We start from the raw sequence: 56,241 nt of genomic DNA, 5'->3' as shown, positions 1-56,241 counted from the left end.
TCCCAGCGGTCGGCCGCGGTCTTCTTGCCGGTGGCCGCGGGGAGTTCGACCTCGAAGCGCTCGGCGAGGGCGGTGGCCTCGTCGGTGCGGCCCTTGGCGACCAGGAAGCTCAGCGACTCGGGGAGGAGCTTCAGGAGCACCGGGACGAAGAGCAGCGGGAGGACGCAGACCCAGAAGGCGGCGCGCCAACCCACCGGGTCCACCAGCCACTTGGCCACGTAGGCGGAGAGGATGCCGCCCGCGTGGTGGGCGGTCATCAGCATGCCGATGGTGAGGGCGGTCCGGCCGCGCGGGGCGTAGTCGGAGACCATGCTGATCGCGGTGGGCAGCAGCCCGCCGAGGCCGACGCCGGCGAGGGTGCGGCCGAGGCCGAAGACCTCGACGCTGCCGGAGACCGCGCAGATGCCGGAGGCCAGCGAGAAGAGCGTCACGCAGGCGATCATCAGCTGCTTGCGGCCGATCCGGTCCGCGACCGTGCCCGCGGTCAGGGCGCCCACCAGCATGCCGAAGGTGGCGTAGCTGCCGAGGTCGCCGGCCTGGTCCGCGGTGAGACCGAAGGTCTTCGTCTCCAGCAGGTGCGGGAGCACCGAGCCGTAGATGAACATGTCGAGGCCGTCGAAGAGGACGGCCAGCCAGCACAGGCCGATGACCAGGAGGGCCAGTCGGCTGCCGCGGGCGGACAGAGCGGGGGACGGGGAGGGGGAGGAAGACATCGTTGGTTACCTCTCGTGCTTGGTGCGCCAGACGCTAAGGAGTCACCCCTCGGATAGTCAACGTTTTTGTCAACAATCTCATCGACAATCGCGTGGGGGTGACTCCGACGGCTCCCGCGCGCTGCTCAGCCGACCGGCGGAGTCCCGTGGGTGTGGAAGGACTCGATGGTCTTCAGGCCCCAGGCCTGCCCCTTCTTCCGCTCCTCCTCGGTCCAGGTGATCAGCGGCCAGTCGGGCGCCAGGACGAGTCGGGTGAGCGGGTTGCACAACTCGATGCGGTTGCCGCCGGGTTCGTAGACGTAGAGGAAGAACGTCTGCTGGATGGCGTGCTTGTGCGGCCCGGTCTCGATGAACACTCCTGTGTCGATGGCGAGATCGGCTGCGCGCAGGATGTCCTCACGGGTGTCGGTCGCGAAGGCGATGTGGTGAAGCCGCCCGGTCGAACCGGTCCAGTCCTCCGTGTAGACCACGTCGTACGACTTGTTCGTGTAGGTCAGCCAACGCGCCGCGATCCGCCCGCTGTTGAGCTGGATCTGCTCCGTCGGCCTCGCGCCCAGCACGTGTTGCTGGAACTCGGCGCTCGAAAGCACGTCAGCGGCAAGGAAGTTGATGTGGTCGAGGCGCCGAACTCCCACGCCCCGGTTGGGTTTGGCCTGCGGCTGGTTCTTCAGCGCGGGCTTCAGCTCGTCGGGGGCCCGGTAGTGCTCGCTCTCCCAGTAGAGGGCGTGCTCGTGGCCGTCCGGGTCGGTGGTGACGTAGAGCTTGCCGAGGCCCGGTTCGTCCTCGACCCACCTGCCGGTGCCGCCCGCGTCCTCGATCGCCTTGATACGGCGCTGGAGGGCCTCCTCGCTGGAGGTGCGCAGGGCGAGGCGGCCGAGGCCTGGCTGTTCGCGGGCGGTGAGGACCAGGCTGTGGTGCTCGTAGTCGTCGTAAGTCCGGAGGTGGACGGTGTCGCCGTCCCGGCCGTTGACGGTGAGGCCCAGGTAGTCGGTGAAGAAGGCGACACTGGCGTCCAGGTCCGGGGTGAAGAGCTGGGCATGGCCGATATGGGCGATGTCACCGAGCGGCGGAGCCATCGTTGCCTCCAAGGGGTCGTACGAGTGCGGGTGTGGGGGTGGGGGTGGGGGTGGGGGTGGTGTCGGCGGGCCTGGGGAAGACGGTGCCGTCGAAGATCTTGCGGGCGGTGCGCACCACGGCGGTTCTGCGGACCACGGGAGCGGTCTCGCCGGATGCGGGGGCCACGCTAGTTTCGATGTCTAGGAATCCGCTGGGATGCTCGATGCGAATTCGGTCACTTTGTCGCGTGACGTCCGCGATGCCCTCCCCGACCGCGCCGGGCAGGAGCAGTCCGGCCGCCACGCTCGCGGCGCCCAGGACGCCGATCGAGGTGTGGCAGCGCACGGGGATGAAGGTGCGGGTCATGACGGCGCCGCCGTCCCGGGGCGGTGCCAGCAGGCTGAGCTTGGGCACAGTGGTGTTCTCGACGTCACCGAGACCCATCAGCTTGCCCGCCTCCAGACGGATCTCCCGGAGGCGGTCGGCGAGCGTGAGGTTCTCCTCCAGGTCCTTGGGGCTCTCGTAGCCGGTGACGCCCAGTGCGGCGGCCGGGATCAGGACGACCGGCATGCCGTTGTCGACGCAGGTCACCTCGGTGCCCGCGACGACGTCCCGGATCCGGCCGGTCGGCAGCAACGGGCTTGTGCCCTGCGGGAATTCGATGACCACGGGGGCCGCGGCGCCTGGGACTCCGGAGATCTCCGCCGTGCCGGTGTAGTCGACCCGGCCGCCCGGTGTGGGGAAGCTCGCGATCGCGAGTTCCCCGGTGTTGAGCATGCGGATGCGGACGGACGTCTCGCTGTCACCGGGGGCCACGAGCCCCCGCTCCACGGCGAACGGGCCTATTCCGGCGAGGATGTTGCCGCAGTTCTGCCGGTCGGTGACCTCGGGGCGGTCGACGGCGACCTGGAGGAACAGGTAGTCGACGTCGGCCTCGGGATCGGCCGAGACGGAGACCACGCCGACCTTGCTCGTGAGCGGGTGGGCGCCGCCCAGGCCGTCGATCTGGCGCGGGTCGGGGCTGCCCATGACGCGCAGCAGCAGGTCGTCGCGTTCGGCGGGGTCGGCGGGGAGGTCCTCGGCCAGGAAGTAGGCGCCCTTGGAGGTGCCGCCGCGCATCAGCATGCAGCGCACCTCCGCGGGCCCGGTCACGACCCGGCTCCGGTGTGCTCCTCGTACGACCGGTACTCGACGCCGAGTTGCTTGAGAGTGTCGCGCAACCCGTAGCGGTCCAGGCCGAGTTGGCCTTCGAGGAAGGCGGCGCGGGTGGCCGCTTCCTTCGCCTCGCGCGCCTCCGACTTCTCGGCGGTCTCGCGGGCCTTCTCTCGCGGTACGACCACCACGCCGTCGTCGTCGGCGACGATCACGTCACCGGGGCGGACGACCTGGCCGTCGACGGCGATCGGCACGTTGACCGAGCCGCCGGTGGCCTTGACGGTGCCCTGGGAGGAAACGGCCCGGGACCAGGCGGCGAAGCCCATGTCGCGCAGTTCCTGGGTGTCGCGGATGCCGGTGTTGAGGACGACTCCGCGTACCCCGCGCTGCTGGAGCGCGGTGGCGAACAGCTCGCCGAACAGGCCGTCCGTGCAAGGGGACGTGGTGGTGACGACGAGGATGTCGCCCTCGCCGCACTGCTCCACGGCCGCGTGGATCATGAGGTTGTCGCCGGGCCAGCTGAGCACGGTGACGGCGGTACCGGCGACCCGAACTCCCTGCTGGACAGGGCGAATCGACGGGCCGAGCAGACCCGTGCGGCCCATGGCCTCGCTGACAGTGGCCACGCCGAAGGCGGCCAGCGCCTCGACGTCCTTCGCGTCCGCCTTCGGCGGGTTGGTGACAATGACGCCGCCCATGGTTATGCCAGCTCCTTCGCGATCTGCGGGTACGGGCGCATGTACGCCTCGGCCATCGTCTTGTGGGCCAGGCCCAGGTTCGGGCCGGCGTTGCGCTTCAGCTGGACACCGCGGCGGACGGCCAGGTCCGTGTAGTAGTCCCACAGGTGCTGCTGGGCGCCGAGGCACTCCATCGCCTTGCGCTTGGTGTCCCAGACCTCGGTGATGTCGAGGAGGACCTCGGGCTTGAAGCCGCTCATCTCGGGCTGGTGCGGCTCGAAGTAGAAGACCGGCGGGGCGCCGATGATCTCGCCCTCGCCGGGGTAGCCGATGGCCTGCGCCAGGACGCGGGCCTCCAGCGCCATCCGGTTGGCGGCCGGGTGGTCGCCGTTGTACGGGTCCTCGGTGGGGTGGGTGAGGACGACGTCCGGCTGTGTCTCGCGGTAGACGGCGACGAGTCGGTCGGTCAGCTCGGCGGTGGCGACCAGGGGGTAGTCGCCGGCGTCGTAGAAGCGGACCTCGGCGCCGAGGGTGGCCGCGGCGCGCTCGGCTTCGTCCTTCCGTATCGCCTTGATCTCGTCGAGCCGCTTGCCCTCGCGCCAGGCCTTCGCGGACTCGCCGCGCTCGCCGAAGGTCAGACAGGCGATGGTGACCTTCTCGCCACGGGCGGCTGCCAGGGCGATGGCTCCGCCCGCCCGCCACACGAAGTCCCCGGCGTGCGCCGTGACGACGAGTGTCGATCGTGTTGGGGGTCCCCCCGCGCGAGTGTCGTCGGGCGCGGGGGAGGCGAGCGCGTTGCCGTGCGTCATTGCGTCAATCTCCTTGGTGGACAGGTGTGCGCCCGCCCCAGGCGTGCCGAGCCGCCGCGCCTCAGTCGCGCAACGCCTCGATCACACTGGTGAGATGGGCGCGGACGGCCGCCTCGGCCGCCTGCGGGTCCCTGGCCGTGATCGCCTCGATCATGGCCAGATGCTCGTTCAGGGACTGCTGCGGACGCCCCGGCCGTAGCGCCAACTGGAAGCGGTGACGCACCAGTTGGGCGTTGAGCCGCTCCAGCAGGGCCAAGGCCGTCTGCTGGCCGGAGAACTCCCGGACCTTGTCGTGCAGTTCGTGGTTGAGCTCGGAGTACGTCACCGGCTCGCCGTCGGCCACGGCCTTGGTCATGGCCCGGCCCAGGTCTGTCAGTTCGGTCAGCTGGTCGTCGCTGGCCGCGACGGCCGCCTTGGCCGCGCACAGTCCTTCCAGGACCATGCGGCACTCCGTGATGGCGACCGCTTCCTCCACGGTCACCACCCGCACCCGGGAGCCCCGGTTGCGGATCCGCTCGACCAGTCCTTCGGCCGCCAGATCGATCAACGCCGCGCGGATGCTGGCCCGCGTCACATCGAGTTGCTCGGCGAGTTCGTTCTCCACCAGCCGCTGTGCCGGTGCCATGTCGCCGTGCAGGATCGCCTGCCGCAGCTGCGTGAGCGCATGCTGCTTGGCCTGCTCCCCGGTGCTCGGACGGGCTTCTTTCGGCATCGTTGCCCTCCCTGAGTGAGTGCCTGTCGAACCTAAATCTAGCCAAACAAGATTGTCAACAATTTTGTCCGCCGTATTGCAGGCATGGCTCGGCCCATACTTACCTCAGACATGCCGCCGCCCGCCCATGGACCTGCCATGGACGGGCGGTGAACCCGCTTCTTCTACGGCTTGTGACGGATGCAGCTCATCGACTTGCCGTCCTTCGTCCCGCACCACTCCTGGTAGCCGGAGGTGAAGGATCCGGCCCACTTGTAGTGGTCGTCGGGCAGCTTGTCGGGCGTGTAGGCGCGGTAGTTGGCCGCGTCCTTCTTGTCGCCGGAGCCGTCGTAGGCGACCAGTCGCGGGTACGGGTAGACGGGCCGCGTGTACTCGACGGTGGGCGCGCCGCTGCTCGCGGAGGCCTTCGTGTCGCCGGCGCCGAGCTGACCGCCCGCCGGTCCCCCGGGCCCGGTGCCGCCGCTGGTCTTCGACGCGATGACGGCGCCCGGCACCTTGCCGGTCTCCCGCCAGTCGGTCAGCTTGCTCAACAGGTCGAAGCTGTCGGGTCCGTCACCGCCGCCGCAGTGGTTGACTCCGGGAAACAGGTACAGCCGGTAGAAGTCGTCGATCTCGCTCTGCCCCATGGCGTCGATCATGGCCTGGCGGTAGGCCCGGGTGCCGGTGGGCGGGATGTTCGGGTCGGTCAGCCCGTGCCACTGGATCAGCTTGCCGCCGGCCTCGTGGAACTTGGTGAGGTCCGGGTCGGTGGCGTCGTAGATCCCGGAGACCTCGCGCTGATACGCCTTGAAGGTGTCGACAGTGAACAACGACCCGTCGAGCTTCAGCGTCGGGTCGGCCACCCACTTTCCGACCCAGCGCAGGAACCCGAGCCCGATCCCGTACAGCTGCACCGAACTCTGCCCCTGCCCGGCCTTCGGAATGAACAGCCCCTCCCAGGCCGTCTCGGAGCCGTAGGGCTGGCCGCCGGTGTAGAGATGGGTGCCGTCCGGAGCGGTCACGCCCGCGTACGCCTTCCGTACGACGTCGACCTGCTCGGCGGTGAGACAGCTCGAACTGGCCTTGTTGTCCGAGCACTTGAGGCTCGCGGGATCGAACGTGCAGGTCGCCGGGTCCTGGATGAGGTCGTTGTTCAGCTTGGGGTCGGCGCACTTCGCGATGACCGCCTTGTGCAGCATGGCGAGCTTCGAGGCGGGCAGGATCGTCGAGCCGTCCGCGCGGAAGTCGATGGTGGAGAGATACGCCTCCTGCATCGCGTTGAGCGCGGTCTGGTTGAAGGCCGGGGCGCCGACCAGCGCGGCACTGAAGTCGCCGGGGTAGCGCTGCACCTCCATCAGCGTCTCGCGCCCGCCGTCCGAGCAGCCGTCGTAGTAGGAGTACGTCGGCTCGGCGCCGTAGAAGGCCTTCGTGATCGCCTTGGCTGCGGTGGCGAAGGCGTGCTCGGAGCGGTAGCCGAAGTCCACCTTGAGCTGCGGGTTCGTCGCCCAGACCTCGGCGGAGCCGCCGCCCGTGCCGGAGGTGGAGACATGGCCCTGGTTGTCCTGGCCGAGGGCGAAGGAGCCGTCGGTGACCGGGACGCAGCCGGTCGAGGCGGCGGGCTGGGCGCTGACGCCGACCATGCCGCAGTAGCCGCCGCAGCCTTCCTGGAGGTAGCGCTGCCGGTACGTCTTGGTCGGCAACCGCAGTTCGAACTGGATCTGCGGGGCTACGGTGCCCTTGACGTCGCAGTACTCGTACGCGTTCGTGCCGCCCTTCGCCACGACGGTCGCGGAGGCCACGGAGGTCGCCGCGTCGTCGAGGGCGCCGAAGTCCTTCTGGAGCAGGTCGGCGCAGGCGATCGTCGGCTTGGTGACCGGCAGGTTCTTGCCCACGTCGTCGCCGACGGTGACCTTTGCGACGCTCGCGTCCGCGTCCGCCGAGAACGTGTCGGGCAGCAGCGCGAGGCCCGTGACGAGGGCCGCGACGACGACGGCCACCAGGAGGACGATCCTCGTCCGTTTCGACGGATGGGCATGACCAGGGCTCATGGGCTCAGCGTCGAGCGGGCGCCAGGTGGAAGCCACCGCCGTGGGCCATCAGGGTGAGCGGCTCAGGTCTCGCGGTAGAGCGCGGTGAGCAGTTCCAGCACGGCCTGGGTGGCGGGGTGCGGGTCGTCCTTCCACCAGGAGAGCCGTACGGCGATGGGCTCGCCGTCGCGCACCGGGCGGTAGACGACTCCGGGCCGCGGGTACTGGTTGGCGGTCGACTCGGCGGTCATGCCGACGCTGCGGCCGGTGGCGATCACGGTGAGCCAGTCGTCGACGTCGTGGGTGTCCTCGGTGGCCGGGCGGGAGTCGGGCGGCCACAGGTCGGCGGTCGTGGTGCCGGTGCGGCGGTCGACGAGGAGGGTGCGTCCGGCGAGGTCGGCCAGCCGGACCGAGCGGCGCCGCGCGAGGGGGTCGTCGGAGGCCATGGCGCACAGCCGTCGCTCCAGCCCGACGATGGCCGACTCGAACCGCCGGTCGTCGAGCGCTCTGCGGACGACGGCCAGGTCGCAGGCGCCTTCGCCGAGTCCTGCGGTGGCCGAGTTGACGCGGATCAGGTGCAGGTCGGTCTCCGGGTGGGCCCGGCCCCAGCGGCGCTGGAAGGGGAGCGTGTGCCGTCCCAGCGCCGACCAGGCGTAGCCGATGCGCAGATGGGCGTGGCCCGAGGTGGCGTCCAGGACCAGGTCGTCGACCTCGGCGAGGACCCGCCGGGCGTGCGCGACCACCCGCAGCCCGGTGCTCGTCGGGGTCACCGATCGGGAGGTACGCCTCAACAGCCGTACTCCCAGGGCCTGTTCGAGGGAGGCGAGGGTGCGGGAGACGGCGGCCTGGGAGACGCCGAGTACGTGGGCGGCGTCCGTGAAGGTGCCTTCGTCGACGATCGCGACGAGACACCGCAACTGCCTCAGCTCCAGATCCATGACTCCAGCGTATAGATCGCCGGGCTCTTGCATTTTGCGCATGCTCGGGTGAGGCGCACGATCGGAGCATGCCTGGAGCCTCCGCAGCGACAACTCCCTTGACCAGCAGGACACATGGCACTCCGCGGCCGTCTTCCCGGGTGGGCCTCGCCGGGGTGGCGACCATGGCCGGCAGCGGGCTGTCCAACCAGACCGGTGCCGCGCTCGGTTCGCTCGCCTTCCCCGTGATCGGGCCGGTGGGGGTCGTCGCGGTGCGCCAGTACGTCGCTGCGGCCGTGCTGTTCGCCGTGGGCAGGCCCCGGTTGCGGGAGTTCACCTGGCGGCAGTGGTGGCCGGTCCTGCTGCTGGCGGTGGTGTTCGGGACGATGAACCTGTCCCTGTACACCGCGATCGACCGGGTCGGCCTCGGTCTCGCTGTGACGCTGGAATTCCTGGGACCGCTGTCCATAGCGCTGGCCGCGACCAGGCGCCGCGTGGACGTCTGCTACGCGCTGATCGCCGCGGCGGGCGTGGTGACGCTGATGCGGCCGCGTCCCTCGGCCGACTACCTGGGCATGGGGCTCGGGCTGCTCGCCGCCGCGTGCTGGGCGTCGTACATCCTGCTCAACCGGACCGTCGGCAACCGTATCCCCGGGGCGCGGGGTTCGGCGGCCGCGGCCGGGGTGTCCGCGCTGATGTTCCTGCCGGTCGGGATCGTCGTCGCGGTCCGGCATCCGCCGACGCTCGCGGCGGCCGGGTGTGCGGTGGCGGCCGGGGTGCTGTCATCGGCGGTGCCGTATCTGGCCGACATGTTCACGCTGCGCCGGGTGCCGGCTCCGGCCTTCGGGCTGTTCATGAGCGTCAACCCGGTGCTCGCCGCCGTGGTCGGGTGGATCGGCCTCGGGCAGCGGCTGGGCTGGGCGGAGTGGGCGGGCATCGGGGCCATCGTGGCGGCGAACGCGCTGAGCATTCTGACATCACGGGACTGAACCGACCGAGGCCCGCCCTTCCGTCCCGGGGCGGGCCGTCAGTGCCGCATGTGCCGGCGCACCCACGCGGCCTGCCCGCCGTCGACGAGCAGATCGGTGCCGGTGATGAACTGCGCCTGCGGGCCGGTGAGGAAGGCGACCGCGTCGGCGATCTCGCCGGGGGTGCCGGTGCGTCCGGCTCCGCAGTCGCCCAGCATCTTCAACATGTGCCCGCCGTGCGGCGATTCGGCCTCCGCCTTCGACATCGCGGTGGAGATCACGCCGGGGCTGACGGTGTTGATACGGGCACCGCGCAGGTTCCAGGCGAGCGCCGCGGCCTCCACACGCACGTGGTTGGCGCGTTTGGCGACCATGTAGGCGCGCGGCGAGTCGTCGCCGACGGCCGTGACGACGGGCAGGGAGAGCAGTTCCTCCGCCGGGGCGGTGGCCAGGGCGGCCTCTTCCTCGGGACCGAGCGAGGCGTAGTGCCCGGCCATGCTGGACACGGCGACCAGCGCGGTACCGCGTCCCGCAACCGCCTCGAAGGCGTCGATCACATGGACCGTGCCCAGCAGGTCGACCTCCAGGATCGTGCGCGCCGACGCGATCGAGGCGGAGACCCCGGCCGTGTGCGCCACGGCTACGACCCGGCCCTCCCCGGCCGCGGTCCCCGCGAGCTTCTCGACGGCCGTACGGTCGGAGATGTCGGTCAGGACTCCGTGCGCCGCGTAGCCCTCGGCGCGCAACGCGGCTACGGTGCGGTCGAGTTGGCCGCGTGAGGCGTCGGCGAGGAACAGGGTGCGGCCGCTGCCGAGGCGGCGGGCGATCGCCGTCCCCATGCCTCCGGCACCGGTGACCACGACGACGTCGCGGGGTTCCTCAGCCGGTCGTCGCGCCATGGACGGCCTCCTGCCAGTTCACTCCGGCGGCGATGGCCGACCGCCAGCCGCGGATCGCCTTCGGGGGCATCCCGACCGCGAGGGCGCCGGTGAGCCGGTCGCCGGTGCGGTAGGCGGCCACGAACCGCCGCTCGCCCAAGTCCCCCTCCACCACGGCGACTTCTTCGTGACCGCGCAGATAGCCGTGGGCCTGGATCTTCATGTCGTACTGGTCGGACCAGAAGTACGGCACGGGCGCGAACGCCTTGCGCGCCTGGGAGTTGAGCAGGTTGCGGGCGGCTGCCATGCCCTGCTCGGCCGCGTTGGTGCGGTGCTCGATCCGCATCGGCGTGCCGAACAGCGGGTTGTACCAGCGGGCGACATCACCGGCCGCGTAGACGTTCCGGGCGGCCTCGCAGTACTCGTCGCACACCACTCCGTCGCCCACCGAGAGGCCGCTGTCGGCGAGCCACGCGGTGTTCGGCAACGAGCCGATCGCGACGAGCACTTCGTCGGCCTCGATCTCCTCGCCGTCCGCGAGTCGTACGCCCTCGTCGGTCACCTCGGTGACGGAGACCCCGGTGCGCAGGTTCACGCCGTGGTCCACGTGGGCCTGGGCCAGCACCTGGCCGACCTGCTCGCCGACCGCGTGCGCCAGCGGCACGGATGCCGGTTCCAGCAAGGTCACTTGAGCGCCGAGACGCCAGGCCACGGCGGCGGCCTCGGCACCGAGGAACCCGGCGCCGACCACCACCAACCGCCGCCCGGGATCGAGCCGTTCGCGCAGTGTGAGCGCGTCGTCGAGCGTGCGCAGGACATGCGCGCCCTCGCCTGGCAGCCGCCGGGGGCGCACCCCGGTGGCGATGATCAGCCCGTCGTACGGCACCCGCGCGCCGTCCGAGAGCGTCAACTCCTGCGCGGTGAGGTCGAGTCCGGTCGCGGCGACACCGAGGCGCAGGTCGAGGTCGTGCCCGGCGAGGTCGGCCGGGGTGCGCAGGGCGATCCGGTCCGGTTCCCACTCGGCGGCGAGGATCTGCTTGGACAACGGCGGTCTGTCGTACGGCAGATGGGGCTCGTCGCCGACGAGGGTGAGGGTGCCGTCGTAGCCTTCGCGGCGGAGCGTCTCGGCCGCGGCGAGTCCGGCGGCCGAGGCTCCGACGACGACGATCCGCTTCACCGCTCCACCAGCCGGATGGCCGCGGCCGGGCAGACCGCCACGGCTTCCCGTACGTCGTCGAGGAGTTCGGCGCCCGGGTGCTCCTCCAGGAGGACGGCCACGCCGTCGTCGTCCCGTTGGTCGAAGACGTCGGGGGCGGCCGCTACGCACTGCCCGGAGGCGACGCATTTCGGTTCGTCGAGTTCGACCTTCATGGCTGTGTCCTTTGCTGTGTTGTTCGTTGATGCGGGGGTGGTCACCGGGCGACGTCCTCGACATCGCTCACCTGCGCAACCTCGACTCCCCCTACCCCGCCGCCCTCCCGAGCCAGTAGCCGAAGCCCCGGCGCGTGTGGATCAGCGCGGCTCCCTCCTGGTCGACCTTGCGCCGGAGGCGGGAGATCAGCTGCTCCATCGCGTTGTCGCCGCGGAAGTCGCCCCAGACGTACCGGCTGATCTGTTCCTTGGACAGCACCTTGTGCGCGTTGACGAGGAGGTGGCGCAGCAGCCGGTACTCCGCCGGCGTGAGATCGAGCGTGCGCCGGCCGCGCCGCGCCTGGCAGGTGGTGTCGTCCAGGACCAGGTCGGCGTAGTGCAGCGCACCGTCCCGGCCGCCGCCCCTGGTACGCAGTAACACCTGGATACGGGCGAGCACTTCGGCGATGCGGAACGGTTTGGTGACATAGTCCCGCTCCCCCGCGCCCAGTTCGGGCAGCAGCTCGTCCAAGGCGTCCCAGGCGGTGAGCAGCAGGACGGGCGGGCGGTGCGCGACGAGTCGGCCGCCCTGCTCAAGGGCGTCCATCTCCGGCAACTCCGCGTCGATGACGACGAGTTCGAACCGTTGCTCCGCCAGCCGCGACACCACTTCGGTGCCGCTGCCGGCCGTCCCGATCCGATAGCCGGCCAACTCCAGCGTGGTGGAGAGGAGTTCGGCGTTGTCCGGCTCGTCCACGGCGACGAGCAGGTGTTGCCCGCCACCGCGGGCGAGTGATCGTGTCTCACTGGTGCTGCCGTACGTGGACATGCGCTCAGCCTACCGCACTACTTGCCTGACTCAAGCAATATCCATTCACTTGCTTGACTCAAGTAAGTCACCTGTGCTTGCCTGACCCAAGGAAGCCCGACCGTGCGGACGGGCAGCGGAAAGCAGGAGCACGCAGCTGAGCGCTCGCTCACCAGAGCCGGGGCCGCCTTGAGCGGAAGGCGGTCCCCGCGCCGAACCCGTGGGGACGGGGGTCGGCGCTGTCCCGGACCCGGTCGTCGGCCACTCCCCCAGATCGGCGCCGGGTCCGTGGACACATTGCCTCGCGCGGGGGCGTCAGACCGTCTTCCGGCGGGTCCGGAACAGGCTGATGCCCGCCCCGAGCGAGACCGCGCCCATGCCGACACCGGTCAGGACGGCCTGTGGCCCGTCGGCCACGAAGGGCGCGGCGACGGCGACGATCAGATTGAACAGGAACAGGAACCACAGCACGGGTCTCGACGCGAGCAGCGGCTTCATGAATGGTTTCCTCCGGATCGAGCAGACTTGGATCTTGGCTGACGTGGTGCTTCAACGATTCCGTCGTCCGCCCGACGACACGAGGGAGCGCTCTCCCGGACCCCCGGTGGAACGATCTCCCGGACCCGTGGTGGAGTGGGCTGCACCACTGCCGAGCGATCCACGCCCGCCCCGGCCGCCCGCTGGGCCTAATCTGATCTCCATGCGGGCAACCCTGCGGCAGGCGGGCCGGGCGACACTCCAACTGGTCATCTCCGCCGCGATGGCCTTCGGGTCGTACATCTTCGTCACCGTGCTCCTGATCACCGCGATCCTGACGGTCACAGTGGTCGGCGCGTTCATGCTGCCCGAGACCGTGCTGCTGATACGGCGGATCGCCGGGGCCAAGCGGCAGCAGGCGGGCGCCTGGACGGGGCGGAAGATCCCCGAGGCGTACCAGCCGCTCAACGGCACGATCCGGGAGCGGTTGCGCACGGCGGTCCGTGATCCGAGCACGCTGACCGACTTCCGCTGGATGGTCGCCTACTACGGCTACGGCGCACTGCCCGTGCTGATGCTGCCGTTGTGGCCGCTGGGTCTGGTCGTCGACGGGGTGTGGTGCGGGCTGCTGCGCCGCGAGGCCGTCGTGCTGCCGTTGATCAGCCGGCTCGCGGACCTGGACGCCGAGTGGTCGACCGCGCTGCTGAAGCCCTCGCCGAAGGCCCAACTGGCCGTACGGGTCGAGGAGTTGGTGCAGACCCGGGCGGGCGCGATCGCCGCGCACGGGGCCGAGCTGCGCCGGATCGAGCGAGATCTGCACGACGGGACGCAGGCCCGGCTGGTGTCGCTGTCGATGCGTATCGGTCTCGCCAAGCGGGCCTACGACCAGGACCCGGCGGCGGCCCGGCGGATGCTCGACGAGGCGCAGACGCTGGCCGAGGAGGCGCTGACGGATCTGCGGCACGTCGTCCGCGCGATCCATCCGCCGATCCTCACCGACCGCGGCCTGGTCGGCGCGGTGCGCGCGCTGGCCGCCAGCAGCGCGCTCGGTGTGAGTGTGACCGTGGACGGGCTGACCGACGGACACGACGGGCCGCGCGCCCCGGCGGCGGTGGAGGCGGCGGCGTACTTCGTGATCGCCGAGTCGCTGACCAACGCGGCCAAGTACAGCGGCGCCGACCGCGCCGAGGTCCATCTCGCCCGCGCCCGCACCGGACTGCGCGTCCAGGTGCGCGACGAGGGCCGGGGTGGCGCCGACGAGGCGGGCGGATCGGGGCTGTTGGGTATGCAGCGCCGGGTCGCCGCGCTCGACGGCAGTGTGACTGTGACCAGCCCCGTGGGGGGACCTACCGTGATCGAAGTGGAGCTGCCGTGCGTCTGGTGAGCGTAGTTGAGGCGGGACTGTCATGAGGGTCGTGATCGCCGAGGACAACGCCCTGCTGAGGGAGGGCCTGGTCCTCCTGCTGACGTCGGCGGGGCACGAGGTGGTGGCCGTCGCGGGCAGCGGGCCCGAGGTCCTGCCCGCGCTGCTCCAACACCGGCCGGACGTGGCCGTGTTGGACGTGCGGATGCCGCCCGGCTTCCGCGACGAGGGGCTGCGGGCCGCGCTGGAGGCACGGGAGAAGATCCCGGGCCTTCCGGTGCTGGTGCTGTCGCAGTACGTCGAGGAGTCGTACGCCGCCGAGTTGTTGGGCGTCGGGGCGAGCGGGGTCGGCTATCTCCTCAAGGACCGGATCGGCCGCGTGGACGAGTTCCTCGACGCGCTGGACCGGGTCGCGGCCGGCGGTACGGCGCTCGACCCCGAGGTGGTGACGGAGTTGCTGACCCGGCGCCGTAATTCACCGCTGGACTCGCTGACCCCGCGCGAGCGCGAGGTGCTGAAGCTGATGGCGGAGGGCCACGACAACACGACGATCGCCAAGTCCCTGGTCGTCACGGAACGCGCGGTCAGCAAGCACATCGGCAATGTGTTCCTGAAGCTGAGCCTGCCGCCGAGCGACAGCGGGCACCGCCGGGTGCTGGCCGTGCTGGCCTATCTGCAGAACGTGTGACACGCGCGCCGCCGGTCGTGCCAGGGGATGACACGGCCGGTGGCGCGTACTGCGTTCTCAGTAGCCGCGAGTGTCGGCAGCCGCACGACGACGGGACGTGGGTCCGGCCGCGAGTCTGGACCGGTCCCCGAGAGTAGATGTGGAGCACTCCGTCCCGTGACTACTTTTCGCCATCGACTGGGCCAACTCGCCTTCTGGCGGCGGTGGTTGGTCACCCTGTTCGGGGATCGGCCTCGGGCTCGCGGCGGCCGTACAGCTCGATGCCTTCGTCGTGCGAACGGCGATCGTGCCCGCCGTACCGGCGCTGCCGGGCCGGGGCGCCTGGTGGCTGCCGCGCCCGCTGGACCGGCTGCTGCCGGACATCGACGTCGAGGGCGAGGCGCTCACCCCCGGGGCACCCGCGGTACCCATCACCGTGCCTGACTCCGCCCCTCCCCCGACGGGCCGCCCGCAGAGCGTGACGCGGGCGGCCCCGGTGGCCGTCCCCGGACCCCACCGGCGATGCCCGGCCCCAGGTCAGGACCGGGCATCGCCGACCATGGAACCAGGAGACCGACCGGAGACACCGATGCAGCACAGCTGGCAGCGCTACGCGGACGAGCACATCCGCACCGTCGACACCATGTCGGCGGTGCTGCTGTTCGCCATGTTCCTCTTCGGCAGCGAGCTGAACACGCCGCGCGGTCCCGGGCCCGACGCGGTGGCCCCCACGATCGCGCTCGCCACCGTCTCCTGCGCGGCCCTGTTCTGGCAGCGCAGCCACCCCCGCGCGGTCGTCGCCGTCACCGCGGTCACCGCCGCCGGGGCCGCCGCGCTGGGCTGCCTCCTCACCCCGCTGATGCTGGGGCCGCTGATGCTGGCCCTGTACCGGCTGGCCGTCCTCACCCGCCGCAGGACGACCCGCCGCTACTTCCTCGCGTCGGTCGTGCTGGTGGTGACCACGGCGACGCTGATGGACCCGATGCATCACCCCTGGCCGTTCAAGACGGTCGGCCCGGCCGCCTGGCTGCTGCTGCCGGTGGTCGCCGGGAACGCGCTCCGGCTGCGGGACGCCTACCTGGAGGCGGTGCAGGCGCGCGCCGACTACGCCGAGCACAGCCGGGAGGAGGAGGCGCGGCACCGGGTGGCCGAGGAACGGATGCGCATCGCGAGGGAGTTGCACGACGTCGTCGCCCACCATCTGGCCCTGGCACACGCCCAGGCCGGCACCGCCGCCCACCTGGCGCGCACCCACCCCGACCACGCACAGCGGATCCTGACGGAACTCGCCGGTACGACGTCCTCCGCGCTGCGTGAGATGAAGGGCACGGTGGGTCTGCTGCGCCGGGCCGACGATCCCGGCGCACCGCTCGCCCCGAGTCCGGGGCTGGCCCAACTCGCCGAGCTGACCGGCTCGTTCGCCACCGCCGGACTCACGGTCACCGTCACCACGGAGGGCGAGCGGCGCCCGCTGTCGGCCGGGGTGGACCTGACGGCGTACCGGATCGTGCAGGAGGCGCTCACCAATGTCAGCAAGCACGCCACGGCCGAGTCGGCGCGGGTGCGCCTGCGCTACTCCCGCGACCGGCTGACCGTCACCGTGTCCGACGACGGCCCGGGGGCGACGACCGTCCCGGCGCCGCCCCCGGGCCAGGGTTTCGGGCTGATCGGGATGCGGGAGCGCGCCCGGTCGGTCGGCGGTGCCCTGCGGGCCGGGCACCGGGTCGAGGGCGGCTTCGAGGTCACGACCGAACTGCCGCTGTACCCCAGCGTCCTGGAACCGGAAGAAAGAACCCCATGACCATCCGCGTGCTGCTCGCCGACGACCAGGCCCTCCTACGGGCCACCTTCCGGATCCTGATCGACACCTGTGAGGACATGGAGGTGGTCGGCGAGGCGGCCGACGGCGCCGAGGCGATCGCGCTGGCCGGTGCGCACCGCCCCGACCTCGTCCTCATGGACATCCGCATGCCCGGCACCGACGGCCTGACCGCCACCACCGCCATCTGCGCCGACCCGGCACTGTCCGACACCCGTGTCCTCATCCTCACCACCTTCGAGGTCGACGAGTACGTGGCCCAGGCGCTACGGGCGGGCGCGAGCGGTTTCCTGGGCAAGGACGTCACCGCCGAGGCACTGCTCGCGGGCATCCGCACGGTCGCGTCCGGCGAGTCCCTGCTCTCCCCGCTCGCCACCCGCACCCTGATCACCCGTTTCCTGGCCACCCCCACGCCGAGCGCCCGGCTGGCGACGCCCGACCGGCTCGGCGTCCTCACCGCCCGGGAACGCGAGATCATGGCCATGGCGGCCGAGGGCCACTCGAACGACGAGATCGCCGAGCGGCTCTACGTCAGCCCGCTGACCGTCCGCACCCATGTGCACCGCGCGATGACGAAGCTGGACGCCCGCGACCGGGCCCAACTCGTCGTGATGGCCTACCAGTCGGGGCTGGTGCAGGCTCCGCCGCCATCCGGCTCCGACCTCTGACGCGGCGCCCGTTCAGGCGAAACCCCCGCCGAAGAGGCGTGCCGCCCCCGCCCGCCGTCGACACCTGTGGCGTGCCCCTCCCCCGCATCGCACCCATGCTCGCCACGCCCGGCACCCTCCCGCCCGCCGGGCAGGACGCTCGCTGGGCCTACGAGACCAAGCAGGACGGCCAGCGCGTCCTGGTGTACCTCCCCGGCGACGGCAGCGTCCTGCTGCGCGCCCGCTCCGGTGCGGACATCACCGGCGCCTATCCCGAACTCCTGCCCCTGGGCCGCGAGTTGGGCGGCACGCGGGTGATCCTGGACGGTGAGGTGCTGGCCCTGGACGAACAGGGGCGCGCCGACTTCCAGTTGCTGCAGAACCGGATGGGCCTGGCCCAATCGCCCGCACTCGCGGCACATCGAGCCGCGAACACCCCTGTCCATCTGGTGCTGTTCGACGTCCCGCACCTCAACAGGCCGCTCCTCACCCTCCCTTACGCCGATCGCCGTGCCGAGCTGGAGCGCCTCGACCCGCACGGCCCGAACTGGTCAACTCCCGCCGCGCTCACGGGACATGGCGCCGAGGCGCTGCGGGCCACGCGTGAGCACGGGCTGGAGGGGCTGGTCTGCAAGCGGCTGGACTCGGCGTACGAGCCGGGGGTGCGTTCCCGGGCCTGGATCAAGATCCGCAATCTGCGCAGCGAGGACGTGCTGGTCGGCGGGTGGGTGCCGGGCAAGGGGCGGTTGTCGGGGCTGCCGGGCGCGGTGCTGGTGGGGCAGCGCGCGGCGGGACGGCTGCGGTACGTCGGCAACGTGGGCACGGGCTGGAGCGAGGCCGAACGTGCCGAACTCGCCGCGCTGTTGGGGGCCGCCGGTACCGACCGCTGCCCCTTCGATCCGGTACCGGCGGTGGCCGGGGCGCGCTGGGTGGTGCCCCGGCTGGTCGGCGAGGTCCGCTACAGCACCCGTACCCGGGCCGGGATGCTGCGTCAGCCGTCCTGGCTGCGGCTGCGCCCCGACCTGGCACCGGAGGAGTCGGCCGCCGACCTGCCCGACGGCCGATGAACTTGCGAAGATCAAGTATTGGGCGCCGTGTCACCATCGTGACACCTCACCCCCTTGGCGCGTACATGAAAACTAGGGACTCTGAAAGCCCTTTCCACCCCCAGCCCCCGTCATCCACAGCCGTCGGGCTGCGCCCAAGAGGAGGACGCAGTGTCGTCCCAGAAGTCCCGAACCCGCCGCAGGAGGTGGCTCGCCGGTCTCGGCGGTGCCGCCGTGCTCGTCGTCGCCTTCCCCTCCGCCGCCTTCGCCGCCCCGCCCACGGCACTGCCCGCGAACGCCGAGACGGCGGAGAAGACGTATCTGCCCGCCTTCGACTACGACACGGACGGCTGCTACCCGACGCCCGCGATCGGCCCCGACGGGACCATCAACGGCGGTCTCAACCCCACGGGTTCGCTCAGCGGCGAGTGCCACGACGCCTCGGACCTCGACAACACCAACAGCTACTCGCGCTACAAGTGCAACAACGGCTGGTGCGCGTACATGTACGGCCTGTACTTCGAGAAGGACCAGGCCATCGCCAACTCCAGCATCGGCGGGCACCGCAACGACTGGGAACACGTCGTGGTGTGGGTGCAGAACGGCACGATCCAGTACGTGTCCACGTCCAACCACGGCTCCTTCACCGTGCACGCGGCCTCCGACGTCCGCTTCGACGGCACGCACGCCAAGATCGTCTACCACAAGGACGGCATCGGCACGCACGACTTCCGCCTCGCGAACGCCAACGACGAGCCGCCGGAGAACGACAAGCACACCTGGCAGTACCCGCCGCTCGTCGGCTGGAACGGCTACCCGGCGGGCCTGCGCGACAAGTTGAGCGCCTACGACTTCGGCAGCGCGAACTTCGGGCTCAAGGACGCCAACTTCGTGGCCCACCTCACCTCGGCGAAGCCGTCCGGAATCACGTTCGACCCCGCCGCCTGACGGTACCGTCCACAGGGCACCATCGTTCTCAGGGCTCCCGGGACCATCTCGACCCCGGGAGCCCGAGAGGACGGAACGTGGCAGCTGAACGCAGGGTCTCGCGGCGGGCTCTCCTGATCGCGCTGGGCATCGCCGGAGCTACGGCCATCCCCGCGGGTGCGCAGGGCCCGGACCCCGGGAACGGATACACCATGCCCACCCTCGCCTTCGACGACCCGGCCACCCAGCACCGGCTCGGCGCCCTGTACTCGTCCGCGCTCAGGTCCGTGTCCGGCGCCAACACCATCGGCGCGGACCGCTCGGTGTACGACCACGCCGGACTGCTCAGCTACCCGCCCGGCACGATCGTCCGGGCGGGCGGCGGCTATCCCGCGCCCCAGCGCTGGACGCGGGACGCGGCCGTCAACGCGTGGAGCGGGGTCAGCCTGCTCGCGCCGGAGGTCGCCCGCAACACCCTGTGGTCCGTGGTCGACCGTGCGCGGGACGGCCTCGTCGTCCAGCAGGACAACCAGTGGTGGGACCAGATCGTGTGGGTCCTGGCCGCCCACCACCACTACCTGGTCACCGGCGACCGCGCCTTCCTCACCCAGGCCCACGACACCTCCGCGCGCACCCTCGCCGCCCGCCGCGCCCAGCACCTCAACCCGTCGCTCGGCCTCTTCGAGGGCCCCGGCTTCATGAACGACGGCATCTCCGGCTACCCGAGCCCGCCCGCCTCGACCTCGGTCCACTCCTCCTTCGTCCTGGACCACCCGCACACCGACAAACTGATGTGCCTGTCGACCAACTGCCTCTACTACGGCGCCCATCTCGCCCTCGCCGCCATGTCCGAGGCCCTCGGCCGCCCCGTACAGGCCGCCTCCCTGCGCTCGGACGCGGAGAATCTGCGCACGGCGATCGACCGGCACCTGTGGCGCGCGGACGCCGGCACCTACGGCTACCTCGTCCACGGCGAGGGCCCCCTCGCCGGACACCTCGACACCTCGCAGGAGGGCGCGGGACTGGCCCTCGCCGTCCTCCTCGGCGTCGCCGACACCGAACGCGCCGGCCGGATCCTCGACGCCACGCACTGGCAGCCGTACGGCATCGTCAACGTCTGGCCGCACTTCCCGCGCTTCGACGACCGGCGTCCTGGACGGCACAACGTGATGGTGTGGCCGATGGTCCACGGGCTGTACGGCCAGGCCGCGGCCGACGCGGGCCGCACCGGACCGTTCGCCCTCGCCGTCGACACCCTCGCCGGTCTGATCGCCACGAGCGGCGGCTTCTACGAGCTGTACAACTCGGTGACCGGTGCCGTGGACGGCGGCTGGCAGGGCGGTGCCAGTGGCCACGCGAACCACTTCGTGTCCCAACCCGACCAGACCTGGTCGGCGACGGCGTATCTGCGGCTGATCCACGACGGCCTGTTCGGTCTGACGTTCACGGACGAGTCCCTACGGCTGCGCCCGTGTCTGCCCCCGGCCTGGGGCACGGTGAGTCTGCGCGGGCTGCGGTACCGGGGCACGACGCTGGATGTCACGCTGAGCGGCGGTGGCAGCCGGGTGGGGTCGTGCACGGTGGACGGGCGGCCGGGGGAACCCGTCGTGGCCGCCGACGGACGGGGGCACCGCGTGATCTCGATCGTGCTGACCGAGTGAGCGTGGGCGCTGTCCGATCCGCTTGGGTCCTCGGGTGTAGGACCACAGGTGGGTGCTTCTTCCGTCTCCGGTCCGATCTGCCGTCGTGCCGTGGCGCCTAGCGTGCCGGGCATGGACACGAGCGGAACGCTGGAAGAGGCATTAGAACGACTGCATTCCACCGGGCCCGAGCGCAACGGCTGGCTCAGCAACCACGCCCCGATGGTCGCCGAGGCGCTCGCCGCGCACGGGCGGGCCGGGGCCGTGCACCACTGGCTGGATCTCTACCGGGACAAGCTGGAGGACTTCCCCGATCCGGTGGCCCCCGTCACGGACGACAACTGGCCCTCGGCGCTGGGTGATCCGCGCCGAGCGGCCGACTGGATCGACCACTTCTCCCGCTCCCTCGCCGAACACCCCTGGCGGGGCGTCCTCGCCGTGTGGTGGCCGCGGCTGCTGCCCGGGATCACCGCGGGCGCCACCCATCCCGTCATCCGGGTCGGCCATGCCGTACGGGCCCTCGGCGCTGACGAGAACGAGCCCAGGCTCACGGAGTTGGCGCACGGTCTGGGCTACTGGGCCGCGCGGTACCAACCCGTGTCGGGCATCGCGTCGTTGCCCGGTGGCCGCGGCGCCGCGGACTCCCTCGACGCCGTGCCGCCCATCGTCCAGGGGCCGGCCGGCTTCCGGGCCAGGCTCGACGCCGTACGCCAACTGCCCGTCTGGGCGGGCGAGGTGAGCGATCCGGACGCGGCGCGGGAGCGGCTCACGGAGTTGGTGCGCGCGGCCACGCATCGCTACGCCACGCACGGACACGGCGAGCCGACCATGCTGGTGCACGCGGCGACGGCGCCCAACGCGGTGCTGCGCACCCTCGACGCGCTGCCCCGGGAGCTGTGGGCCCCGAGCCTGCGGGCGGCGTGGACGGCGGCGGCGGCGGTCACCGCGATGTACACCCCGAGTGAGCCGATCGGGTACAAGACGTCACGGCGCCTCACCGCCGAGGAGGTGCTGGAACGTGCTGTCGCCCATGGCGACGAACACGTCATCAAGTTCACGGACACCGCCCTGGACGTGGGGGACGAAACGGCGCTGGTCGCCGCGGTGCGGGCCGTGGAGATCAGCGAGCCGCTCGGCTGATTCGGGGGGTACGAGGGGTTTGAGTTGACCGGTGCTGCGTCGGGGGACGTGTCGGAAGGTCTATCGTGTTCGCATGTCCGTGCCCGAACTGATCCGAATCGTCTCCCGCGACTCGCCCATGGCGCTGGCCCAAGTGGAGCGTGTCCGCGCCGAGTTGGCCGTCCTTCACCCACAGGTGCGTACCGAGGTCGTGCCGGTGAAGACGACCGGCGACAAGTGGATGGGCGATCTGTCCGCCGTCGAGGGCAAGGGGGCGTTCACCAAGGAGGTGGACGCCGCGCTGCTCGCGGGGGAGGCGGATCTCGCGGTGCACTGCATGAAGGACGTGCCCGCCGACCGGCCGCTGCCCGCCGGTACGACGTTCGCCGCGTTCCTGAAGCGGGACGACATCCGTGACGCACTGGTCCACCCCGGTGGGCTGGCCCTCGACGAGCTGCCGGCCGGTACCCGGGTCGGCACCTCGTCGGTCCGCCGGGTGGCGCAATTGGCCGCCACCCACCCGGAGTTGGAGTGCGTGCCGTTCCGCGGCAACGTCAACCGGCGGCTGGAGAAGCTCGCGGCGGGCGAGGCGGACGCGCTGCTGGTCGCGATGTCGGGCCTGGAGCGCATCGACCGGCTGGACGTGGCCACCGAGGTGCTGTCCGCCGAGGCGATGATGCCTCCGATCGGCGCGGGCATCCTCGCCCTCCAGTGCCGTGAGGGCGACACCGACGTCATCGACACGATCAGCGCGCTCGGTCACCCCGAGACGCATCGTGAGGCGACGGCGGAGCGCATGTTCCTGCATGTCCTCCAGGGGCACTGCAACAGCCCGATCGCCGGGTACGCCCAGGTCGACCGGAGTGGCGAACTGTCGCTGCGCGCCTGTGTGTTCACCCCGGACGGCAAGACCCGGCTCAACGCCCACGAGTGGGCGGGACGGCTGGACCCGGCGACGCTCGGCACCTCGGTGGCGGTGGCGCTGCTGCGGCAGGGCGCCCGCGAGATCATCGACGGCATCCCGCACTGACGCCTGGACGGTTCAGGGGGTACCGGGCTCCGCCTGGTCGCGAAGGAACTTGCTCACCTGGTGCGCCAGGCCGTCCCGCCCGGCACCGGCCGCGACGGCCTCCTCGCACAGACCGATACCGCCCGCCCACAGGCGCCGCTCGGTCCACTCCTCCTCGACCCGCAGCTGCACCTGTACGTCCACCTGCTTCAGGGAGGCCTCCGCGCCGGCCGCGTACACGACGGCGGTGGCGCGGCGCAGCGGATAGACGTCGAAGCCCTCGATGAACTGCGAGCTGCGCCAGTCGATGAAGGCGCTCTCACCGTCCGGGCCGACCCTGACGTCGATCTGCCCGTCCTCCAGGTGGATGCCTAGGTGCCGGGAGCCACGGTTCTCGACGGTGACACGGAGAGTGAAATACGTCAGCCCCTCGGCGGCGTCGTCGCGTCCACGCGGCGGCTCGGCAGCCGCCAGGCTGTGGACGCGGACACGCAGACCGGCATGTTCGTCGTACTCGTGCCAGTCCCCGACCACGTTCGGCTCGTACACAATGCACCCTCTCGACCTCAGAGAGCTGCTTCCTATCTGTGTGCTCAGCGCACTGTCAAATGAGCGGAATGCGCTGTGGCCAGCGTTTTCGCCCGCTTGATCACTGATCAAGCCGTGCGCAGGAAGAATCCGCTTTTCGGCCACCGAACCGCGGTCGGGGGCGTGCCGCACATCACGTCCCCGGCAAGATCAGCGGGCCAGCCGTCCGAGGAGCGAGGAGGCGGCGGCGATGCCGAGTGCGGCGGCCACCAGCAGGACCGCGAAGTCGGTGCCCACGTGCGACGGGGTGCCGAGCAGCAGCCCGCGCAGGGCGTCCACTTCGTAGCTGAGCGGGTTCGCCTTGCTCACCGCCTGAAGCCAGCCGGGCATGATCGCCACCGGGTAGAGGGCGTTGGAGCCGAAGAACAGCGGCATGGTGATCGCCTGTCCGAAACCCATCAGCCGGTCCCTGCTGAGGACGATGCCGGCGATGGTCATCGACAGACAGGAGAAGAAGGCCGAGCCGAGGATCACGATCGCGCCGACACCGATCAGCTTCAGCGGGTTCCAGGTCAGCGCGACTCCGAGGATCGCGGCGATGACGACCACGACGACGGCCTGGATCAGTGACTTCACCCCGGCCGCGAAGGCCTTGCCGGTGATCAGCGCCGAGCGGGGGGTGGGGGTGACGAGGAGCTTGTTGAGGATGCCCGCGTCGCGTTCCCAGATGATCTGGATGCCGTAGAAGATGGCGATGAACATCGCGGACTGGGCGATGATGCCCGGGGCGAGGTAGTCGATGTAGGGGATGCCGCCGGTGGGGATCGCCTTGATGCGGGTGAAGGTCTGGCCGAAGATCAGCAGCCACAGGGCCGGTTGGACGGCTCGGGTGTACAACTCGGTACGGTCGTGGCGGAGTTTCTGGAGCTCGACCGCGCACATCGCGATCACGCGGGCGGGCAACAGGCGCCAGCCGGACCGGGGTTGGGGCGGGATGAGCAGCAGGTTCAGGTCGTACTCGGGGGCGGGGTCAGCCGACGCGGTTCGCGGTGCGGCGGGTGCTTCGGACATCGCGGAAACCTCCTGACTGGTCTTCGAGACCGCTGCCGGCGATGTCCCGGAAGACGTCCTCAAGGGTGGGCAACGGATCGGTGGCGGGGGCACCTTCGGCGCGGCGGCGTTCGCCGAGGCCCTCGCGGAGCTGGTCCGGGGTGCCCAGGGCGCGGATGCGGCCGCGGTGCATCAGGCCGACGCGGTCGCAGTACTGGTCGGCCTCGTCCATGTAGTGGGTGGTGACCAGGACGGTCATGCCAGTGGCCTCGCGCACGGCGTTGATGTGCTCCCACACGCTGGTGCGGGCGATCGGGTCGAGGCCGATGGTGGGCTCGTCGAGGATGAGCAGGCGGGGCGCGCTGACCAGGGCCTGCGCGAGTTCGAGGCGGCGGACCATGCCGCCGGAGTAGGTGTTGGCGAGCCGGTCGGCGGCGTCGGTGAGGTCGACGGCCCGCAGCGCCTGGGCGACGCGGGCGGCGCGTTCCCTGCGCGGGACGTCGAAGACGCGGGCGAAGAGAGCGACGTTCTCGCGGCCGGTGAGCCCGCTGTCGGCGGACAGCTGCTGCGGGACGTAGCCGAGCATGCGGCGCACCGACATCTGTTCCTTGGCCGTGTCGTGGCCGAAGACGTGGACCATGCCCGCCGGGACCGGGAGCAGGGTGGTGATACAGCGGATGGCCGTGGTCTTCCCGGCGCCGTTGGGACCGAGCAGTCCGAAGACCTCGCCCTCCCCCACGGACAGGTCGAGCCCGTCCACCGCGGTGGTCTCGCCGAAGGAGTAGGCGAGCCGGGTGCAGCTGACGGCTGCGGACCGCTCGGTGTCGGTGTCGGTGTCCGGCGTCATGACTCCTCGGCCTCCTCGTGCAGATTGACGGCCAGTTGGTGCAGGGCCGGGATCGCCGCGCGCAGCGCGTCCCGGTCCGCCTGGTCGAGACGGTCGACCTGGCTGCGGACGAGAGCGGCGCGCCGTGCGTGCCAGTCGCCGAGGCGGGTCTTGGCCGTCTCTGTGAGCTGGAGGCGGGCGGCGCGCCGGTCGGCGGGGTCCGTCTCGCGGATCAGGAAGCCGTCCCGGGCGAGCTGGTTGACGAGGGTCGACACCGAGTTGCTCGCGAGGAACAGCTCCTTGGCCGCCTCCGAGATGCCGATGCCGGGCCTGATCTCAACCAGGCGCAGCAGCTCCACCTCGGCACCGCGCAGTCGCGGCAGGGTCATCTCGCCGCGCAGTCGCCTGCGGATCAGCCGCTGGACACCGACGAGCGCGTCGGCCAGCTCTTCCGGGAAGTTCTCCGTCTCCACACTCGGAGATTACCTCTTTAGCAGAGGTAACTAACCCAAAAGGATGGTCAAGACCCCCGCTCGGGAGGCAGCGGGACCGATTCCGGTTGGACACTGAGGAGGAGACCGGTGGCCGCCGGTCCGGGAGATCGGAACGCGACTGCCATGAACCACGACAGGAATCCGTCCCTCGGTGAGCCGGACGCCGTCTCCACCCGTTCGATGTTCGGCGCCCCCTGCTGGGTGAGTCTCACGAGCCGCGACGTGGACACCACCGAGGCGTTCTACGAGGCCGTGTTCGGCTGGAAGTGGCGCTCGGCCCGGCTCGGCGACCAGTTCCGGATCGCCACGGCGAACGACATTCCGGTGGCCGGCCTGGGCGCGGTGGCCTCCATGTGGCAGATCGCGGTGGCCTGGACGCCGTACTTCGCCGTGCCCGACGCGGATGTGGCCGCGGCCCGGGTCCGCGAGCGCGGCGCCACGGTCGCCGTGGGCCCACTGTCCTTCCCGCCCGGCCGCGCGGCCCTCCTCGCCGACCGGGACGGCGCGACCTTCGGCATCTGGGAGGGCGACCTCATGGGCGGCTGGGAGACCTGGCGCCGCTCGGCCCCGGCCTTCGTCCGCCTGCACACCCGGGACGCCTTCGACGCGGCGATCTTCTACGGCGAGATCCTCGACTGGGCGTCGGCGGACCCGGCGAGCTGCGAGGTCCGGTACGAGGGCGGCGAGGTCGTCCTGCGCAGCGGCGGCAATGTCGTGGCACGGATCGAGTCCGGTGCGCTGGAGGCGGCGCCCGACCCGACCGTCCGCCCGCACTGGCAGGTCCACTTCGCGGTCTCGGACATCCGCTCGTGCGCCCGGGTCGTGGCCACGCACGGCGGGAGCATCCTGCGCGAGACCGACCACGAGGCCGTACTGCGCGACCCGGACGGCGCCCAGTTCACGGTGACCTCGCGCGACGCCCCCTGACGCTCAGCGCCGGGCAGGCATCGCGGGCGTCCGGTGCGTGCTCCGGGAGGCTCCCGGAGCAAGGCCGGCGGCACCGCCCACGGGGCAGCGTGCCGGGCCGTGCCGGGCGTCCCGGGGCTGGGGGCACCCCCTCTGGCGGAGAGACTTCGCGGACACAGCCTGGGCCACCCTGACGCTCAGCGCCGGGCGGGCCGCGACAGCAGTACGAGGCTCCGGGCCTCGACCGCCATCTCCGTGTCGGCCTTGTGTTCCGTCTCGTCCGGGGTGCCCTGGGGCTCGGCGGTGTCGATCAGGGTCGTCCAGCGTTCGCCGTAGGTGAGGTCCGGGAGCCGGAAGCCGACGGGCTCCCAGTAGCTGTTGAGCAGGAGCAGGAAGGAGTCGTCGACGACGGGCCCGCCGTGCGGATCGCGTTCGGCGATGGCGTCGCCGTTGAGGAAGACGCCCACCGAGTGCGCGTCGGAGCGCTGCCAGTCCCGGTCGCTCATCTCGCGGGCGTCGGGCAGCAGCCACACCAGGTCGGGCAGCGGTTGTCCGGGGTGCACGGCGGTCTCGCCGCGGAAGAACCGGCGCCTGCGCAGCACGGGATGGGCGGCGCGCAGCCCGATGACATACCGCGTGAACGCGGCGAGTTCACGCTGCTCGTCGGTCAACTCCCAGTCGATCCAGGAGACTTCGTTGTCCTGGCAGTAGGCGTTGTTGTTGCCGCGCTGGGTGCGGCCCAGTTCGTCGCCGTGGCCGAGCATCGGGATGCCCTGCGAAAGGAGCAGCGTGGCAAGGAAGTTGCGCTGCTGCCGGGCGCGCAGTTCCAGCACGGCGGGGTTGTCGGTGTCGCCCTCGGCTCCGCAGTTCCAGGACCGGTTGCCGCTCTCGCCGTCCCGATTCCCTTCCCCGTTGGCCTCGTTGTGCTTGTCGTTGTACGACACCAGGTCGCGCAGGGTGAACCCGTCGTGCGCGGTGACGAAGTTGACGCTGGCGCGCGGCCGTCGCCGGCTGTGCTGGTACAGGTCGGAGGAGCCGGTGAGCCGGGACGCGAACTCGCCGAGCGTGTGCTCGCCGCCCCGCCAGAAGTCCCGTACGGCGTCCCGGTACTTGCCGTTCCACTCCGACCACAGCGGCGGGAAGTTGCCCACCTGGTAGCCGCCCTCCCCCACGTCCCACGGCTCGGCGATGAGCTTGACGCGACTGATCACCGGGTCCTGCTGGATCAGGTCGAAGAACGCCGACAGCCGGTCCACCTCGTGGAACTGCCGGGCCAGCGTGGCCGCGAGGTCGAAACGGAAACCGTCGACGTGCATCTCGGTGACCCAGTGGCGCAGCGAGTCCATGATCAGCTGAAGGACGTAAGGGTGCCGCATCAGCAGGCTGTTCCCGGTGCCCGTCGTGTCGTAGTAGTGGCCCCAATCGCCGTCCACCAGACGGTAGTAGGAGGCGTTGTCGATGCCCCGGAACGAGAGGGTGGGGCCTTCCTCATTGCCCTCGGCGGTGTGGTTGTAGACGACGTCGAGGATGACTTCGAGTCCGGCGGCGTGCAGCGCCTTCACCATCGCCTTGAACTCGGTTACCTGTCCGCCTCGTTCGCGGTGTGCGGCATACGCGTTGTGGGGCGCGAAGAAGCCGATCGTGTTGTAGCCCCAGTAGTTGGACAGTCCGCGGTCCTGGAGCACCCCGTCCTGCACGAACTGGTGCACCGGCATCAGCTCGACGGCGGTCACCCCGAGCGACACGAGATGGTCGACGACGGCCGGGTGCGCGAGTCCCGCGTAGGTGCCCCGGAGTTCTTCCGGGACCTCCGGGTGGGTGCGGGTCAGCCCCTTCACATGGGCCTCGTAGATCACGGTGTCGGCGTACGAGCGCCGGGGCGGGCGGTCGTCGCCCCAGTCGAAGGCGGGGTCGGTGACCACGCCGAGCATGCCGTGCCCGGCGCTGTCGCCGGGGGCGGGTCCCGCCGAACGCTCGTACAGCGAGGGGTCGTTGTCGATCTGTCCGTCCACCGCCCGGGCGTACGGATCGAGGAGCAGCTTCTCCGGGTTGCAGCGGTGTCCGACGGCCGGAGCCCACGGGCCGTGCACCCGGTAGCCGTAGCGCTGCCCCGGGCCGATGCCCGGCAGGTAGCAGTGCCACACGAAGCCGTCCGCCTCGGCCAGCCGGACGTTCCGGTGGCTGCCGTCGTCCTCGACGAGGACGAGGTCGACGCGTTCGGCGACCTCGCTGAACAGTGCGAAGTTGGTGCCCTTCCCGTCGTAGGAGGCACCCAATGGATAGGGGTGCCCGCTCCACACGGACACCCCTTTCCGGCGCGGGCTCGCGGTCACCGGGCGTCCTCCAGGACGCCACGCGTCGGACGGGCCGGCGGAGCGGCCGGTAGCGCGCGGGGCAGCCGGAGCATCTCCCGCAGGCGCGGTGCCGGTGTCCTCGGGACGCGCGGGACGCGTTCGCCGCTGGGGGCGCGCTGCGAGAACCAGATGACCTTGCTTCCGGTGTCGGTGGCGCAGCAGCCCCAGCCGTCGCTCATCGCGGCGATCCGGGCGAGACAGGCGCGCAGGTCCTGGTCCGGGCGCAGATCGCGGTCGTTGTCGCCGATGGCGGTGATCAGGTGCTGGCCGTTCCACCAGAGCTCGATCGACGTGTCCTTGTCCGTGGCGTGCTCGTCGATGGCCCGCAGCAGCAGCTCGGCGCCGCGGCAGACGGGGTCCACGAGAACGTCCAGGTCCCAGAGGCGGAGATGGGCGGCCAGGATGCGCCTGACCTGCCCGACCCGTTCCGGACTGACTTCCACGTCGAGGTGGTAGTAGCAGGGCACTGCGGTCTTCATCTTCGTTGGCTCCCTACCGGCGAAGCTCGCGCTTCCCCTCGCCCTGCGGGGCCGGGGCCCCGAACACGAAGCGTGAGCACTGATCGCTTCTGAGTCAGCTCCAGGGTGCGAGCGCTAGGCCATTCGTGCAACACGAGCGACGGGCGGGGCGGTTGAGGATCGATAGTTGAAGATCCAACAAGACGCTTGGTCATCACCTGTGCACCATGAGTGAAAGCCTCGACTGCCGTGCCGGAGCCATGCCGCTCCGCGCACGGCCGCCACCCGACGGTCGGGAACGCGGTCCGCCGAGGCGAAAGGTGAACAGCGCCATGCTGCTACCCGCCAAAGCCGAAGTGGCCCGCCAACTGCGGCGCTACCGGGTGTGGGAACGCGTGATGCTCGCGTCGCCGGGCGACCGGACAGCGCGGGCCACCTTCGAGGACTCGGGCTACACCCTGTGCGTGCTGATGGGGAAGCGCTGCGCGCGCGAGGCCTCGGAAGCCGCCGAACGCTATCTGAGCAGCAGCAGTGTGGGCTCGTACCTCCAGGAGCAGAACGGACGCCCCCGTACGACGGCCGTCGTACACCGCGGGCCACCCGTCACCGCCGCCGTCACCGTCGACCGGCGTTCCCCGGCCGGAAGGTAGTCCCCCTTCCGGCGCAGCTTGGCCCCCCACCGGGTGAACAGCCCGGCCACGAGCACGGCGGAGGTGAGACCCATGAACGCGACCCCGGCACCGATCGGACGCATTCCGGTACGTGACGTACGCCCGGCCGTGGACAGCGGCGCGCGCCCGGCGAAGGCGGTCGTCGGCGAGTGGTTCCAGGTCACCGCCACCGTGTTCCGCGAGGGCCACGACACGATCGGCGCGAACGTCGTTCTCTACGACCCCGACGGCCGCCCCGGCCCGTGGACCCCGATGCGTGAACTCGCCCCCGGCAGCGACCGCTGGGGTGCCGAGGTCACCCCGGCCACGACGGGCCGTTGGTCCTACGTCGTGGAGGCCTGGGGCGACCCCATCACCACCTGGCGCAAGGCCGCCCGCATCAAGATCCCGGCCGGCATCGACGTCGGCCTGATGCTGGAGGAGGGCGCGGAACTGCACGCGCGCGCCGCCACCGGGGTGCCCGAGGGACCAGCACGGGCCGCGGTGCTGGCCGCCGCGGAGACGCTCCGCGACGACTCACTGCCGGTGGGAACACGGTTCGTGGCCGCGTTCACGCCGGAGGTGGAGGGGGCGCTGGAGGCTTGCCCACTACGGGAGTTGATCACGGCTTCCGAGCCGCGCGCGTTGCTGGTGGAGCGGGAGCGTGCGCTCTACGGCTCCTGGTACGAGTTCTTCCCCCGCTCCGAGGGCACGGCTGCCGAACCCCACGGCACCTTCCGCACGGCCGCGCGGCGACTCGACGCGATCGCGGCGATGGGCTTCGACGTGGTGTACCTCCCGCCGATCCATCCGATCGGAACGGCCTTTCGCAAGGGTCCGAACAACACGCTGTCCGCTGGGCCCGAGGACGTCGGTGTGCCCTGGGCGATCGGCTCCCCGGAGGGCGGCCACGACGCGATCCACCCCCAACTGGGCACCCTGGCGGACTTCGACGCGTTCGTCGCGCGGGCCGGTGAGCTGGGCCTGGAGATCGCGCTCGACTTCGCGCTCCAGTGCTCCCCCGACCACCCGTGGGTGGACAAGCACCCCGAGTGGTTCCACCACCGCCCCGACGGGACGATCGCGTACGCGGAGAACCCGCCGAAGAAGTACCAGGACATCTACCCCATCGCCTTCGACCGGGACCTGGACGGCCTGGTCGCCGAGACCGTACGGGTGCTGCGGCACTGGATGGACCACGGGGTACGGATCTTCCGCGTGGACAACCCGCACACCAAGCCGGTCGTGTTCTGGGAGCGGGTCATCGGCGACATCAACGCCACCGACCCCGACGTGATCTTCCTGGCCGAGGCGTTCACCCGCCCCGCGATGATGGCCACCCTCGCCCAGGTCGGCTTCCAGCAGTCGTACACCTACTTCACCTGGCGCAACACGAAAGCGGAACTCACCGAATATCTGAGTGAGTTGGCGGACGAAGCCGCCGCCTACATGCGGCCCAACTTCTTCGTGAACACCCCCGACATCCTCCACGAGTTCCTCCAGCACGGCGGCCGACCCGCCTTCGAACTGCGGGCCGTACTGGCCGCCACCCTTTCCCCGACATGGGGGGTCTACAGCGGCTACGAACTCTGCGAGAACTCCGCTCTCCGGCCGGGCAGCGAGGAGTATCTCGATTCCGAGAAGTACCAACTCCGGCCCCGCGACTGGGAGTCCGCCGAGCGTGAGGGCCGTAGCATCGCTCCCCTCATCGCGTCGCTCAACGCGATCCGGCGTCGCCACCCGTCGCTGCGCCGGCTCAGGAATCTCCGCTTCCACCGGACGGACAACGACGCGGTGATCGCGTACAGCAAGACCACTGGTGTGGACACGGTTCTGGTGGTCGTCAACCTCGATCCGCACCACACCCAGGAAGCCACGGTCTCGTTGGACATGCCGCAACTCGGCCTGGAATCACACGAATCCATGTCGGTGCACGACGAACTGACGGGTGAGTCCTATCAGTGGGGCAGGACCAACTATGTGCGTCTGGAACCCGGCCGGGCCCCGGCGCACGTGTTCCACGTCCGGCGGTCCACACAGAGCGGAGGGTCAAGAGCTTCATGACTGTCAACGAACCGGTCCACGACACCTTCGAGGACACTCCCGCCAAGGACCGGGACCCCGAGTGGTTCAAACGCGCCGTCTTCTACGAGGTCCTGGTCCGCTCCTTCCAGGACAGCAACGGCGACGGCATCGGTGACCTCAAGGGCATCACCGCCAAACTCGACTACCTCCAGTGGCTCGGCATCGACTGCCTCTGGCTGCCCCCCTTCTTCAAGTCCCCGCTGAGGGACGGCGGTTACGACGTCTCCGACTACACCGCAGTACTCCCCGAGTTCGGGGACCTCGCCGACTTCGTCGAGTTCGTGGACTCCGCGCACCAGCGGGGCATGCGGGTCATCATCGACTTCGTCATGAACCACACCAGCGACCAGCACCCGTGGTTCCAGGAGTCCAGAAAAGACCCCGAAGGCCCCTACGGCGACTACTACATGTGGGCCGACGACGACAAGCAGTACCCCGACGCCCGCATCATCTTCGTCGACACCGAAGCCTCCAACTGGACCTTCGACCCCGTCCGCAAGCAGTACTTCTGGCACCGCTTCTTCTCCCACCAGCCGGACCTCAACTACGAGAACCCGGCCGTGCAGGAAGAGATCCTGGCCGCCCTCCGCTTCTGGCTGGACCTCGGCATCGACGGATTCCGCCTCGACGCCGTGCCCTATCTCTACGCGGCCGAAGGCACCAACTGCGAGAACCTGCCCGCCAGTCACGACTTCCTGAAGCGCGTCCGCCGCGAGATCGACGCGATGTATCCCGACACCGTGCTGCTGGCGGAGGCGAACCAGTGGCCCGAGGACGTCGTCGACTACTTCGGCGACTTCCAGAGCGGCGGCGACGAATGCCACATGGCGTTCCACTTTCCCGTGATGCCCCGCATCTTCATGGCCGTTCGCCGCGAGTCCCGCTACCCGGTCTCCGAAATCCTCGCCAAGACCCCGGCCATCCCGTCGAGTTGCCAGTGGGGCATCTTCCTGCGCAACCACGACGAGCTGACCCTGGAAATGGTCACCGACGAGGAACGCGACTACATGTGGGCCGAGTACGCCAAGGACCCCCGCATGCGCGCCAACATCGGAATCCGCAGGCGCCTGGCGACTCTGCTGGACAACGACCGCAACCAGATCGAACTGTTCACCGCCCTGCTGCTCTCCCTCCCCGGCTCGCCGATCCTCTACTACGGCGACGAGATCGGCATGGGCGACAACATCTGGCTCGGCGACCGCGACGCCGTCCGCACCCCCATGCAGTGGACGCCCGACCGCAACGCGGGCTTCTCCTCCTGCGATCCGGGGCGCCTCTTCCTGCCGACCATCATGGATCCCGTCTACGGCTATCAAGTCACCAACGTCGAGGCGTCGATGTCGTCGCCCTCCTCGCTGCTGCACTGGACGCGCCGCATGATCGAGATCCGCAAGCAGAACCCGGCGTTCGGCCTCGGCACGTACACGGAACTCCAGTCGACGAACCCGGCGGTGATCGCGTTCCTGCGCGAGTACGAGGACGATCTCGTGCTCTGTGTGCACAACTTCTCGCGGTTCGCGCAGCCCACCATGCTGGATCTGCGGGAGTTCGACGGACTGCATCCCGTGGAGCTGATCGGCGGGGTGCGTTTCCCCGCGATCGGTGAACTGCCGTATCTGCTCACGCTCGCGGGGCACGGCTTCTACTGGTTCCGGCTCTCCCGGGCCGCTCCCCGCAACGGCCGACGACTTTGAGGATGTGCCCGCGAAAGGACGCGTCACCATGCCGAAGACCGCACCCCTCCGACCGAGCAGCCCAGGCGTCGACCGGCCTCCGGCCACGCTCGTCGGGCTGCTGCGCGAATGGCTGCCCGGGCAGCGCTGGTTCGCGGGCAAGGACCGGCCGGTGGCCGACCTCCACGTGCTGTCCACGACCGAGCTGTTCCCGGGCTGCCTCCATCTGCTGGTGCACGCCTCCCACACGGGCGTTCCCGTGCCGGGCGGCACTCCCCCACCCGGCGACTGCTACCAACTCCTGCTCGGCATAAGGGAACACGTCTCGCCGCGACTGGCCCGGGCCTTCATCGGCCGTGTGCACGAAGGCCCGTTGGCCGGGCTCGCGGTGTACGACGCCCTGCGGGATCCGCGCTCGGCGGAACTGCTGCTGGAGCGGCTGCGGCACCCCGGTTCGGCCGGTCCCCTGCGCTTCGAGGCGGACCCGTCGATGTCCGTGCCCGCCGGACTCGCGCCCCGGCCGCTGGACGCCGAGCAGTCCAACTCCTCGCTGGTGTACGGCGATCGGTTCATCCTGAAGGTGTTCCGGCGCATCCAGCCCGGTGTCAACCCGGACCTGGAACTGCCGGGGGCGCTGGCGGCGCAGGGCTGCACCCGGGTGCCCGCGCCGGTGGCGTGGTTCCGGACGGCGGAGCCATGGGCCGCGACGCTCGGTGTGCTCCAGCCGTTCCTGCCGGACGCCTCCGACGGCTGGGCGCTGGCGCTGCGCGCACTCGCCGCCGGTGACGAATTCACCACCGAGGCCCATGAGTTGGGGCAGGCCACGGCCGATGTCCATCTGGCGCTGGCCGCGGCCTTTCCGTCCGGCGCCCGTGGGGACAACGACCGTACGGCCGCCGCCATGACCGAGCGCCTGGAAGCCGCCGCGCACTCCGTTGCCGCGCTGCGGCCGTTCGTGCCGGGGCTGCGGACCGCGTTCGGCGCGCTGGTGGGCCGTGACGCCGGGCCGCCCGCCCAGCGCATCCACGGCGATCTGCATCTCGGGCAGGTGCTGCGGGCGGGCCACGACTGGTTCGTCATCGACTTCGAGGGCGAGCCGTCCAGGCCGCTGGCCGAGCGGCGCAGCGCGCAGTCCCCGGTGCGGGACATCGCCGGGATGCTGCGCTCCTTCGACTACGCGGCCAGGCAGCGCCGTCCCTGGCGCCCCGAGTGGGCGCGCCGCTGCCGGGAGGCCTATTGTGCGGGCTACGCGGCCCGGGCCGGCTGGGACCCCCGCACCAAGCATGCTCTGCTGCGCGCCTACGAGACGGATCGCGCGGTCTATGAAGTGCTGTACGAGGCCAGGCACCGCCCGGACTGGCTTCCCGTACCCATGGCGGCGATCGAGCGACTCGCCGTCCGAGGAGGCTGAACTCCGTGGCCCTGCGCGACACTTCACCTTCGGAGGCGGGCGGCCCCGCCGTGTCCCTTCCCCTGGACCCGGCCGGCCGCGAGCGCCTGCTGTCGGGCGCCCACCACGATCCGCACGCGCTGCTCGGCGCGCGTCCGGTCGCGGGCGGGATCGCCTTCCGGGCGCTACGGCCGTACGCCCGGGCCGTGAGTGTCGTGATCGACGGCATGCGCAACCCGCTCGCCTCGGAAGGGGGCGGCCTCTTCTCCGGCGTGCTGCCGCTCGACGCGATCCCGGCGTACACGCTGCTGGTGTCGTACGCGGAGGGCGACGAGCACGAGGTGGACGACCCGTACCGCTTCCTTCCCGCGCTCGGGGATCTCGATCTGCATCTGATCCGGGAGGGGCGCCACGAGGAGTTGTGGAAGGCGCTCGGCGCGGAGCCGATGACGCATGAGGGAGTCACCGGCACGCGCTTCTCCGTGTGGGCGCCAAATGCCCAAGGGGTGCGTGTCGCCGGGGACTTCAGCTCCTGGGACGGGACGGCCTTCCCGATGCGGTCGCTCGGTTCGTCGGGTGTGTGGGAGCTGTTCCTGCCGGGGGTGGGCGAGGGCGCGCGCTACAAGTTTGAGATCACCTCGCGGCACGGCGACCGCTTCCTCAAGGCGGACCCGATGGCTCGACGTACGGAGGTTCCGCCCGCCACGGCGTCCATCGTGACGGCCTCGCACCACGAGTGGGACGACGCGGAGTGGCTCGCCCGGCGGACGGAAACTCCGGTCCACGAGGCGCCGTTGTCGGTGTACGAGGTGCATCTCGCGTCCTGGCGGCCCGGCCTGACGTACCGTCAGCTGGCCGTCGAACTCCCCGCGTACGTCAACGATCTGGGCTTCACCCACGTCGAGTTCATGCCGGTGACCGAGCATCCCTTCGGTGGTTCATGGGGCTACCAGGTCACCGGTTTCTACGCCCCGACGGCTCGCCTCGGCACTCCCGACGACTTCAAGTTCCTTGTCGACGCGCTGCACCAGGCCGGTATCGGCGTGATCATGGACTGGGTGCCGGCGCACTTCCCCAAGGACGACTGGGCGTTGGCCCGGTTCGACGGGGAGCCGCTGTACGAGCCCGGGGACGCGCGGCGGGCGGAGCATCCGGACTGGGGGACGTACGAGTTCGACCTCGGTCGGACCGAGGTGCGCAACTTCCTGGTGGCGAACGCCGTGTACTGGTGTCAGGAGTTCCACATCGACGGCCTGCGCGTGGACGCGGTCGCCTCGATGCTCTACCTCGACTACTCGCGCGACTCCGGCCAGTGGACCCCCAACGTCCATGGCGGGCGCGACGACCTGGACGCGGTCGCCTTCCTCCAGGAGATGAACGCGACCGTGTACCGCAGGGTGCCCGGTGTCGTGACGATCGCCGAGGAGTCCACCTCCTGGGACGGTGTCACCCGCCCCACCGACACCGGCGGCCTCGGCTTCGGGCTGAAGTGGAACATGGGCTGGATGCACGACTCGCTCGGCTATATGGCGCACGAGCCGGTCCACCGCAGGTTCCATCACCACGAGATGACCTTCTCGATGGTGTACGCGTACAGCGAGAACTACGTGCTGCCCATCTCGCACGACGAAGTCGTCCACGGCAAGCGGTCGTTGGTGTCGAAGATGCCGGGCGACTGGTGGCAGCAGCGCGCCGACCACCGGGCGTATCTGGGGTTCATGTGGGCCCATCCCGGCAAGCAACTCCTCTTCATGGGCCAGGAGTTCGCCCAGGGCTCCGAGTGGTCCGAAGCGCACGGCCCCGACTGGTGGCTCCTCGACCCGGCCTACGACGCGGCGCCCGACCACCGGGGCGTCCAGAACCTCGTACGCGACCTCAACGCCGTCTACCGCCATACGCCCGCTCTCTGGCAGCTCGACACCCAACCCCCCGGATTTCGCTGGGTGTTGGGCGACGCGGCCGAGGACAACGTCTTCGCGTTCCTGAGGTTCGACGCCGAGGGCGCGCCGCTGCTCGCCGTCAGCAACTTCTCGCCCGTCGTGCGCCACGACTACCGGCTCGGCGTCCCGGACGACATCCCGGCCTGGCGCGAGACGCTCAACACCGACTCCGCCGCTTACGGCGGCAGCGATGTCACCAACCCCGATCCGGTCAAGCCGGAGGACGGCCACATCCTGCTCACCCTCCCGCCCCTGGCGACGGTGTGGCTGACACCGGGGTGACATGCTGCTCCCATGCCGACGCCCTTACATCCTGACGTCACCCAACCAGCAGGCCTGCACCTGGAGTTGCGGGACGTCACGCAGGAACTGCGGGGCGCCGGGCGGGTGTTGGACGAGGTGTCGTTCGAGGTCGCGGCGGGGCAGCTCACGGTGATCGCGGGCAGCAGCGGTGCGGGCAAGACGGTGCTGCTGGGGACCCTCGCGGGACTCCAGAGCCCGACCACGGGGGCGGTACTGCACGACGGTGCCCAACCGGGGCCGCCCGGGCCGGAGTTCGGGTATGTGCCGCAGGAGGACGTGATCCACCGTGAGCTGCCGTTGCGGCGCACGCTGGAATACGCGGGACGCTTGCGGATGCCGGGCGGGACGGTTCCGGCACGGGTGACGGAGGTCCTCGACGCACTCGGGCTGTCCGAGCGTGCCGACACCCCGGTGCGGGCGCTGAGCGGTGGTGAGCGCAAACGGGCCTGTATCGCGGCCGAGTTGCTGACCCGGCCGCGCGTCCTCTTCCTAGACGAACCCACCTCCGGGCTCGATCCGGTCACCGGGGCCGCCCTGTTGGCCACCCTGCGGAGCCTGGCCGAGACCGGCACCACCGTGGTACTCACGACTCACGTCCTCGCCGATCTGCCGCGCTGCGACCAGGTCGTGTTCCTGTCGCCGGGCGGGGCGGTCGCGTTCGTGGGACCGCCGGACGCGCTGCTGGGAGCGTTCGGCGCGGAGACGGCGGAGGACGTGTACGCGGCGGTCGCGGAGGGGAAGCGCGCCGAACGGACGGCCCCGGCAGCGCTGCCCGACCGGACACCGGCGCCCACCGCGCACCGCCCGCCGCGCGTCGGTGCCGTACGCCAGTGGGCGCTGCTGACCCGTCGTACGGCGGCCCTGTTGGCGCACAACCGGCTGTCGGTGGCCGTGTTCGTGGGGTCGCCGGTGATGATCGTGGCGATGTTCGCGGTGCTGTTCCGGGCGGGTGCGTTCGATCCGGCGGCGCCCGATCCGGGGTCCACGGCGATGATCATGTTCTGGATCGCGTTCGGGGCGTTCTTCTTCGGGCTGACGTACGGACTGCTTCAGATCTGCCCGGAGTTGGCCGTGCTGCGCCGGGAGTGGCTGGCGGGGGTGCGGATCGGGCCGTACGTGGCCTCGAAGTTGACCACCGTCCTGCCGGTACTGGCGGCGGCGGACGCCCTGTTGCTGGCGGTGCTGCGCGCGCTGGACCGACTGCCGGCGGCGGGCTGGGACACGTACGGTTCGCTGTTCCTGACCAGTGTGCTGGCCTCGGCCGCCGCGCTGGCCCTCGGGCTGCTCACCTCGGCCGCGGTCACGGAACCGGGCCAGGCGACCCTGATGCTGCCGCTGCTCTGCTTCCCCCAGGTGCTGTTCTCGGGCGCCTTCGTGCCGGTGCCCCGGATGGCACCGGTCGGCCAGGGGATCAGCTGGGCGATGACCAACCGCTGGGCGTTCGAGGCACTCGGTGGCGCGATCGGTCTCAACGGCCTGTGGCGCGACGGCAGTTCACCTGCGGGGCCGCCGCTGCTGCGGTCGTACGGGGACTCGTTCGCGCATCCGGCGGGGCGCGGCCGGCTGATCCTGGCGGGGTTCGCGGTGCTGTTCCTGGTGGCGACCTGGGCGGTGCTGGTGCGCAGGTGCCGTCAGGGGGTGTCGGCGGCCCGTGCGGGGCGGTGAACCGCCTCGCCGTTCAGCAGCCTGCCCGGTCGGCGAGGCCGGCCGCCGTCGGTACGCGGTCGCGGTAGGTGTCCGCGACGAACTCCAGAAACGTGTCGACGTCCCTGGGCTGCGAGGAGACACCCACCGAGACCCGTACGGCGCCCGCGGAGGGCAGGCCCAGCAGGTCGAGATAGTCCTCCAGTGAGCGCATCGGTGTGCGGGCCGCCGAGCGGAGGCGGCGCAGGGGCAGGGCGAACGCGGCCTCTCCGGCGCCCGGGTTGCAGAAGCAGCCGAAGCGCAGCGAGATGCGGCGCTCGGCGCTGTCCTGGGCGACGACCCGTTCGTCGATCACCCGGCCGTCCGCGCCGAGGAGGTTGAGGGCGACGGTGCCGCCGCGCGCGGGGCCGGTGTCGGTGGGGCCGTAGACCCGGGCCATCGGGGAGCCGTCGCTGTGCCGTAACTTCGCGACTCCCGTGAGGAGTTGGCCGGTGAGCCGGGCGACGTGGTCGTGCACGCGGTCCATGCCGATGGCGTCGATCCACTCCAGGCCGGCCGTGATGTCCGGTATGGAGAGGAAGTTGACGGTGCCGTCCTCGAAGGCGGCCTCGCCGTCCGCGAGGACGTGCCACTGCGCCTGGGCGCTCGCGGCGTAGATGGTGCCGCCGGAGAACCAGGGCCTGCGCAGCCGGGCGAGGGCCTCGCGGCGGACGATCAGGCTGCCTATGCCGGTGGGATAGCCGAACACCTTGTACCAGCTGACCACGGTGAAGTCCGGGTGGAAGCGGGAGAGGTCGAGGGGGTTGGCGGGGACGAACGCGGCGGCGTCGAGCAGGACGTCGTAGCCGTGTTCCCGCGCGGTGGCGATCCAGTCCAGGGAGTGCCGTACGCCGGTGAAGTTGCTCTGTGCGGGATAGGCGAGGAGTCCGCGTCGGCGGTTGCGGGCCGTGAGCGCGGTGTGCAGCCGGTCCTCGTCGACGGCCAAGTCCTGGCCGTGGACCGGGACGTACTCGATCTTGGCGCCGGCGGTGCGGGCATACTCCCGTAGGCCGTTCACCGAGTTGTGGTTGTCGAGCAGCATCACGAGCCGGCTGCCCCGTGCGAACGGGTAGGACTCGCCGACCAGGCGCAGCGCGGCCGTCGCGTTGGCGGTGAACACCACGGTGTACTCGGCCGGGTCGGCCGAGAAGTGCCGCAGGACCGCCGCGCGGGCCTCGGCCAGCAGGTCGCCGGAGGCGCGTGCGGCGGGGCTCTCGGAGTGCGGGTTGCCGTAGACGCCCCCGGTGATCCGCGCGGCGGCGGCCCGGACCAGTGAGCTGGGGGCGAGTCCCGCGCCCGTGTAGTCGAGATAGGTGTGCCCCTCGGCGTCCAGATAGCCGAAGTCATGAGCTCTCAACTCGTCGAGATCCACCGTGGTCACGTCCTCGTACACCCCGCTTTGTCAGGTCGGCTCCACTCAACCACCAAACTCCGCAAGGCCACTTCCCTGTTCCCCTCACCAATCGCTCACACCTGGGCTACATTCGAGCACCGTCGATAACAGCAATGATCGGCAGAGTCACGCCCCGTACAACCCAGGAGCAGCGCATGCGCGACTTCGCCGTCGCTCCACCCCCCACCTCCGCCCTGACCACTCTGACCGGCGGCCTCGCCGACAGCGTCTTCGAGACTGCGGCCGTCAATCCCACCCTTCCGCTGATCGCGCGCAGGACCGACCCCTCCTCTCCCGTGTGGGAGGAAGTGACGGCGGTCGAACTGCGGGACGAAGTCGTCGACGTGGCAAAGGGGTTGATCGCTTCCGGGATCTCGCCGGGCAGCCGGGTCGCGATCATGGCCCGTACCCGTTACGAGTGGACGGTGCTCAGCCACGCCCTGTGGGCCGTCGGCGCCGAGGTGGTGCCGGTCCATCCGACGTCCTCGCGCGAGCAGGTCGAGTGGATCCTGCGGGACGCCAACTGTGTGGCCGTGGTGGTGGAGGACGAGCAGGGCATCATGACGGTCGGCACGGTGTGTGCCGCGCTGCCGCTGCTGCGGCACGTCTGGCAGCTGGACTCCGGGGCGCTGCCCCAACTCGTGGAGCGGGGCACGTACATCCCGCAGACCACGGTGGACTCGCTGCGCCGGATCGTGATGCCGGACTCGACGGCGGTCGTCGCCTACACCTCGGGCACCTCGGGCCGCCCGATGGGCTGCGCGCTGACCCATCGCAGCCTGGCCAGCCCGTGCGACACCCTGCTCTCGGGCTGGCCGAACACGGCGGCTCCCGCCGGGGAACAGCCGACCGTGCTGGCCTTCCTGCCCTTCTCCCATGTGTACGGCCTGATGATCCAGGGCCTGTGCACGCGCGGCGGCTGGCTGATGGCGCACGAGCCGGAGATGACCGAGGCCGCGCTGGTGTCGGGGCTGCGCTCCTTCCGGCCCACCTATCTCTACGCCGTGCCGTCGGTCTTCGAGAAGATCTACAAGAACATGCTGCGGACGGCCCAACAGCTGGGCCGCGGCGCGCTGTTCGAGCGGGCCGCGGCGACCGCGCGGGAGTTCGCGGCGGCCGAGGAGCGGCTGAGACTCGGCCGGGGCTCGGGCCCCGGACTCGATCTGCGGCTGCAACACGCCGTGTACGAACGGACGGTGTACCGCAAGCTGCGCGCGGGCCTGGGCGGCCGGGTGGTCGGCGGCACGTCGGGCGGCTCTCCGCTGAACCGTGAACTGTCCTTGTTCTACGCGGGCATCGGCATCATGGTGCACGACGGCTACGGGCTCACGGAGACCGCGGGCGGGATCACCATGCAGCCGGCGGGCCGGGAGAAGATCGGCACCGTCGGGCAGGCGCTTCCCGGCACCGAGATCCGGGTCGCGGAGGACGGCGAGATCCTGGTGCACGGTCCTTCGGTGTTCCAGGGCTACATCAACGACGAGCGGGCGACCCGGGGGACCATGCACGCGGGCTGGCTGGCGACCGGTGACATCGGGCGGCTGGACACCGAGGGGTATCTGACGATCACCGGCCGCAAGAAGGACATCATCATCACCAGCAGCGGCAAGAGCGTCGCGCCGGCCGCACTGGAGAACCGGCTGCGCATGCATCCCCTGATCCATCAGGCGGTGGTCGTCGGCGACGACCGTCCCTGTGTGGGTGCGCTGCTGACCCTGGACCCGGAGTTCGTGGCGCACTGGCAGGCCGGTCTCGCGATGCAGAGCGACGCACGGGGCCGGGAGGCGCGTGAGGAGAACGCGCTGCGGGAGGAGATCACGCGGGCCGTGGCGGCCGCCAACAGCCCGGTGGGGCGCGCCGAGTCGATCCGGGTGTTCCGGGTGCTCCCGCAGCCGTTCGATGTCGCGGGCGGGCTGCTGACGCCGTCGATGAAGCTGCGCAGGGACGCGATCGTGCGGAAGTACGCGTTCGAGATCGACGCGATGTACCAGGCACGCGCGCGTGCCCCACGACTGCCGACGGTGGACGAGCAGGTCACGGGGTGGGAGGACGCGGACAACGTGTTCCGGTGAGGTCACCGGAACACGGGGTCATTCGGGGCGGTGGGCCCGAGCCGGGCCCCGCCGGACGGGGCCCAGGCCACCGACCGCAGGTCACTCCGGGCGGTGGGCGACGACCGCGAACATCGTCACGGACATGTGCAGCGCGCCCTGTTCGGCGGCCTCGGTGAGGTCGGCGTAGGCGCGGTCGCGCTGGGCCTCGGTGAGGGCGCCGCGGCGGACCGCGGACTCGCCGAGCATGCGGATCAGCGGCCAGACGACCGAGCGGTGGTCCTGGAGCAGCGCCTGCGAGCCGCGGTCGTCGACGACGAACCCGGCCGCGCTGAGCTGGCCGACGAGCCGCCGTCCCGCGTAGGGGTTGGCCGCGCCGGTGAGGGCGCCCGAGGTGAGCGCGGCCATGATCTCCGGGTCGCCGGGGTGCAGGATCGTGGTCGCCCAGTCGGTGTCGAGGAGGGCCACGCGCCCGCCGGGGCGCAGCACGCGGGCCATCTCGGCGACGGCCTTGTCCGGTTCGGCGAGGTGCTGGAGCACCCGTTCGCACCAGACGAGGTCCACGGAGGCGTCCGGTACGGGCAGGGACAGCGCGTCGCCGTCCGTGAAGCGGGCCGGGTTGTCGGCCTCGGCGGCGCGTTCCTGGGCGATCGTCCGCAGTCCGGGGTTGGGCTCGACACCGAGCGCGGAGCCGCCGTCCCCGACCGCGGCGGCCAGTTCGCGGGTGGTCGAGCCGGTACCGGACCCGATGTCGAGGGCGCGTTCACCGGCACGCGGGTCGAGTGCGTCGTGCGCCCAGGCCCGCAGGCGTCGTACGCCGGGATTGGTCTCCTGTATGTCGAGCGCGGCCACCAGCCGCGTCACGTTGCCGGGGTCGATGTTCTGGGTGCGGAAGCCGGACCCCGGCTCGGGCTGAGTGTGCGACATGGCGTGCACTCTACGGTCCGAAGCGATCGCCCAAGAGCGGGTCGAGACCGGTTCACGTACGCCATTTGTTCACGCGCCCGGGGCGTACGCCGGGCGTCGGCGGGGCATGCTGGTGCCCACGCGTTCGTCTGCCTGCCGCGCTCAGCTGGCGGAACGGCTCCCGGCACGGTGGGATCGATGTTGGTGTGCGAAGCAGCGATCCAGGGGCAGGCGGACGACGTCGAGGCAGACCGCCTGGAGCCGCAGAAGGGATGAACACCGTGACACGACCGAGGATCCTGGTGGTTGGCGCAGGCTTCGCAGGAGTGGAGTGCGTTCGCCGTCTGGAACGGAAACTGAACACCGACGAGGCCGACGTCACGCTGGTGACGCCGTTCTCCTACCAGCTCTATCTTCCCCTGCTGCCCCAGGTCGCCTCCGGCGTCCTGACCCCGCAGTCGATCGCCGTCTCGCTGCGCCGCAGCAGCAAGTACCGCACCCGGATCATCCCGGGCGGTGCCATCGGCGTGGACATCAAGTCCAAGGTCTGTGTGATCCGCACGATCAACGACGAGATCGTCAACGAGCCCTACGACTACATCGTGCTGTCCCCCGGCAGCATCACCCGCACCTTCGACATCCCCGGGCTGACGGATCACGCCTTCGGGATGAAGACCCTCGCCGAGGCCGCGTACATCCGCGACCACGTGATCACGCAGCTGGACCTCGCGGACGCGAGCGACGACCCGGCGGAGAAGGCCTCGCGGCTCCAGTTCGTGGTGGTGGGCGGCGGATACGCGGGCACCGAGACGGCCGCCTGTCTACAGAAGCTGACCCATGCGGCCGTCAAGCGGTATCCCCGCATCGACCCGGGGCTGATCAAGTGGCACCTCATCGACATCGCGCCGAAGCTGATGCCCGAGCTGGGCGACAAGCTCGGCAAGAGCGCGCAGCAGATCCTGACCCGGCGCGGTATCGACATCTCGCTGGGTGTCTCGATCGCCAAGGCGGGGCCGGAGGAGGTCACCTTCACCGACGGGCGCGTGGTGCCGACCCGGACGCTGATCTGGACGGCCGGTGTGGTCGCCAGTCCCCTGATCGCCACGCTCGGTGCGGAAACGATTCGGGGGCGGCTCGCGGTCACCGCCGACATGAACCTCCCCGGGCACGACGGGGTGTTCGCGCTCGGCGACTCCGGGGCGGTCCCGGACGAGGCCAAGGGCGGGGACGGCGCGATCTGCCCGCCGACCGCGCAGCACGCGATGCGGCAGGGCAAGGTGGTCGCCGACAACGTCATCGCGACCCTGCGCAACCAGCCGCTGAAGCCGTACGTCCACAAGGACCTCGGGCTCGTCGTGGACCTCGGCGGCAAGGACGCGGTGTCCAAGCCGCTCGGCATCGAACTGCGCGGTCTGCCCGCCCAGTTCGTGGCGCGCGGCTACCACTGGTCGGCGCTGCGCACCAACGTCGCCAAGGTCCGCGTGGCGACGAACTGGACGCTGAACGCGCTGGCCGGCGACGACTTCGTGCGCACCGGCTTCCAGGCCCGCAAACCGGCCACCCTGAAGGACTTCGAGTACACCGACTCGTATCTCTCGCCCGAGCAGGTGCGCGACCAGGTCGAGGGGGCCGGGACCCAGGAGCCGTAGCATCGGTGGTACGGATCTTGAGATGAACCCCGGGGAGAGTACGGCGGCGTGAGGGCAGCGGGACGGGCGGCGTGGGCACGGGTGCGGTATCGGGTCGCGGCGTCCGATCCCGGACTGCTGCGGCTGACGGCCGGGCTGCGGACGGTGGCCTCGATCGCGCTCACGCTGGCCGTGCTCTCCCTGCTGCACGCCTCGGTGCCGCATCTGGTGGCCGGGGCGATGTCGGCGATGGTGTCGACGTTCGCGATCCGCGAGAAGCGGCGCGCGGGGCAGGCGGTGACGCTCGCGCTCGGTCTGCCGGTGGCGCTGGCCTCGGTGTCGCTGAGTGCGCTGCTGAACTCGCGGGTGGTCGCCGGTGACGTCTTCTTCGTCCTGCTGATCTTCGGCGCGGTCTACAGCCGCCGCTTCGGCGACCGCGGCACCGCGCTCGGCCTGATCGGCTTCCAGATCTACTTCCTGTCCCTGTTCGTCGGGGTGACGCTCTCCGCACTGCCCCGGCTGTACGGCGTGATCGGCGTGGCCTTCGTGTGCAGCGCGCTGGTGCGGTTCGCGCTGGTACCGGAGACGCCCACGGGGACGCTGGACCGGCTGCGGCGGGCTTTCCGGGCGCGGTTCGCCCAACTGGTCACCGCGCAGCTCGCGTTGCTCGACGCCGGTCCCGACGACATGGAGAAGGCCCTCGACGACGTACGGGAGGGGACCGCGCGGCTGCACGAGACGGCGCTGCTGATCCAGGGGCGGCTGGAGGACGGGACCTCCGACGAGGCGGTGGCGCGGCTGGTGCAGCGCCGTATCGCCGACGCCGAGATCGCCGCCGAGCGGCTCGGGCTTCTGCTGCTCACCGCGCGCAGCGCCGAGCGGGGCCACACCCTGACCCTGCATCTGCCGGGCGCGCCCGTCCCGCTGACCGACCGGCTGGAGGTACGGGACCGGACGACGGACACGCTGCGCCACGAGCTGGAGGCGCTGCGCCTGCTGGTCCTGCGGCCCGTGGGCGCGGACTCGGGCACCGGCCTGGCCCAGGTGCGCAACCGGCTGCTGGGCTATCGCGAGGAGGAGAACCTGCCGCCCGCCTCGGACGCCGTGCAGGACGTGTTCCGGGGCATCGGCGAGGCCGCGCGTGCGGTGCTGGGGCTGCGGATCGCCGTGGACGGGCCGCAGGACGAGTCCGAGGACACTCCGGCGACGACCCGCTCGCGCGAGGAGCTGGACGCGGAGGACGTCGCCATCGCGAGCAACGAGGAGGCGGAGGACGCGGAGCGCACGGGGTTGCGGCGACCGACGACGCGCGCCGCCGTGCAGGTGGCGGTGGGGTCGTCGCTGGCGATCATCGGCGGCGAGTTCCTGTCCAGTCAGCGCTGGTACTGGGCGGTGCTGACCTGCTGGATCGTGTTCCTCAACACCTCGTCCACGGGCGAGATCCTCGTCAAGGGCTACCGTCGGCTGCTCGGTACGGTCCTGGGTGTGGTCGCCGGAATCGGACTGGCGGGTCTGGTCGGGCATCACACGTGGACGGCGTTCGCGCTGGTGCTTCTGTTCATTTTCGCCATGTTTTACACGGCTCCACTGTCGTACACCCTGATGTCGTTCTTCGTCACCGCGATGCTGGGCCTGCTCTACACGCTGCTGCACACCTACAGCGCGTCGGTGCTGGTGCTGCGCATCGAGGAGACGGCGCTCGGCGCGGCCTGCGGGGTGGTCGCGGCGGCGCTGGTGCTGCCGGTGCACACGGACCGCCGTACGAACGAACTGCTCGGGACCGTGCTGGCTCGGCTCACGGAGGTCACCGAGGCCTCCGTCGACCAGCTCAGCGGTGGAGTCCCGGCCGAACTCCTCGACAAGGCAAGGGACTTGGACCAGGCGTTGGCCGACCTGAGCGCCTCGACGCAGCCACTCACGCATCCGATCACGCCGTTGCGGGCGCGCCGGGACACCGCACGGTTCGTGGTCGCACTGCTTGAGACCTGTGCCTATCACGCGCGCTATCTGGCGGCGACCGCCGAGCTGCTGCCGACGCATCCGTCGATCGCGGCCGATCCCCGGCTGCGGGAGGCGGGGCACCGGATCGTGCACAACATCGGGGTCATCGGCGCGCATGTCGCCGACGGGGACGCCGTCGGCGTGATCGAGACCGGGCCGAGCATCGCGTCCCTGCTGCGGCCCGGTACGCCCGGGACCCCGCGCTACGGCCGGGTCACCGACCGCGTGCTGCGGCATCTACAGCGCCTGGACGAGGCCGTGGTCGGTCTGGCGCGCCCGCTCGGTGTGCCGATTCCGGCGCCCGCGAAGTGAACTCCGCCCGTCGGGGGTAGACGTTCGGCATGACTGATGTCGTGGACTCGGGTGAATTGTTGCGGCGCATCCAACGGGCCCGGGCCTTCGCCGCCCAGGAGGCGCACGCGTGGTCGGAACAGGGGGACCCCGTACGGGAGGTGGCCTACGAGGCCGTCCTGCGGGTGCTGGACGAGATCGTGGCGCCCGGCCGGCATGCCGCGAAGTGAAACCGGTCACGCGACCGGTTCAGCTGGGTACGAAATACCCGCCGATGGTTTACGGTTCATTCATACGTGGTCACGGAGTCGACCGTACCGTCCTCCGCCGCCACCGCTTAACGGCCCTGGCTGGTCTCCCCCGTCCAGCCAGGGCTTTTTCATGCCCCGATTCCGTCCCCCGAGGTGCCCGGGACGTCGACAGCGGCTGAAATGGGCGTAGGGAGAATTCCGGAACCGCTGCCGGCGAGGAGCCCCGAGCCATGACCAAAGCGATAAAACTGCTGACCGCCCTGCCCCAGACCCAGCGCGAACGGCTGATGGAACTCGCGCGGGAGGTGTCGTTCGCCGAGGACTCCAGGATCTTCGAGGCGGGCGGTACGGCCGACCGTTTCTGGGTGATCCGCTCCGGCGCGGTCTCGCTCGACCAGCGGGTGACACCCCAGCAGCGGGTGACCGTGGGCAGTCTCGGGGCGGGCGACCTGCTCGGCTGGTCCTGGCTGTTCCCGCCCTACCAGTGGGATTTCGGCGCGGAGGCGTTCAGTGCCGTGCGGGCCTACGAGTTCGACGCGGCGGCCGTGCTCGCCCTGTGCGTGGAGGATCCGCTGCTCGGGCTCTCCCTGGTCCGGATCGTCGCGGAGATCCTGGCGCACCGGCTGGAGCTGACCCGGGGCAAGCTGATGGAGCACTACACGCTCCACGGGCATGCCTGAGCGCGGCCTCAGATGCGGTAGCGGCGCAGCGCCGGGACCGTGAAGGCGAGGGTCAGCATGATGACCACGACCAGGATGCCGCCGCCCGCGACCGCCGTACGGGTGCCGAAGGCCGAGCCCGCCGTGCCGTGCAGGACGTCGGCGAGGCGGGGGCCGCCCGCGACGACGACGGTGAAGACGCCCTGCATACGGCCGCGCATCTCGTCGGTGGCGGCGGACAGCAGGATCGCCCCGCGGAACACCATGGAGACCATGTCGGCGACCCCGGCGGCGGCCAGGAACACCACGCCGATCCACAGATTGCTGCTCAGCCCGAACCCGGTGATGGCGACGCCCCAGGCGACGACCGCGCCGATCACCATCCAGCCGTGCCGTCGCGCCCGCGAGAACGTGCCCGAGAACAGCCCGCCGACCACCGCCCCGATCGGGATCGCCGCGAACAGCATGCCGAGCGCGAGGCCCTCGCCGTAGGGCGCGTAGGTCTGGGCCGCGAGCTGCGGAAACAGCGCGCGGGGCATCCCGAAGACCATCGCGATGATGTCGGCGAGGAAGGACAGCAGCAGCACCTTGTGCAGCGAGATGTAGCGGAACCCGGCGGCCACCTCGCGCCAGCCCGCGCGGCGCGGGGTCGCGGACTCCAGGGGCGGCAGCGAGGGCAGCTGGACGACCGCCCAGAGCGTGACGCACAGGGCCAGCGCGTCGATGAGGTACAGCTCGGGCAGGCCGATGACCGGGATGAGGGCGCCCGCGAGGAGCGGTCCGACGACCTGGCCGGTCTGCATCACGGTCGAACCGAGGGCGTTGGCGGCGGCCAGCTGCTCGGCGGGGACCAGGCGGGCGATGGAGGCGTTGCGGGCGGGCGCGTTGAGGCCCCAGAAGGCCTGCTGCATCGCGAGCAGCAGCATCAGCACGGCCACCGATTCGAGGCCGGTGACGGCTTGCAGCCAGAACAGCACCGAGGTGACGGCGATACCGCCGTTGGTGATCAGGAGCAGCTTGCGGCGGTCCATGCTGTCGGCGATCGCCCCGCCCCACAGCGCGAACACGATGAGCGGCAGCAGACCCGCCATGCTGGCGGCGCCGACCCAGGCGGAGGAGCCGGTGATGTCGTAGATCTGCTTGGGTACGGCGACGGCGGTGAGCTGGCTGCCGACGGCCGTGACGATGGTCGAGGACCACAGGCGGCGGTAGGCGGGGATGCGCAGCGGGCGGGTGTCCATCGCCCAGCGGCGCCAGCCGCGCCGGGGGCCGGTGGCCGGTACTGCGTCCTGCTCCGTCCCCGCCTCGGGTTCGGTGCCGCTGTCGGTGCTCTCGCTGGTGTCCACTGGCTTCCTGGTTGCTCGCTACATCTAATCGACCGGGGTTCACTATCGCAGCACCGGCTGTGCCCGCGCATTCCGCGATCTCACGTTCCGGCGACGAGAGTTGCGCCGAGGCCGATCATCGTGGCCGCGACCAGACTGTCGAGCACCCGCCAGGCCGAGGGCTTGGCGAGGAACCGGCTGAGCAGCCGGGCCCCGAAGCCGAGCGCGGTGAACCAGCACACGCTGGCGCACACCGCGCCGAGTCCGAAGGTCCAGCGCAGCGGGCCGCGGTCGGCGGCGATAGAGCCGAGCAGGAACACGGTGTCGAGGTAGACGTGCGGGTTGAGCCAGGTCATCGCCAGACAGGTGAGGACGGCCCGGCGGCGCGAGCCGGTCGCCTCGCCCTCGGCGTGCAGAGCGGCGGGCCGGAAGACGCGGCGGGCGGCGAGGACGCCGTAGACGAGCAGGAAGGCGCCGCCGATCAGGCCGACCGCCCTGAGCGCGCCCGGCCAGGCGACCACGACCGCGCCGACACCGCCGACGCCGAGCGCGATGAGGAGTGCGTCGGACAGGGCGCAGATGCCGACCACGGCGAGGACCGCCTCGCGGCGGATGCCCTGGCGCAGGACGAAGGCGTTCTGGGCGCCGATGGCGACGATGAGCGAGAGGCCGGTGCCGAAGCCGGCGGCCGCCGCGGAGAGGGCGTGGGTCACGCCTCGACGCTAGAGAGACCGGCATCAGGAGTACAGCTAAAGATTCTTACGTAACATTAGCGCTCGTGATGGTTTCGGAGTTGCCCCTCGATCAGGTGCGGACGCTGCTCGCGGTGGTCGACGAGGGCACGTTCGACGCGGCGGCCACCGCCCTGCGTGTGACGCCCTCGGCGGTGAGCCAGCGGGTGAAGGCCCTGGAGCAGCGCACGGGCCGGGTCCTGCTGCTGCGCACCAAGCCGGTCCGGACCACCGAATCCGGTGAGGTGGTCGTACGGTTCGCCCGCCAACTGGCCCGCCTGGAACGGGACGCGCGCGCCGAACTCGGAATGAGCGGGGCCGGCGAACCGACCCGGGTGTCGATCGCGGTCAACGCGGACTCGCTGGCGACCTGGTTCCTGGGCGCGCTCACCCGCGTCCCACGCGATGTGCCGGTCTCCTTCGAACTCCGCCGCGAGGACGAGGACCACACGGCGGCCCTGCTGCGCGAGGGGCTGGTCATGGCGGCGGTGACCTCGTCGCCGGACGCGGTGCCCGGCTGTTCGGTGCGGGCGCTGGGGCGGATGCGCTATCTCCCGGTCGCGAGCCCGGAGTTCAGGGACACATGGCTCGCCGGTCCCTTGCGGGACGCGCTTCCCGAGGCACCGGTGGTGACCTTCGACCGGCTGGACGACTTCCAGGACACCTTCGTACGGCGGCTGCGGCGCGGGCAGGGAGCGGCGAGTGCGGTACGGCATCTCGTGCCGACGTCGGAGGGTTTCGTCGAGTCCGTCGCCGCGGGGCTGGGGTGGGGCATGGTCCCGGAGATGCAGGCCCAATCGCTGCTGCGGGCGGGCGAGTTGGTGAACCTCGCGCCCTCGCGGGCGGTCGACGTACCGCTGTACTGGCAGCAGTGGAAGCTTGATTCACCGGCGTTGGCGGCCGTGGCGGCGGCGGTCACGGAGACAGCGGCTGCGATGCTGCGGTCCTAGCCAGGTGGAGGGCGGCGCTGTCCAACAGCATCTCCAACGCCGTCGGATACGCGCTCTCGACCATGCGGGTCGCCAGCAGCGGGGCCGCCTCGGCGATGCGCGGGTGTGTGCTGCGGGGCAGGCGGGCGTAGGTCGAGCGCCACATGTCCTCGTCCGCGCGGAGCGCCGCGCTCGGCAGGGCCAGGGACGCCGCGTCGAGGGCGGCGAAGGCCAGGGTCTGGTCGATGAACGCGTGGTAGATCCGCACGGTGTCCGGCAGCGGGAGGCCGGTCGTGCGCAGGACGTCCAACACGGCCTCGTCGGCGGCGAGTTCGTTGGCCCGGCCGGTGACGCGGCTCGCCGTGAGCTGGGCGGCCTGCGGGTGGGCGACGTACGCGGCGTGGATGCGCAGGCCGATCGCGCGCAGGTCCGACCGCCACTCCCCCGTCGGCTCCCAGCCCCGCAGCGCCTGTCCGACGAGGGCGTCGCCGATGGCCAGGGTCAGTTCGTCCATGCCCCGGAAGTAGCGGTAGAGGGTGCTGGGGTCGGCGTCCAGGGCGAGGCCGAGGCGGCGGGCGGTCAGGCCCGCGCTGCCGTGTTCGCGGAGCATGCGCAGGGCCGTGTCGACGATCAGCCGCTCGGACAGGACGGTGCCGCTCTTGGTGGGACGGCGCCGTCGCCGTTTCTCCTCGGACACCACCGGTTTCGGCATCGCGGCCTCCTCGTCCGTCCTTATGCCAACGCCATTGACCTTATCCGGACGACCGGCGTTGGATCGATGGTGAGATATCGGCAGCTAAGGAGTCCTTGCCATGCGTGTACTGCTCGTGGGAGCCGGTGGTGTGGGTGGTGCGATCACCCGGATCGCGGCCCGGCGTCCGTTCTTCGACGCGATGGTGGTCGCCGACTACGACCTGTCCCGGGCGGAGGCCGCGGTCGCCGCGCTCGGGGAGGCGGGTGCCCGGTTCCGCGCCGAGCGGCTGGACGCGAACGACGAGGAGGCCGTCGTGGCGGCGCTGCGCGCGCACGAGTGCGATGTGCTGGTCAACGCGACCGATCCGCGCTTCGTCCTCCCCCTGTTCCGGGCGGCGCGGGCCGCCGGGGCGAACTACCTCGACATGGCGATGTCGTTGTCGCGGCCGCATCCGGACCGGCCGTACGAGGAGTGCGGGGTCAAGCTCGGGGACGCGCAGTTCGAGGACGCGGCCGAGTGGGAGAAGGCGGGCGCGCTCGCGCTCGTCGGGATGGGTGTGGAGCCCGGTCTCTCGGACGTGTTCGCGCGGTACGCCGCCGATGAACTCTTCGACGAGATCGAGGAGATCGGCATCCGCGACGGCGCGAACCTCACCGTCGACGGCTACGACTTCGCGCCCTCCTTCTCCATCTGGACGACGATCGAGGAGTGCCTGAACCCGCCGGTCGTCTACGAGGCCGACCGCGGCTGGTTCACCACGGAACCGTTCAGCGAGCCCGAGGTGTTCGACTTCCCCGAGGGCATCGGCCCGGTCGAGTGCGTGAACGTGGAGCACGAGGAGGTGCTGCTGGTCCCGCGCTGGGTCGACGCGAAGCGGGTCACCTTCAAGTACGGGCTGGGCAACGAGTTCATCGAGACCCTGAAGACCCTCCATCTGCTGGGTCTCGACCGCACCGAGCCGGTCACCGTGCCGAGCGCGTCGGGGTCAACTACCGTATCACCGAGGGATGTTGTCGCCGCCTGTCTGCCCGATCCGGCGACGCTGGGCGACCGGATGCACGGCAAGACCTGTGCGGGCACGTGGGTGCGCGGCACGAAGGACGGGGCGCCGCGCGAGGTGTACCTCTACCACGTGGTCGACAACCAGTGGTCGATGGCGGAGTACGGCTCCCAGGCCGTGGTGTGGCAGACCGCGATCAACCCGGTGATCGCGCTGGAGTTGCTGGCAACGGGCGCGTGGACCGGCTCGGGTGTGCTGGGCCCGGAGGCGTTCCCGGCCGGCCCGTTCCTGGACCTGCTGACGGCGTACGGCTCGCCGTGGGGTCTACGGGAGCAGTGATCCGGCTCAACTTCCCTCCGGCGAGGGCGAGTCGGGAAGCCTCAGGGTGAAGACGGAGCCCGTGCCGGGTTCGCTCGTCGCCTCGACCGTGCCGTCGTGGGCGGCGGCCAGGTCGCGGACGATGGACAGGCCGAGGCCGCTGCCCCCGGTGCGGCGGCTGCGGGACTGGTCGGCGCGCCAGAACCGTTCGAAGACGTGCGGGAGGTCCTCGGGCGCGATGCCGGTACCGGTGTCGGTGACGGTCAGGACGGCCCGGTCGCCCTCGCGCCGCGCGGTGAGGGTGACCGTGCCGTCGACCGGTGTGTGGCGCAGGGCGTTGGACACGAGGTTGCCGAGCACCTGGCGCATGCGGACCGGGTCCGCGTCCAGCCAGAGGGCGCGGTCCGCCTTGGTGAGCAGGCCGACCCCGGCCGTGTCGGCGGTGACCCGGTACGCGGCGGCGACCTGGTCGAAGAGGTCCTCGACGCGCACGGGTTCGCGGTGCAGCCGCAGGGTCCCGGCGTCGGCCGCCGCGAGGTCCTGGAGGTCGTCGATGACGCGCTGGAGGACCATCGCCTCCTCGTGCAGCGAGCCGAGGAGCGCCGGGTCGGGTTCGACGAAGCCGTCCCGGGTGACCTCCAGCCAGCCCCGGATGTTGGTGAGCGGGCTGCGCAGTTCATGGGCGATGTCGCTGACCATGGCCTTGCGCTGGGCCTCCATGCGTTCACGGCGATCGGCGAGGTCGTTGAAGGCCTCGGCCAGGATGCCGGTCTCGTCCCGGGTCCTCACCGGCACCCGGACGTGCAGTTCCGGCGGCTGCTGGGCCGCCTCGGTCAGCACGCGCAGGGGTCGTACCAGGCGGGTGGCGACCACGGCCGTCACCAGGACGGTGAGTGCCAGCACGGCCGCCGCCGCGCCGACGACCTTGGCCTTGTTCGCCGGGGAGACGTCGAAGCGGGGCGCGGTGGTGTCGCCGCGGCCGAGGAACAGTTCGGCCACCGGGGCGACGTAGGGGTCGAGTTGGGCGCGGCGGACGCTGTCGGTGCAGGCCTGCGCTTTTCGCGTGTCGGCCGCGTCGCCCACCTTGGTGTAGGCGCGCGCGGTGTAGCGGGAGCCGAGGCTCTTGTCGGTGACGTCGACGCCGAAGTACGGGACCGCGATGCTCAGGCCCGCCTGCTGGAGGCAGGGCCGGGCGCGGATGACCAGGTTCTTGAGCGCCTTGTTCTCGGTGGCGGTCGGGGTGTTGAGTTTCCCGTCGGCGCACGGCGTGGGCACATTGTCGTTGGCGTCCTTGCCGTCCGCGTCGGTGAGGACGGGACGGCCGCTCGGCGTCATCGTGATGGTCGTCTCGATCCCGGCCTGAGCGAAACACTCCTGCCGCTCCTTGGCCAGCCCCTCCAGCCGGGCCTGCTCCTTCTCGGTCAACCGGTACGGTCCGACGACCCGGGGGTCGAGACCGCTGAGCTGTGCGCCCGGTTGCGTGTACGTGTCGGTGTGCAGGGGGTCGATGTTCGCGGCGGGACGGGGTGGCAGTGAGGTGCCGTGCGGCGCGGAGTCGGCGATGAGGGTGCGGTCGGCGGTGGTGAGGGCGATGCGGCGGCCCATCTTCCTCGACAGGGCAACGAGCGTGGGCCGTACGCCCTTCCACTCGGGGTGGGTCGCCGCGTATCCGCTGAGCTGCGCGAGGATGCGCATGTCGTCGGCGAGGTCCTGGCCCTGTTCCTCCTGGATGGCCCGGGTGGTGGTCTCCACCGCGATCCAGGCGGTCGCCCCGACCGAGCAGAGCGCGATCAGCACGGTGGCGACGAGCAGCCGGACCAACAGCCGCTTGCGCAGCGGTATCCGGGGCCTCACGCGCGACCGCCGCGCAGCTTGTAGCCGACACCGAACACGGTCAGCAGCCGGGCCGGTTTGCGTGGGTCGGCCTCTATCTTCCGGCGCAGGTTCATGATGTGGACATCGACGGCCCGTTCCGTGGACGCCCGGTCCAGGCCCCTGGTGTACTGGAGCAACTGCCGTCGGGAGAAGACCCGTTCGGGCTCGGCGGTCATCGCGAGCAGGATCTCGAACTCGGCCGGTGTGCAGTCCACCGGTGTCCCGTCGCAGCGCACCTCGTGCCGCGCGGGATCGACGGAGAGACCCGCCGCCCGTACGACGGTGTCCTCCTGTCTGCCCTCGACGGTACGGCCGCTGCGCCGCAGGACGGTGCGGATGCGGGCCATCAGTTCGCGCGGGCTGTAGGGCTTGGTCATGTAGTCGTCGGCGCCGAGTTCCAGGCCGAGCAGGACGTCGTCCTCGGTGGAGCGGGCGGTCAGCATCAGGACGGGGATGTCGTCCTCGCCGCGCAGGACCCGGCACACCCCGAAGCCGTCGATCACGGGCAGCATGAGGTCGAGCACCACGAGGTCGGGTCGCAGTTCCCGGGCCGCGGTGATGGCGGCGGCCCCGTCGTGGACCACGGTCGCGGTGTGGCCTTCGGTCAGCAGGGAGCGTCGTATCAGCTCGGCCTGCATCTCGTCGTCCTCGGCGACCAGCACATGTGCGCACATTGGGCGGATCCTAGGCGGTCAGTGCGAGAGGGACGCGGCGTCGCCCATGACGACGACGGGGTGCCGGGCCGGGTCCAGGGTACGCAGCAGTTCCTTCATGTGGTCCTCGGCGATGCTGACGCAGCCGTGGGTGGGGCCGCCGTGGTCGACGTGGATCCAGATGCCGCCGCCGCGCGAGGCGCCGAGGGGGCGGGTCCAGTCGAGGGGTGAAGTGCCGGGCTGCCGGTTGTAGTTGATGGCGATCACGTAGTCGAAGGACCCGGCGAGCGGCTCGCCCTCGAAGCCGGTGCCGGGCGAGACGAAGCCCGATCCCTGGTCGTACGACAGCTTGGTGCCGGGGTCCTTGAGCAGTCCGCCCGCGTCCGTGAGCGAGTAGACACCGATCGGTGAGCGCAGGTCACCGGCCATGTGG

At 70.8% G+C, this 56,241-nt stretch carries 51 protein-coding genes (2 of these 51 running past the window's edge); 24 read left to right on the top strand and 27 right to left on the bottom strand.

What is annotated here, in order from left to right; all coding sequences use genetic code 11:
* From ACWIHT_RS02095 to ACWIHT_RS02060, 8 genes are all read right to left on the bottom strand, one after another.
* Positions 1-713 carry the 5' portion of an MFS transporter gene (locus ACWIHT_RS02095; RefSeq protein ID WP_456163410.1) on the bottom strand. Its footprint begins 625 nt before the window's first position, so 713 of the gene's 1,338 nt are visible here — the first part of the coding sequence; it begins with the start codon at positions 711-713; the stop codon falls past the left edge of the window.
* A gap of 125 nt (positions 714-838) precedes the next feature.
* Positions 839-1,789, bottom strand: coding sequence for a catechol 2,3-dioxygenase (locus ACWIHT_RS02090; RefSeq protein ID WP_456163408.1), 951 nt, complete (start codon positions 1,787-1,789; stop codon positions 839-841).
* Entirely contained in the window at positions 1,770-2,921 is a 1,152-nt protein-coding gene (locus tag ACWIHT_RS02085; RefSeq protein ID WP_456163406.1) for a 4-oxalomesaconate tautomerase, read from the bottom strand. The genes ACWIHT_RS02090 and ACWIHT_RS02085 overlap by 20 nt, the downstream gene beginning before the upstream one ends.
* Entirely contained in the window at positions 2,918-3,622 is a 705-nt protein-coding gene (locus ACWIHT_RS02080) for a 4-carboxy-4-hydroxy-2-oxoadipate aldolase/oxaloacetate decarboxylase (RefSeq protein WP_456163404.1), read from the bottom strand. The genes ACWIHT_RS02085 and ACWIHT_RS02080 overlap by 4 nt, the downstream gene beginning before the upstream one ends.
* 2 nt (positions 3,623-3,624) lie before the next feature.
* On the bottom strand, positions 3,625-4,410 hold the full coding sequence (locus ACWIHT_RS02075; RefSeq protein WP_456163402.1) for a PIG-L deacetylase family protein: 786 nt from the start codon (positions 4,408-4,410) through the stop codon (positions 3,625-3,627).
* A 61-nt stretch (positions 4,411-4,471) separates the two neighbouring features.
* Positions 4,472-5,122 carry a GntR family transcriptional regulator gene (locus ACWIHT_RS02070; RefSeq protein WP_456163400.1) on the bottom strand — a complete coding sequence of 217 codons (651 nt, stop codon included), beginning with the start codon at positions 5,120-5,122 and terminating at the stop codon, positions 4,472-4,474.
* Positions 5,123-5,286: 164 nt separating this feature from the next.
* Positions 5,287-7,149: a tannase/feruloyl esterase family alpha/beta hydrolase gene (locus ACWIHT_RS02065; protein WP_456163398.1), complete on the bottom strand. Its 1,863-nt coding sequence runs from the start codon at positions 7,147-7,149 to the stop codon at positions 5,287-5,289.
* Between the two features lie 62 nt (positions 7,150-7,211).
* A complete protein-coding gene (locus tag ACWIHT_RS02060; protein WP_456163396.1) occupies positions 7,212-8,066 on the bottom strand; it encodes a LysR family transcriptional regulator in 855 nt (284 codons plus the stop codon).
* A 164-nt stretch (positions 8,067-8,230) separates the two neighbouring features.
* Here ACWIHT_RS02060 and ACWIHT_RS02055 point away from each other — a divergent pair, with 164 nt between their 5' ends.
* Positions 8,231-9,034, top strand: a complete 804-nt coding sequence (locus ACWIHT_RS02055; RefSeq protein WP_456163394.1) for an EamA family transporter — start codon at positions 8,231-8,233, stop codon at positions 9,032-9,034.
* Positions 9,035-9,072: 38 nt separating this feature from the next.
* Here the strand turns inward: ACWIHT_RS02055 and ACWIHT_RS02050 are convergent, their stop codons facing one another.
* From ACWIHT_RS02050 to ACWIHT_RS02030, 5 genes are all read right to left on the bottom strand, one after another.
* Positions 9,073-9,912 (bottom strand): SDR family oxidoreductase, encoded by an 840-nt coding sequence (locus ACWIHT_RS02050; RefSeq protein ID WP_456163392.1) that lies wholly within the window; start codon positions 9,910-9,912, stop codon positions 9,073-9,075.
* Positions 9,893-11,068 carry an NAD(P)/FAD-dependent oxidoreductase gene (locus ACWIHT_RS02045; protein WP_456163390.1) on the bottom strand — a complete coding sequence of 392 codons (1,176 nt, stop codon included), beginning with the start codon at positions 11,066-11,068 and terminating at the stop codon, positions 9,893-9,895. The genes ACWIHT_RS02050 and ACWIHT_RS02045 overlap by 20 nt, the downstream gene beginning before the upstream one ends.
* Positions 11,065-11,262 (bottom strand): ferredoxin, encoded by a 198-nt coding sequence (locus ACWIHT_RS02040; RefSeq protein ID WP_456163388.1) that lies wholly within the window; start codon positions 11,260-11,262, stop codon positions 11,065-11,067. Before ACWIHT_RS02040 ends, ACWIHT_RS02045 begins: the two co-directional genes overlap by 4 nt.
* Positions 11,263-11,353: 91 nt before the next feature.
* Positions 11,354-12,070 carry a response regulator transcription factor gene (locus ACWIHT_RS02035; protein WP_456163386.1) on the bottom strand — a complete coding sequence of 239 codons (717 nt, stop codon included), beginning with the start codon at positions 12,068-12,070 and terminating at the stop codon, positions 11,354-11,356.
* A gap of 294 nt (positions 12,071-12,364) precedes the next feature.
* Complete coding sequence (locus tag ACWIHT_RS02030) at positions 12,365-12,547, bottom strand: hypothetical protein (protein WP_456163384.1); 183 nt, start codon at positions 12,545-12,547, stop codon at positions 12,365-12,367.
* A 202-nt stretch (positions 12,548-12,749) separates the two neighbouring features.
* Here ACWIHT_RS02030 and ACWIHT_RS02025 point away from each other — a divergent pair, with 202 nt between their 5' ends.
* The 9 genes from ACWIHT_RS02025 to hemC all read left to right on the top strand — a co-directional run bounded on the left by ACWIHT_RS02025 (position 12,750) and on the right by hemC (position 22,784).
* Complete coding sequence (locus ACWIHT_RS02025; RefSeq protein WP_456163382.1) at positions 12,750-13,910, top strand: histidine kinase; 1,161 nt, start codon at positions 12,750-12,752, stop codon at positions 13,908-13,910.
* A 22-nt stretch (positions 13,911-13,932) separates the two neighbouring features.
* Positions 13,933-14,577 carry a response regulator gene (locus ACWIHT_RS02020; protein ID WP_456163380.1) on the top strand — a complete coding sequence of 215 codons (645 nt, stop codon included), beginning with the start codon at positions 13,933-13,935 and terminating at the stop codon, positions 14,575-14,577.
* 271 nt (positions 14,578-14,848) lie between these two features.
* Positions 14,849-16,357 (top strand): histidine kinase, encoded by a 1,509-nt coding sequence (locus ACWIHT_RS02015; RefSeq protein ID WP_456163378.1) that lies wholly within the window; start codon positions 14,849-14,851, stop codon positions 16,355-16,357.
* A complete protein-coding gene (locus ACWIHT_RS02010) occupies positions 16,354-17,043 on the top strand; it encodes a response regulator transcription factor (protein WP_456163376.1) in 690 nt (229 codons plus the stop codon). Before ACWIHT_RS02015 ends, ACWIHT_RS02010 begins: the two co-directional genes overlap by 4 nt.
* A 71-nt stretch (positions 17,044-17,114) precedes the next feature.
* Complete coding sequence (locus tag ACWIHT_RS02005) at positions 17,115-18,089, top strand: ATP-dependent DNA ligase (protein WP_456163374.1); 975 nt, start codon at positions 17,115-17,117, stop codon at positions 18,087-18,089.
* Positions 18,090-18,239: 150 nt separating this feature from the next.
* Positions 18,240-19,016 carry an NPP1 family protein gene (locus tag ACWIHT_RS02000; RefSeq protein WP_456163372.1) on the top strand — a complete coding sequence of 259 codons (777 nt, stop codon included), beginning with the start codon at positions 18,240-18,242 and terminating at the stop codon, positions 19,014-19,016.
* A 77-nt stretch (positions 19,017-19,093) separates the two neighbouring features.
* Positions 19,094-20,656: an MGH1-like glycoside hydrolase domain-containing protein gene (locus tag ACWIHT_RS01995; protein ID WP_456163370.1), complete on the top strand. Its 1,563-nt coding sequence runs from the start codon at positions 19,094-19,096 to the stop codon at positions 20,654-20,656.
* A gap of 111 nt (positions 20,657-20,767) precedes the next feature.
* Positions 20,768-21,775: a questin oxidase family protein gene (locus tag ACWIHT_RS01990; protein ID WP_456163368.1), complete on the top strand. Its 1,008-nt coding sequence runs from the start codon at positions 20,768-20,770 to the stop codon at positions 21,773-21,775.
* Positions 21,776-21,848: 73 nt separating this feature from the next.
* The gene (gene hemC, locus ACWIHT_RS01985; RefSeq protein WP_456163366.1) at positions 21,849-22,784 is read left to right on the top strand and encodes a hydroxymethylbilane synthase; all 936 of its coding nucleotides are present in this window, start codon (positions 21,849-21,851) and stop codon (positions 22,782-22,784) included.
* Between the two features lie 12 nt (positions 22,785-22,796).
* Here hemC and ACWIHT_RS01980 read toward each other — a convergent pair whose 3' ends face one another.
* The 4 genes from ACWIHT_RS01980 to ACWIHT_RS01965 all read right to left on the bottom strand — a co-directional run bounded on the left by ACWIHT_RS01980 (position 22,797) and on the right by ACWIHT_RS01965 (position 25,640).
* The gene (locus ACWIHT_RS01980; protein WP_456163364.1) at positions 22,797-23,312 is read right to left on the bottom strand and encodes a hypothetical protein; all 516 of its coding nucleotides are present in this window, start codon (positions 23,310-23,312) and stop codon (positions 22,797-22,799) included.
* 189 nt (positions 23,313-23,501) lie between these two features.
* Positions 23,502-24,362: an ABC transporter permease gene (locus tag ACWIHT_RS01975; protein WP_456163362.1), complete on the bottom strand. Its 861-nt coding sequence runs from the start codon at positions 24,360-24,362 to the stop codon at positions 23,502-23,504.
* The gene (locus ACWIHT_RS01970; protein WP_456163360.1) at positions 24,322-25,188 is read right to left on the bottom strand and encodes an ABC transporter ATP-binding protein; all 867 of its coding nucleotides are present in this window, start codon (positions 25,186-25,188) and stop codon (positions 24,322-24,324) included. Before ACWIHT_RS01970 ends, ACWIHT_RS01975 begins: the two co-directional genes overlap by 41 nt.
* Positions 25,185-25,640: a MarR family winged helix-turn-helix transcriptional regulator gene (locus tag ACWIHT_RS01965; protein ID WP_456163358.1), complete on the bottom strand. Its 456-nt coding sequence runs from the start codon at positions 25,638-25,640 to the stop codon at positions 25,185-25,187. Before ACWIHT_RS01965 ends, ACWIHT_RS01970 begins: the two co-directional genes overlap by 4 nt.
* A 144-nt stretch (positions 25,641-25,784) precedes the next feature.
* Between ACWIHT_RS01965 and ACWIHT_RS01960 the strand changes: the two genes are divergently transcribed.
* Positions 25,785-26,588, top strand: a complete 804-nt coding sequence (locus ACWIHT_RS01960; RefSeq protein WP_456163356.1) for a VOC family protein — start codon at positions 25,785-25,787, stop codon at positions 26,586-26,588.
* Between the two features lie 176 nt (positions 26,589-26,764).
* Here the strand turns inward: ACWIHT_RS01960 and glgX are convergent, their stop codons facing one another.
* A complete protein-coding gene (glgX, locus tag ACWIHT_RS01955; protein WP_456163354.1) occupies positions 26,765-28,900 on the bottom strand; it encodes a glycogen debranching protein GlgX in 2,136 nt (711 codons plus the stop codon).
* A complete protein-coding gene (locus ACWIHT_RS01950; protein WP_456163352.1) occupies positions 28,897-29,400 on the bottom strand; it encodes a pep a2 in 504 nt (167 codons plus the stop codon). Before ACWIHT_RS01950 ends, glgX begins: the two co-directional genes overlap by 4 nt.
* Positions 29,401-29,711: 311 nt before the next feature.
* On the opposite strand from ACWIHT_RS01950, the gene ACWIHT_RS01945 reads away from it, so the two are divergent.
* From ACWIHT_RS01945 to ACWIHT_RS01920, 6 genes are all read left to right on the top strand, one after another.
* Entirely contained in the window at positions 29,712-30,029 is a 318-nt protein-coding gene (locus tag ACWIHT_RS01945; RefSeq protein ID WP_427917742.1) for a DUF5133 domain-containing protein, read from the top strand.
* Positions 30,030-30,101: 72 nt separating this feature from the next.
* Positions 30,102-32,093, top strand: coding sequence for an alpha-1,4-glucan--maltose-1-phosphate maltosyltransferase (locus ACWIHT_RS01940; protein ID WP_456163350.1), 1,992 nt, complete (start codon positions 30,102-30,104; stop codon positions 32,091-32,093).
* Complete coding sequence (treS, locus tag ACWIHT_RS01935) at positions 32,090-33,808, top strand: maltose alpha-D-glucosyltransferase (protein ID WP_456163348.1); 1,719 nt, start codon at positions 32,090-32,092, stop codon at positions 33,806-33,808. The genes ACWIHT_RS01940 and treS overlap by 4 nt, the downstream gene beginning before the upstream one ends.
* Before the next feature lie 28 nt (positions 33,809-33,836).
* Positions 33,837-35,198, top strand: a complete 1,362-nt coding sequence (locus ACWIHT_RS01930; protein WP_456163346.1) for a maltokinase N-terminal cap-like domain-containing protein — start codon at positions 33,837-33,839, stop codon at positions 35,196-35,198.
* 5 nt (positions 35,199-35,203) lie between these two features.
* Entirely contained in the window at positions 35,204-37,399 is a 2,196-nt protein-coding gene (gene glgB, locus ACWIHT_RS01925; protein WP_456163344.1) for a 1,4-alpha-glucan branching enzyme, read from the top strand.
* Between the two features lie 12 nt (positions 37,400-37,411).
* Positions 37,412-39,085, top strand: coding sequence for an ATP-binding cassette domain-containing protein (locus tag ACWIHT_RS01920; RefSeq protein WP_456163343.1), 1,674 nt, complete (start codon positions 37,412-37,414; stop codon positions 39,083-39,085).
* Between the two features lie 13 nt (positions 39,086-39,098).
* Here the strand turns inward: ACWIHT_RS01920 and ACWIHT_RS01915 are convergent, their stop codons facing one another.
* The gene (locus ACWIHT_RS01915) at positions 39,099-40,484 is read right to left on the bottom strand and encodes an aminotransferase class V-fold PLP-dependent enzyme (protein WP_456163342.1); all 1,386 of its coding nucleotides are present in this window, start codon (positions 40,482-40,484) and stop codon (positions 39,099-39,101) included.
* A gap of 167 nt (positions 40,485-40,651) precedes the next feature.
* Here ACWIHT_RS01915 and ACWIHT_RS01910 point away from each other — a divergent pair, with 167 nt between their 5' ends.
* A complete protein-coding gene (locus tag ACWIHT_RS01910) occupies positions 40,652-42,568 on the top strand; it encodes an AMP-dependent synthetase/ligase (RefSeq protein ID WP_456163341.1) in 1,917 nt (638 codons plus the stop codon).
* An 81-nt stretch (positions 42,569-42,649) separates the two neighbouring features.
* On the opposite strand, the gene ACWIHT_RS01905 is transcribed toward ACWIHT_RS01910, so the two are convergent.
* Positions 42,650-43,474 (bottom strand): methyltransferase domain-containing protein, encoded by an 825-nt coding sequence (locus ACWIHT_RS01905; protein ID WP_456163339.1) that lies wholly within the window; start codon positions 43,472-43,474, stop codon positions 42,650-42,652.
* Between the two features lie 251 nt (positions 43,475-43,725).
* Between ACWIHT_RS01905 and ACWIHT_RS01900 the strand changes: the two genes are divergently transcribed.
* The 4 genes from ACWIHT_RS01900 (at position 43,726) to ACWIHT_RS01885 (ending at position 48,304) form a co-directional block, all read left to right on the top strand.
* Positions 43,726-45,102: an NAD(P)/FAD-dependent oxidoreductase gene (locus ACWIHT_RS01900; RefSeq protein WP_456163337.1), complete on the top strand. Its 1,377-nt coding sequence runs from the start codon at positions 43,726-43,728 to the stop codon at positions 45,100-45,102.
* Between the two features lie 48 nt (positions 45,103-45,150).
* Complete coding sequence (locus ACWIHT_RS01895; protein ID WP_456163335.1) at positions 45,151-47,394, top strand: FUSC family protein; 2,244 nt, start codon at positions 45,151-45,153, stop codon at positions 47,392-47,394.
* A 29-nt stretch (positions 47,395-47,423) separates the two neighbouring features.
* Complete coding sequence (locus ACWIHT_RS01890) at positions 47,424-47,603, top strand: hypothetical protein (protein WP_019069241.1); 180 nt, start codon at positions 47,424-47,426, stop codon at positions 47,601-47,603.
* Between the two features lie 251 nt (positions 47,604-47,854).
* On the top strand, positions 47,855-48,304 hold the full coding sequence (locus ACWIHT_RS01885; protein WP_456163333.1) for a cyclic nucleotide-binding domain-containing protein: 450 nt from the start codon (positions 47,855-47,857) through the stop codon (positions 48,302-48,304).
* Between the two features lie 8 nt (positions 48,305-48,312).
* On the opposite strand, the gene ACWIHT_RS01880 is transcribed toward ACWIHT_RS01885, so the two are convergent.
* Positions 48,313-49,629 (bottom strand): MFS transporter, encoded by a 1,317-nt coding sequence (locus tag ACWIHT_RS01880; RefSeq protein WP_456163331.1) that lies wholly within the window; start codon positions 49,627-49,629, stop codon positions 48,313-48,315.
* An 80-nt stretch (positions 49,630-49,709) separates the two neighbouring features.
* Complete coding sequence (locus ACWIHT_RS01875) at positions 49,710-50,321, bottom strand: LysE/ArgO family amino acid transporter (RefSeq protein ID WP_456163329.1); 612 nt, start codon at positions 50,319-50,321, stop codon at positions 49,710-49,712.
* Between the two features lie 68 nt (positions 50,322-50,389).
* Here ACWIHT_RS01875 and ACWIHT_RS01870 point away from each other — a divergent pair, with 68 nt between their 5' ends.
* Complete coding sequence (locus tag ACWIHT_RS01870; protein ID WP_456164559.1) at positions 50,390-51,289, top strand: LysR family transcriptional regulator ArgP; 900 nt, start codon at positions 50,390-50,392, stop codon at positions 51,287-51,289.
* Here the strand turns inward: ACWIHT_RS01870 and ACWIHT_RS01865 are convergent.
* A complete protein-coding gene (locus tag ACWIHT_RS01865) occupies positions 51,255-51,980 on the bottom strand; it encodes a TetR/AcrR family transcriptional regulator (RefSeq protein WP_456163327.1) in 726 nt (241 codons plus the stop codon). The genes ACWIHT_RS01870 and ACWIHT_RS01865 overlap by 35 nt on opposite strands.
* A gap of 100 nt (positions 51,981-52,080) precedes the next feature.
* Here ACWIHT_RS01865 and ACWIHT_RS01860 point away from each other — a divergent pair, with 100 nt between their 5' ends.
* Entirely contained in the window at positions 52,081-53,301 is a 1,221-nt protein-coding gene (locus tag ACWIHT_RS01860; RefSeq protein ID WP_456163325.1) for a saccharopine dehydrogenase family protein, read from the top strand.
* 6 nt (positions 53,302-53,307) lie between these two features.
* Here the strand turns inward: ACWIHT_RS01860 and ACWIHT_RS01855 are convergent, their stop codons facing one another.
* The 3 genes in view from ACWIHT_RS01855 to ACWIHT_RS01845 are tightly spaced (at most 18 nt apart) and all read right to left on the bottom strand, a layout consistent with a single transcriptional unit that may run on beyond the window.
* Positions 53,308-55,134: a sensor histidine kinase gene (locus tag ACWIHT_RS01855; RefSeq protein WP_456163323.1), complete on the bottom strand. Its 1,827-nt coding sequence runs from the start codon at positions 55,132-55,134 to the stop codon at positions 53,308-53,310.
* Positions 55,131-55,829, bottom strand: a complete 699-nt coding sequence (locus ACWIHT_RS01850; RefSeq protein WP_456163321.1) for a response regulator — start codon at positions 55,827-55,829, stop codon at positions 55,131-55,133. The genes ACWIHT_RS01855 and ACWIHT_RS01850 overlap by 4 nt, the downstream gene beginning before the upstream one ends.
* Positions 55,830-55,847: 18 nt before the next feature.
* On the bottom strand, positions 55,848-56,241 hold the 3' portion of the coding sequence (locus ACWIHT_RS01845; RefSeq protein ID WP_456163319.1) for a L,D-transpeptidase family protein. 356 nt of this gene lie beyond the right edge of the window; the window shows 394 of its 750 coding nt (coding positions 357-750); its start codon lies off the right edge, out of view; its stop codon occupies positions 55,848-55,850.

Source organism: Streptomyces sp. NPDC002276 (assembly GCF_053891435.1).
The sequence above is the reverse complement of the archived record's forward strand: the minus strand, read 5'-3'. Positions and strand labels throughout refer to the sequence as shown.

What these genes read in the sequence shown, in the direction of transcription:
- ACWIHT_RS02090 (WP_456163408.1), bottom strand. Translation starts at nt 1,789, where the DNA reads ATGGCTCCGCCGCTCGGTGACATCGCCCATATCGGCCATGCCCAGCTC.
- ACWIHT_RS02080 (WP_456163404.1), bottom strand. Translation starts at nt 3,622, where the DNA reads ATGGGCGGCGTCATTGTCACCAACCCGCCGAAGGCGGACGCGAAGGAC.
- ACWIHT_RS02075 (WP_456163402.1), bottom strand. Translation starts at nt 4,410, where the DNA reads ATGACGCACGGCAACGCGCTCGCCTCCCCCGCGCCCGACGACACTCGC.
- ACWIHT_RS02070 (WP_456163400.1), bottom strand. Translation starts at nt 5,122, where the DNA reads ATGCCGAAAGAAGCCCGTCCGAGCACCGGGGAGCAGGCCAAGCAGCAT.
- ACWIHT_RS02065 (WP_456163398.1), bottom strand. Translation starts at nt 7,149, where the DNA reads ATGAGCCCTGGTCATGCCCATCCGTCGAAACGGACGAGGATCGTCCTC.
- ACWIHT_RS02060 (WP_456163396.1), bottom strand. Translation starts at nt 8,066, where the DNA reads ATGGATCTGGAGCTGAGGCAGTTGCGGTGTCTCGTCGCGATCGTCGAC.
- ACWIHT_RS02055 (WP_456163394.1), top strand. Translation starts at nt 8,231, where the DNA reads ATGGCCGGCAGCGGGCTGTCCAACCAGACCGGTGCCGCGCTCGGTTCG.
- ACWIHT_RS02050 (WP_456163392.1), bottom strand. Translation starts at nt 9,912, where the DNA reads ATGGCGCGACGACCGGCTGAGGAACCCCGCGACGTCGTCGTGGTCACC.
- ACWIHT_RS02040 (WP_456163388.1), bottom strand. Translation starts at nt 11,262, where the DNA reads ATGAAGGTCGAACTCGACGAACCGAAATGCGTCGCCTCCGGGCAGTGC.
- ACWIHT_RS02035 (WP_456163386.1), bottom strand. Translation starts at nt 12,070, where the DNA reads ATGTCCACGTACGGCAGCACCAGTGAGACACGATCACTCGCCCGCGGT.
- ACWIHT_RS02030 (WP_456163384.1), bottom strand. Translation starts at nt 12,547, where the DNA reads ATGAAGCCGCTGCTCGCGTCGAGACCCGTGCTGTGGTTCCTGTTCCTG.
- ACWIHT_RS02025 (WP_456163382.1), top strand. Translation starts at nt 12,750, where the DNA reads ATGCGGGCAACCCTGCGGCAGGCGGGCCGGGCGACACTCCAACTGGTC.
- ACWIHT_RS02020 (WP_456163380.1), top strand. Translation starts at nt 13,933, where the DNA reads ATGAGGGTCGTGATCGCCGAGGACAACGCCCTGCTGAGGGAGGGCCTG.
- ACWIHT_RS02010 (WP_456163376.1), top strand. Translation starts at nt 16,354, where the DNA reads ATGACCATCCGCGTGCTGCTCGCCGACGACCAGGCCCTCCTACGGGCC.
- ACWIHT_RS01990 (WP_456163368.1), top strand. Translation starts at nt 20,768, where the DNA reads ATGGACACGAGCGGAACGCTGGAAGAGGCATTAGAACGACTGCATTCC.
- hemC (WP_456163366.1), top strand. Translation starts at nt 21,849, where the DNA reads ATGTCCGTGCCCGAACTGATCCGAATCGTCTCCCGCGACTCGCCCATG.
- ACWIHT_RS01975 (WP_456163362.1), bottom strand. Translation starts at nt 24,362, where the DNA reads ATGTCCGAAGCACCCGCCGCACCGCGAACCGCGTCGGCTGACCCCGCC.
- ACWIHT_RS01970 (WP_456163360.1), bottom strand. Translation starts at nt 25,188, where the DNA reads ATGACGCCGGACACCGACACCGACACCGAGCGGTCCGCAGCCGTCAGC.
- ACWIHT_RS01960 (WP_456163356.1), top strand. Translation starts at nt 25,785, where the DNA reads ATGAACCACGACAGGAATCCGTCCCTCGGTGAGCCGGACGCCGTCTCC.
- ACWIHT_RS01950 (WP_456163352.1), bottom strand. Translation starts at nt 29,400, where the DNA reads ATGAAGACCGCAGTGCCCTGCTACTACCACCTCGACGTGGAAGTCAGT.
- ACWIHT_RS01945 (WP_427917742.1), top strand. Translation starts at nt 29,712, where the DNA reads ATGCTGCTACCCGCCAAAGCCGAAGTGGCCCGCCAACTGCGGCGCTAC.
- ACWIHT_RS01940 (WP_456163350.1), top strand. Translation starts at nt 30,102, where the DNA reads ATGAACGCGACCCCGGCACCGATCGGACGCATTCCGGTACGTGACGTA.
- treS (WP_456163348.1), top strand. Translation starts at nt 32,090, where the DNA reads ATGACTGTCAACGAACCGGTCCACGACACCTTCGAGGACACTCCCGCC.
- ACWIHT_RS01930 (WP_456163346.1), top strand. Translation starts at nt 33,837, where the DNA reads ATGCCGAAGACCGCACCCCTCCGACCGAGCAGCCCAGGCGTCGACCGG.
- ACWIHT_RS01920 (WP_456163343.1), top strand. Translation starts at nt 37,412, where the DNA reads ATGCCGACGCCCTTACATCCTGACGTCACCCAACCAGCAGGCCTGCAC.
- ACWIHT_RS01910 (WP_456163341.1), top strand. Translation starts at nt 40,652, where the DNA reads ATGCGCGACTTCGCCGTCGCTCCACCCCCCACCTCCGCCCTGACCACT.
- ACWIHT_RS01905 (WP_456163339.1), bottom strand. Translation starts at nt 43,474, where the DNA reads ATGTCGCACACTCAGCCCGAGCCGGGGTCCGGCTTCCGCACCCAGAAC.
- ACWIHT_RS01900 (WP_456163337.1), top strand. Translation starts at nt 43,726, where the DNA reads ATGAACACCGTGACACGACCGAGGATCCTGGTGGTTGGCGCAGGCTTC.
- ACWIHT_RS01890 (WP_019069241.1), top strand. Translation starts at nt 47,424, where the DNA reads ATGACTGATGTCGTGGACTCGGGTGAATTGTTGCGGCGCATCCAACGG.
- ACWIHT_RS01885 (WP_456163333.1), top strand. Translation starts at nt 47,855, where the DNA reads ATGACCAAAGCGATAAAACTGCTGACCGCCCTGCCCCAGACCCAGCGC.
- ACWIHT_RS01870 (WP_456164559.1), top strand. Translation starts at nt 50,390, where the DNA reads ATGGTTTCGGAGTTGCCCCTCGATCAGGTGCGGACGCTGCTCGCGGTG.
- ACWIHT_RS01865 (WP_456163327.1), bottom strand. Translation starts at nt 51,980, where the DNA reads ATGCCGAAACCGGTGGTGTCCGAGGAGAAACGGCGACGGCGCCGTCCC.
- ACWIHT_RS01860 (WP_456163325.1), top strand. Translation starts at nt 52,081, where the DNA reads ATGCGTGTACTGCTCGTGGGAGCCGGTGGTGTGGGTGGTGCGATCACC.
- ACWIHT_RS01850 (WP_456163321.1), bottom strand. Translation starts at nt 55,829, where the DNA reads ATGTGCGCACATGTGCTGGTCGCCGAGGACGACGAGATGCAGGCCGAG.